42 protein-coding genes, 5 tRNA genes, 3 rRNA genes and 1 riboswitch (2 of these 51 running past the window's edge) are annotated in these 57,671 nt (G+C 71.6%); of the genes, 16 read left to right on the top strand and 34 right to left on the bottom strand.

The genetic code is table 11. From position 1 onward, the window contains the following. The 4 genes from hemC to DTB53_RS34960 all read right to left on the bottom strand — a co-directional run. A protein-coding gene (hemC, locus tag DTB53_RS34945) for a hydroxymethylbilane synthase (protein ID WP_003968338.1) crosses the window boundary here: on the bottom strand, window positions 1-268 show its 5' portion. Its footprint begins 719 nt before the window's first position; the window shows 268 of its 987 coding nt (coding positions 1-268); the start codon lies at window positions 266-268; its stop codon lies off the left edge, out of view. After that, complete coding sequence (locus DTB53_RS34950; RefSeq protein ID WP_003968337.1) at window positions 265-1,773, bottom strand: glutamyl-tRNA reductase; 1,509 nt, start codon at window positions 1,771-1,773, stop codon at window positions 265-267. Before DTB53_RS34950 ends, hemC begins: the two co-directional genes overlap by 4 nt. Next, window positions 1,770-2,531 carry a redox-sensing transcriptional repressor Rex gene (locus DTB53_RS34955; protein WP_003968336.1) on the bottom strand — a complete coding sequence of 254 codons (762 nt, stop codon included), beginning with the start codon at window positions 2,529-2,531 and terminating at the stop codon, window positions 1,770-1,772. Before DTB53_RS34955 ends, DTB53_RS34950 begins: the two co-directional genes overlap by 4 nt. A 257-nt stretch (window positions 2,532-2,788) precedes the next feature. Further along, on the bottom strand, window positions 2,789-3,079 hold the full coding sequence (locus tag DTB53_RS34960) for a glutaredoxin family protein (protein WP_012380392.1): 291 nt from the start codon (window positions 3,077-3,079) through the stop codon (window positions 2,789-2,791). Window positions 3,080-3,214: 135 nt separating this feature from the next. Here DTB53_RS34960 and DTB53_RS34965 point away from each other — a divergent pair, with 135 nt between their 5' ends. The 3 genes from DTB53_RS34965 (at window position 3,215) to DTB53_RS34975 (ending at window position 6,769) form a co-directional block, all read left to right on the top strand. Continuing rightward, the gene (locus tag DTB53_RS34965) at window positions 3,215-4,174 is read left to right on the top strand and encodes an HAD family hydrolase (protein WP_012380391.1); all 960 of its coding nucleotides are present in this window, start codon (window positions 3,215-3,217) and stop codon (window positions 4,172-4,174) included. A gap of 395 nt (window positions 4,175-4,569) precedes the next feature. Continuing rightward, window positions 4,570-5,346 (top strand): ECF subfamily RNA polymerase sigma factor, BldN family, encoded by a 777-nt coding sequence (locus DTB53_RS34970; protein WP_003968333.1) that lies wholly within the window; start codon window positions 4,570-4,572, stop codon window positions 5,344-5,346. A 211-nt stretch (window positions 5,347-5,557) separates the two neighbouring features. Continuing rightward, a complete protein-coding gene (locus DTB53_RS34975) occupies window positions 5,558-6,769 on the top strand; it encodes a DUF5667 domain-containing protein (protein WP_003968332.1) in 1,212 nt (403 codons plus the stop codon). Between the two features lie 105 nt (window positions 6,770-6,874). Here DTB53_RS34975 and DTB53_RS34980 read toward each other — a convergent pair whose 3' ends face one another. The 12 genes from DTB53_RS34980 to DTB53_RS35040 form a co-directional block, all read right to left on the bottom strand. Further along, window positions 6,875-7,954: a lysophospholipid acyltransferase family protein gene (locus tag DTB53_RS34980; protein ID WP_012380389.1), complete on the bottom strand. Its 1,080-nt coding sequence runs from the start codon at window positions 7,952-7,954 to the stop codon at window positions 6,875-6,877. Window positions 7,955-7,969: 15 nt separating this feature from the next. Then, a complete protein-coding gene (locus DTB53_RS34985) occupies window positions 7,970-9,058 on the bottom strand; it encodes an NAD-dependent epimerase/dehydratase family protein (RefSeq protein ID WP_030705999.1) in 1,089 nt (362 codons plus the stop codon). A 149-nt stretch (window positions 9,059-9,207) separates the two neighbouring features. After that, window positions 9,208-9,306 carry a 30S ribosomal protein bS22 gene (locus DTB53_RS34990; RefSeq protein WP_003948845.1) on the bottom strand — a complete coding sequence of 33 codons (99 nt, stop codon included), beginning with the start codon at window positions 9,304-9,306 and terminating at the stop codon, window positions 9,208-9,210. A 110-nt stretch (window positions 9,307-9,416) separates the two neighbouring features. Next, window positions 9,417-9,629, bottom strand: coding sequence for a helix-turn-helix domain-containing protein (locus DTB53_RS34995; RefSeq protein ID WP_003968329.1), 213 nt, complete (start codon window positions 9,627-9,629; stop codon window positions 9,417-9,419). A gap of 128 nt (window positions 9,630-9,757) precedes the next feature. Then, a complete protein-coding gene (locus DTB53_RS35000; protein WP_012380386.1) occupies window positions 9,758-10,573 on the bottom strand; it encodes a phosphatase in 816 nt (271 codons plus the stop codon). Window positions 10,574-10,672: 99 nt separating this feature from the next. Continuing rightward, entirely contained in the window at window positions 10,673-11,842 is a 1,170-nt protein-coding gene (locus tag DTB53_RS35005) for an acetoin utilization protein AcuC (protein ID WP_042496879.1), read from the bottom strand. After that, on the bottom strand, window positions 11,811-13,013 hold the full coding sequence (locus DTB53_RS35010) for an MFS transporter (RefSeq protein ID WP_012380384.1): 1,203 nt from the start codon (window positions 13,011-13,013) through the stop codon (window positions 11,811-11,813). The genes DTB53_RS35005 and DTB53_RS35010 overlap by 32 nt, the downstream gene beginning before the upstream one ends. A gap of 42 nt (window positions 13,014-13,055) precedes the next feature. Beyond that, window positions 13,056-13,700, bottom strand: coding sequence for an HAD family hydrolase (locus tag DTB53_RS35015; protein WP_012380383.1), 645 nt, complete (start codon window positions 13,698-13,700; stop codon window positions 13,056-13,058). A gap of 71 nt (window positions 13,701-13,771) precedes the next feature. Then, window positions 13,772-13,888: ribosomal RNA gene (rrf, locus tag DTB53_RS35020) — 5S ribosomal RNA — on the bottom strand. Between the two features lie 79 nt (window positions 13,889-13,967). Beyond that, window positions 13,968-17,092, bottom strand: a 23S ribosomal RNA gene (locus DTB53_RS35025). A 299-nt stretch (window positions 17,093-17,391) separates the two neighbouring features. After that, window positions 17,392-18,917 (bottom strand): 16S ribosomal RNA (locus DTB53_RS35030). The 16S, 23S and 5S rRNA genes sit together here, the layout of an rRNA operon. Before the next feature lie 734 nt (window positions 18,918-19,651). Next, a complete protein-coding gene (locus DTB53_RS35040) occupies window positions 19,652-20,209 on the bottom strand; it encodes a MarR family winged helix-turn-helix transcriptional regulator (protein WP_007456156.1) in 558 nt (185 codons plus the stop codon). A gap of 165 nt (window positions 20,210-20,374) precedes the next feature. Between DTB53_RS35040 and DTB53_RS35045 the strand changes: the two genes are divergently transcribed. Continuing rightward, window positions 20,375-21,709 (top strand): MFS transporter, encoded by a 1,335-nt coding sequence (locus tag DTB53_RS35045; RefSeq protein ID WP_012380232.1) that lies wholly within the window; start codon window positions 20,375-20,377, stop codon window positions 21,707-21,709. 50 nt (window positions 21,710-21,759) lie between these two features. Here DTB53_RS35045 and DTB53_RS35050 read toward each other — a convergent pair whose 3' ends face one another. Continuing rightward, window positions 21,760-23,544, bottom strand: a complete 1,785-nt coding sequence (locus tag DTB53_RS35050; protein ID WP_012380231.1) for an ATP-binding SpoIIE family protein phosphatase — start codon at window positions 23,542-23,544, stop codon at window positions 21,760-21,762. Between the two features lie 438 nt (window positions 23,545-23,982). Next, window positions 23,983-25,365 (bottom strand): NAD(P)/FAD-dependent oxidoreductase, encoded by a 1,383-nt coding sequence (locus DTB53_RS35055; RefSeq protein ID WP_012380230.1) that lies wholly within the window; start codon window positions 25,363-25,365, stop codon window positions 23,983-23,985. 514 nt (window positions 25,366-25,879) lie between these two features. Here DTB53_RS35055 and DTB53_RS35060 point away from each other — a divergent pair. Both DTB53_RS35060 and DTB53_RS35065 read left to right on the top strand, forming a co-directional pair. Continuing rightward, window positions 25,880-26,734, top strand: coding sequence for a TetR/AcrR family transcriptional regulator (locus tag DTB53_RS35060; RefSeq protein WP_237528410.1), 855 nt, complete (start codon window positions 25,880-25,882; stop codon window positions 26,732-26,734). A gap of 407 nt (window positions 26,735-27,141) precedes the next feature. Then, window positions 27,142-29,184, top strand: coding sequence for a sigma-70 family RNA polymerase sigma factor (locus DTB53_RS35065; RefSeq protein WP_012380228.1), 2,043 nt, complete (start codon window positions 27,142-27,144; stop codon window positions 29,182-29,184). A 183-nt stretch (window positions 29,185-29,367) separates the two neighbouring features. On the opposite strand, the gene DTB53_RS35070 is transcribed toward DTB53_RS35065, so the two are convergent. After that, window positions 29,368-31,479, bottom strand: coding sequence for an asparagine synthase-related protein (locus tag DTB53_RS35070; RefSeq protein ID WP_003968069.1), 2,112 nt, complete (start codon window positions 31,477-31,479; stop codon window positions 29,368-29,370). A gap of 854 nt (window positions 31,480-32,333) precedes the next feature. On the opposite strand from DTB53_RS35070, the gene DTB53_RS35075 reads away from it, so the two are divergent. The 4 genes from DTB53_RS35075 (at window position 32,334) to DTB53_RS35090 (ending at window position 38,095) form a co-directional block, all read left to right on the top strand. Continuing rightward, on the top strand, window positions 32,334-33,923 hold the full coding sequence (locus DTB53_RS35075) for an NsdA family TPR-like regulatory protein (protein ID WP_012380227.1): 1,590 nt from the start codon (window positions 32,334-32,336) through the stop codon (window positions 33,921-33,923). A gap of 315 nt (window positions 33,924-34,238) precedes the next feature. Then, window positions 34,239-35,495 carry an L-2-hydroxyglutarate dehydrogenase gene (gene lhgD, locus DTB53_RS35080; RefSeq protein WP_003968067.1) on the top strand — a complete coding sequence of 419 codons (1,257 nt, stop codon included), beginning with the start codon at window positions 34,239-34,241 and terminating at the stop codon, window positions 35,493-35,495. Then, entirely contained in the window at window positions 35,488-36,399 is a 912-nt protein-coding gene (gene trmB / locus DTB53_RS35085; RefSeq protein WP_012380225.1) for a tRNA (guanosine(46)-N7)-methyltransferase TrmB, read from the top strand. Before lhgD ends, trmB begins: the two co-directional genes overlap by 8 nt. Window positions 36,400-36,544: 145 nt before the next feature. Continuing rightward, window positions 36,545-38,095 carry a PrsW family intramembrane metalloprotease gene (locus DTB53_RS35090; protein ID WP_012380224.1) on the top strand — a complete coding sequence of 517 codons (1,551 nt, stop codon included), beginning with the start codon at window positions 36,545-36,547 and terminating at the stop codon, window positions 38,093-38,095. Window positions 38,096-38,192: 97 nt separating this feature from the next. On the opposite strand, the gene DTB53_RS35095 is transcribed toward DTB53_RS35090, so the two are convergent. The 5 genes from DTB53_RS35095 to DTB53_RS35115 all read right to left on the bottom strand — a co-directional run bounded on the left by DTB53_RS35095 (window position 38,193) and on the right by DTB53_RS35115 (window position 43,168). Beyond that, the gene (locus DTB53_RS35095) at window positions 38,193-39,137 is read right to left on the bottom strand and encodes an aldo/keto reductase (RefSeq protein WP_012380223.1); all 945 of its coding nucleotides are present in this window, start codon (window positions 39,135-39,137) and stop codon (window positions 38,193-38,195) included. Between the two features lie 163 nt (window positions 39,138-39,300). Then, window positions 39,301-40,332, bottom strand: coding sequence for a M23 family metallopeptidase (locus DTB53_RS35100; protein ID WP_012380222.1), 1,032 nt, complete (start codon window positions 40,330-40,332; stop codon window positions 39,301-39,303). Between the two features lie 11 nt (window positions 40,333-40,343). After that, window positions 40,344-40,496: riboswitch (cyclic di-AMP (ydaO/yuaA leader) on the bottom strand. A 299-nt stretch (window positions 40,497-40,795) separates the two neighbouring features. Continuing rightward, complete coding sequence (locus DTB53_RS35105; protein ID WP_012380221.1) at window positions 40,796-42,016, bottom strand: PP2C family protein-serine/threonine phosphatase; 1,221 nt, start codon at window positions 42,014-42,016, stop codon at window positions 40,796-40,798. A gap of 141 nt (window positions 42,017-42,157) precedes the next feature. Beyond that, a complete protein-coding gene (locus DTB53_RS35110) occupies window positions 42,158-42,904 on the bottom strand; it encodes a MerR family transcriptional regulator (protein ID WP_003968061.1) in 747 nt (248 codons plus the stop codon). A 190-nt stretch (window positions 42,905-43,094) separates the two neighbouring features. After that, window positions 43,095-43,168: transfer RNA gene (locus DTB53_RS35115), tRNA-Met, on the bottom strand. Between the two features lie 217 nt (window positions 43,169-43,385). Here DTB53_RS35115 and DTB53_RS35120 point away from each other — a divergent pair. Next, window positions 43,386-44,189 carry a CPBP family intramembrane glutamic endopeptidase gene (locus tag DTB53_RS35120; RefSeq protein ID WP_003968060.1) on the top strand — a complete coding sequence of 268 codons (804 nt, stop codon included), beginning with the start codon at window positions 43,386-43,388 and terminating at the stop codon, window positions 44,187-44,189. A gap of 166 nt (window positions 44,190-44,355) precedes the next feature. On the opposite strand, the gene DTB53_RS35125 is transcribed toward DTB53_RS35120, so the two are convergent. From DTB53_RS35125 to DTB53_RS35155, 7 genes are all read right to left on the bottom strand, one after another. Beyond that, window positions 44,356-44,429: transfer RNA gene (locus DTB53_RS35125), tRNA-Lys, on the bottom strand. Between the two features lie 130 nt (window positions 44,430-44,559). Then, window positions 44,560-47,709: an FG-GAP repeat domain-containing protein gene (locus DTB53_RS35130; protein WP_012380220.1), complete on the bottom strand. Its 3,150-nt coding sequence runs from the start codon at window positions 47,707-47,709 to the stop codon at window positions 44,560-44,562. Window positions 47,710-48,003: 294 nt separating this feature from the next. Continuing rightward, window positions 48,004-50,268, bottom strand: coding sequence for a DEAD/DEAH box helicase (locus DTB53_RS35135; RefSeq protein WP_012380219.1), 2,265 nt, complete (start codon window positions 50,266-50,268; stop codon window positions 48,004-48,006). Window positions 50,269-50,507: 239 nt separating this feature from the next. Continuing rightward, on the bottom strand, window positions 50,508-51,080 hold the full coding sequence (locus tag DTB53_RS35140) for a hypothetical protein (RefSeq protein WP_003968057.1): 573 nt from the start codon (window positions 51,078-51,080) through the stop codon (window positions 50,508-50,510). 165 nt (window positions 51,081-51,245) lie between these two features. Beyond that, entirely contained in the window at window positions 51,246-51,620 is a 375-nt protein-coding gene (locus DTB53_RS35145; protein WP_012380217.1) for a fluoride efflux transporter FluC, read from the bottom strand. Beyond that, window positions 51,617-52,093 carry a FluC/FEX family fluoride channel gene (locus DTB53_RS35150; RefSeq protein WP_003968055.1) on the bottom strand — a complete coding sequence of 159 codons (477 nt, stop codon included), beginning with the start codon at window positions 52,091-52,093 and terminating at the stop codon, window positions 51,617-51,619. Before DTB53_RS35150 ends, DTB53_RS35145 begins: the two co-directional genes overlap by 4 nt. Next, on the bottom strand, window positions 52,090-52,440 hold the full coding sequence (locus tag DTB53_RS35155; protein WP_012380216.1) for a metallopeptidase family protein: 351 nt from the start codon (window positions 52,438-52,440) through the stop codon (window positions 52,090-52,092). The genes DTB53_RS35150 and DTB53_RS35155 overlap by 4 nt, the downstream gene beginning before the upstream one ends. A 112-nt stretch (window positions 52,441-52,552) precedes the next feature. Here DTB53_RS35155 and DTB53_RS35160 point away from each other — a divergent pair, with 112 nt between their 5' ends. The 4 genes from DTB53_RS35160 to DTB53_RS35175 all read left to right on the top strand — a co-directional run bounded on the left by DTB53_RS35160 (window position 52,553) and on the right by DTB53_RS35175 (window position 54,560). Further along, window positions 52,553-54,196, top strand: coding sequence for a metallophosphoesterase family protein (locus DTB53_RS35160; protein ID WP_012380215.1), 1,644 nt, complete (start codon window positions 52,553-52,555; stop codon window positions 54,194-54,196). Between the two features lie 80 nt (window positions 54,197-54,276). Next, window positions 54,277-54,349, top strand: a tRNA-Glu gene (locus DTB53_RS35165). A gap of 38 nt (window positions 54,350-54,387) precedes the next feature. Further along, window positions 54,388-54,462: transfer RNA gene (locus DTB53_RS35170), tRNA-Asp, on the top strand. Between the two features lie 21 nt (window positions 54,463-54,483). Beyond that, window positions 54,484-54,560 (top strand) — tRNA-Phe (locus DTB53_RS35175). Between the two features lie 129 nt (window positions 54,561-54,689). On the opposite strand, the gene DTB53_RS35180 is transcribed toward DTB53_RS35175, so the two are convergent. From DTB53_RS35180 to DTB53_RS35190, 3 genes are all read right to left on the bottom strand, one after another. After that, the gene (locus DTB53_RS35180; protein ID WP_012380214.1) at window positions 54,690-55,634 is read right to left on the bottom strand and encodes a cytochrome c biogenesis CcdA family protein; all 945 of its coding nucleotides are present in this window, start codon (window positions 55,632-55,634) and stop codon (window positions 54,690-54,692) included. Beyond that, window positions 55,631-56,428 (bottom strand): DsbA family protein, encoded by a 798-nt coding sequence (locus DTB53_RS35185; RefSeq protein ID WP_012380213.1) that lies wholly within the window; start codon window positions 56,426-56,428, stop codon window positions 55,631-55,633. The genes DTB53_RS35180 and DTB53_RS35185 overlap by 4 nt, the downstream gene beginning before the upstream one ends. Before the next feature lie 66 nt (window positions 56,429-56,494). Next, entirely contained in the window at window positions 56,495-56,959 is a 465-nt protein-coding gene (locus DTB53_RS35190) for a hypothetical protein (protein WP_042496784.1), read from the bottom strand. 129 nt (window positions 56,960-57,088) lie between these two features. Between DTB53_RS35190 and hrpA the strand changes: the two genes are divergently transcribed. Beyond that, window positions 57,089-57,671, top strand: the 5' portion of a protein-coding gene (hrpA, locus tag DTB53_RS35195) for an ATP-dependent RNA helicase HrpA (RefSeq protein ID WP_012380212.1). It continues 3,350 nt past the right edge of the window; only the first 583 of its 3,933 coding nucleotides appear in the window; its start codon is at window positions 57,089-57,091; the stop codon falls past the right edge of the window.

A 57,671-nucleotide genomic window follows, 5' to 3' on the forward strand; every position in this document is an offset into this window, starting at 1 on the left:
TGAGCGAGTGGACGGCGAAGTCCACCTCGCCGCGCACCAGCGCCTCGCGCAGGGCCGCGACGAACACACCGGTGCCGCCGATCTGCGCCAGGTGCTCGCGGGAGGTGTCCCCGTACGTGGTGATCTCGACGAGCTCGACGGCGCGCCCGGTCACCTCGCGAACCGCCTCCGCGACGAGTCCCGACTGGGCCATGGCGAGCTTGGAGCGCCGGGTGCCCAGCCGGAGCGGCGCGGAGTTCCGCGCGCCCGGGGATGAGTTGTCGGTCATGACCGCCCTCTATTCGGGTCGTTCAGGTCTGCCCGGGAGACGGCGGCCACCGTCTGCGGGTCGAGGTCGAAGAGTTCTCGCAGCGCGTCCGCGTACCCGGCGCCGCCGGGCTCGCTGGCGAGCTGCTTGACCCGCACGGTGGGCGCGTGCAGGAGTTTGTCGACGACGCGGCGCACGGTCTGGGTGATCTCGGCGCGCTGCTTCTCGTCCAGGTCGGGAAGGCGGCCGTCCAGCCGGGCGATCTCGCCGGCGACCACGCCCGCGGCCATGGTGCGCAGGGCGACCACGGTCGGGGCGACGTGCGCGGCGCGCTGGGCGGCGCCGAAGGCGGCCACCTCGTCGGAGACGATGGTGCGGACCCGGTCCACATCGGCGGCCATCGGGGCGTCGGCGGACGCCTCGGCGAGCGACTCGATGTCGACGAGGCGCACACCGTCGATGCGGTGGGCGGCGCCGTCGATGTCCCGCGGCATGGCGAGGTCGAGCAGGGCGAGCCGGACCGGGCCGGTCGACTGCGCGGGCACGGTGACCCGGCGCGGCGCGGTCGCCGGACCCGCCTGCGCGGCGGAGGCCGCCGCACCGTTCTCCACCCAGGCGGCGTGCTGGTCCACGTCGGCCGGGGCCGGGGTGACGGTGACCGCCGGCCGCTCGGGGGCGGCGTCCAGGGTCACGCCCAGCGCGTCGGCGAGGGCGTCGGCGGTGAGCACGAGGCCGGTGGAACCGGTGCAGGAGACGACGATGTCGGCACGTGTCAGTTCGTCACCGACCGCGGACATCTCGACGGCCCGGGCGCGCACCGCCGTGTCGTCGCCCTGCTGGAGGATCTCCACCAGGCGGTCCGCGCGGGAGCGGGTCCGGTTGGCGACGACGATGTCGGCGACGCCGGTGCGGGCGAGGGTCGCGGCGGCCAGCGAGGACATGGATCCGGCGCCGATGACCAGGGCGCGCTTGCCGCCGGCCCAGAGCCCGGGGTCGGCCCCGGCGGCGAGCTGCTGGAGCCCGAAGGTGACGAGCGACTGCCCGGCCCGGTCGATCCCCGTCTCGCTGTGGGCGCGCTTGCCGACCCGCAGGGCCTGCTGGAAGAGGTCGTTCAGCAGGCGTCCGGCGGTGTGCAGCTCCTGGCCGCGCGCGAGCGCGTCCTTGATCTGACCGAGGATCTGCCCCTCGCCGACGACCATCGAGTCGAGACCGCAGGCCACCGAGAAGAGGTGGTGGACGGCCCGGTCCTCGTAGTGCACATAGAGATACGGAGTGAGCTCGTCGAGACCGACGCCGCTGTGCTGGGCGAGCAGGGTCGACAGCTCGGCGACGCCCGCGTGGAACTTGTCCACGTCGGCGTAGAGCTCGATGCGGTTGCAGGTGGCCAGCACGGCCGCCTCGGTCGCGGGTTCCGCGGCGAGGGTGTCCTGGAGGAGCTTGGCCTGGGTCTCGACAGCGAGGGACGCCCGCTCCAGTACGGAGACGGGGGCGCTGCGGTGACTCAGCCCGACGACGAGGAGGCTCATGCCGGCATCACGGCGGGCATGTCCCCGTCAGGTCCCTTCCGGCTCGCGGGCGTGGCGCGCATCGGGGGCGCGCCCTCGTCCTCGGCGGCGGAGTCCTCGCCGGCCTTGCGCTGCTCGTGGAAGGCGAGGATCTGGAGCTCGATGGAGAGGTCGACCTTGCGCACGTCGACGCCCTCGGGCACCGACAGCACGGTCGGCGCGAAGTTCAGGATGGAGGTCACACCGGCGGCGACGAGCCGGTCGCAGACCTGCTGGGCCGCGCCGGGCGGGGTGGTGATCACGCCGATGGACACACCGTTGTCGCTGATGATCCGGTCCAGGTCGTCCGTGTGCTGGACGGCGATCCCGGCCACCGGCGTACCGGCCATGGCGGGGTCGGCGTCGATCAGCGCCGCGACCCGGAAGCCGCGGGAGGCGAAGCCGCCGTAGTTGGCGAGGGCCGCGCCGAGGTTACCGATGCCGACGATCGCGACCGGCCAGTCCTGGGTGAGCCCGAGCTCGCGCGAGATCTGGTAGACGAGATACTCGACGTCGTACCCGACACCCCGGGTGCCGTAGGACCCCAGGTAGCTGAAGTCCTTGCGGAGCTTCGCCGAGTTCACCCCGGCCGCCGTGGCCAGCTCCTCGGAGGAGACCGTGGGGACCGATCGCTCGGAGAGCGCGGTCAGGGCGCGCAGATACAACGGAAGTCGGGCGACGGTGGCCTCGGGAATTCCTCGGCTACGGGTCGCCGGTCGGTGAGTTCGGCCAGTTGCCACGGTGCTCCTGCGGGATGAGCGGGGCTGCAGGCGGCCGTATGTCCCAGGACCGCCCCGTCGAATGCAGGCTATGTCTTTGTGAACGCGTGCACAAAGATAGTGTCCGTTTTGTCTGGTCAAAGTGACCGGGGTCACGCACATTCCCCGCGCGATCCCGGAACCGGGGGCCGCATCGGCCCGTTGCAGCCTCGAAGGGGGCAAAGCGGTACACACTCCTCATAACTAAGCCCCCGAGGCCACTCAAAACGCCCGCAATGTTAACCGGGTTTCGCGTCCGCACCCAGTGCCCTGCGCAGCCTCGCCGGGTCCACGCGCCAGAACGTGTGCTGTTCGCCATCGATCAGCACCACCGGAATCTGCTCCCAGTACTCCTTGTACAGCTCCTCGTCCTCGGTGATGTCCCGCTCCACCCACGACGCACCGGTCTCCGCGCAGACCGCGCTCACCACCGCCCGCGCGTCCTCGCACAGATGGCACCCGGACTTCCCCACCAGCGTGACCACCCGCTCGGCGGGCTTCTTCCTCTTACGTCGCAGCAGAGCACTCATGCCTTCATTCTGCGCCCGCGCACCGCCCTCCCGGACCGCCCGGAATCACCCGATTCACCATTCCGACCCGCAGCGTTCACGCCCCCGCATCGCGGCAGGTCGGGCAGGCCCGGACGGACTGGCTATGCTCACGGCATGGCCGCACTTGGATGGCTCACACCCCGTAGGCGTTCCGCTACCGCACGGAGCGTCCTGGCAGGCGAGGCCGCCGCCGAGGCCGCGCGCAAGACCTCGGTCGCCGAGGACGAATCCGCCCTCCTGGCCAAGGCCCCGGCAGACGCCGACGCGACGCCCCCCGAGGAGCCCGCGTTCCCCGTCGCCGGGGACGACCGCGCCGCCGCCTTCTTCGACCTCGACAACACCGTCATGCAGGGCGCCGCGATCTTCCACTTCGGCCGCGGCCTCTACAAGCGCAAGTTCTTCGAGCGCCGCGAACTCACCCGGTTCGCCTGGCAGCAGGCCTGGTTCCGGCTGGCCGGCGTCGAGGACCCCGAACACATGCAGGACGCCCGCGACAGCGCCCTGTCCATCGTCAAGGGCCACCGCGTCTCCGAGCTGATGTCCATCGGCGAGGAGATCTACGACGAGTACATGGCCGACCGCATCTGGCCCGGCACCCGGGCCCTGGCCCAGGCCCACCTGGACGCCGGGCAGAAGGTCTGGCTCGTCACCGCCGCCCCCGTGGAGACGGCCACCATCATCGCCCGCCGCCTCGGCCTGACCGGAGCGCTCGGCACCGTCGCCGAATCGGTCGACGGCGTCTACACCGGCCGCCTGGTCGGCGAACCCCTGCACGGCCCCGCCAAGGCCGAGGCCGTCCGCGCGCTGGCCGCCGCGGAGGGCCTGGACCTGGAGCGGTGCGCCGCCTACAGCGACTCGCACAACGACATCCCGATGCTCTCGCTGGTCGGCCACCCCTACGCGATCAACCCGGACACCAAGCTCCGCAAGCACGCCCGCGCCCGCGACTGGCGGCTGCGCGACTACCGCACCGGCCGCAAGGCGGCCAAGGTCGGCATCCCGGCCGCCGCCGGGGTCGGCGCGCTCGCCGGCGGCACCGCCGCCGCCGTGGCCCTGCACCGCCGCCGCCGCTGACCCGCACCCCTTCCGCACCCTCCGCGCCCCGTGCCCGCCCACCGCGACCGGTCACGGGGCGCAGCCACGCCCGGAGCCGCACGTCCGATCGCGATCCGGTCCACCGGCGCGGGCGACGCCCCCTCCGGCCAGCCGGATCACCGGCGCCCGGCCACAACACGTCGCCCCCGTAGACAGATCACGAAGTAATCCGATCAATAAACGGTCACCATGTGCTACTTGATACGTCACTTAGCGATAACAGAAGCGACGGAACCGATGATTTAGACAACTGGGTGTAGCGCTGCCTGCACGAAGCGTTATTCTCCTCAGACGCATCACGGAACCCGCCACTCGCTACCACGAGTGACGCTTTTCGAACTGCTCGTGATGGAAGCTCTGCCTCTGGGAGTCCCGTGTACCCACACGTCGGGGTTGACGCCTCGGGCCTGGCTACGCTGCGTGCATCGGTCATTGACCGCTTGCGCGGCTTCGTCCCCACCGCGTACGCCGTCCCCGCCTTTGCCACCCCTGCACCTGCCGGCCCCTGCTACGCCCTGGCCGAACGCAGTGCGGCGGTCGGAAGACGCGGCACCCGCGCCGCCTCGACCACGTCGACCGTCCGCCGTCCCACCGCCGACAGCGACAGCGCGCGCATGATGGATCTCGTCGAGCGCGCACAGGCCGGTGAGGCGGACGCCTTCGGCCGCCTGTACGACCAGTACAGCGACACCGTGTACCGGTACATCTACTACCGCGTGGGCGGCAAGGCGACCGCGGAGGACCTCACCAGCGAGACCTTCCTCCGCGCGCTGCGCCGCATCTCCACGTTCACCTGGCAGGGCCGCGATTTCGGCGCCTGGCTGGTCACGATCGCTCGCAACCTGGTCGCCGACCACTTCAAATCCAGTCGCTTCCGACTGGAAGTGACCACCGGCGAGATGCTCGACGCCAACGAGGTGGCGCGCAGCCCCGAGGACTCCGTCCTGGAGTCCCTGTCCAACGCCGCCCTGCTCCAGGCCGTGCGGCGACTCAACCCCCAGCAGCAGGAGTGCGTGACCCTGCGGTTCCTCCAGGGCCTCTCGGTCGCGGAGACCGCCCGGGTGATGGGCAAGAACGAGGGCGCGATCAAGACCCTCCAGTACCGAGCCGTACGGACGCTCGCCCGGCTCCTGCCGGACGACGCCCGCTGATCAGACCTCTGCGTGACCGTCCCGTCACGCACTGGTCCGATCATCTTTCGTGCGTAACCCAAGTGCCGAGCGCCTCGTTGTGCCGGTTGCAGGCCCCCTGTCGTCGCCCCCTGTCCGTAGCCACTCACTCCATCGAGTGGAAACGCTCAAGCCGGGCAACCTTCCGGACGGCCAGGGGAGTCGACCGTCATGACGAGAGGAGGTGCCGCCAGTGATCGCAAACGTTTCGGCACACCGGCGGGCGAACGCCTTCGCCCAGGCCCTGGAAGAAGAGACCTCCCAGGGTGCGGCGGCCGTACAGCCCGCGGAACCGGCCGACCAGGCCGACCGCGAACCGCTGTTGGCCCTGGCGAACGGCCTCGGTGAGCTACCGAAGCCGCAGTTGGACCCCGAGGTCAAAATGGTGCAGCGAGCCCAGCTCGTCGCGGCCATGGAGACCATGTTCGCCGAGGGCGGCGCGTCCACGGGCCCTACGGTGCCCGTGCAGCGGGGCAAGGGCGCACACCGGGCCTCACCACTGCGGAAACTGCGACCCCGCTCACGCTGGGCGAAGGGGCTCACTGCCGGCGGGCTCACCGTCGGCGTGGCCGCGGGAGCGTTCGGCGGCGTGGCCGCCGCCAGCTCCGACGCCCTCCCCGGTGATTCGCTCTACGGACTGAAACGCGGGATGGAGGACATCAGCCTCGGCATGGCCAAGGGGGACGCCGACCGCGGCGAGGTCTACCTCGACCAGGCCTCCACCCGGCTGAGCGAGGCCCGCAGACTCATGGAGCGCGGCCGGTCCGGCGCACTCGACCACGAATCCCTCGGCGCCGTCAGACGCGCGCTCAACGGCATGTCCCACGACGCCTCCGAGGGCCACCGGCTGCTCCACTCCGCCTACCAGCGCGACGGATCGATCGGCCCCATCCAGACCCTGGACACCTTCTCCCGGTCGCACCGCGACGCCTGGAGCCGCCTCCGCGACCGGCTGCCCGTCCAGCTCACCGACGTCCGCGACGAGGTCAGCTCCGTCTTCGAGGCCATGGAGGACGAAGTCGCACCGCTCCAGTCCCTCCTCCCCCGCCCCCCGGGCACGGACCAGGGCACCGGACGCTCCGACGCCACCACCCCGGACACCGGCAAGCCCCGGACCGACGCCCCCGCGCCCCCGGCCTCCCCCGAGAAGCCCGGAGACCGCACCGACGGCGGAACCGCCCCCGACCCCTCCGGCCCGTCGGACTCCGCCGACGCCACCCCGGAGGACGGCCTGCTCGGCGGCGGTACGGACGGCCTGCTGGACGACCTCCCGACGGACGGCCTCGCCCCGTCCGCCCCGGAAGACCGGCCCAGCGCACCCGCAGACCCGGACGTCACCCTGCCCCCGCTCCTCCCGGGGCTCCTCCCCGGCCTCGGCATCAACGGCGAGAACCTCAAACCGTAGAACGGCAGGAAGGCCCGGCGCACACGAAAAGAACGCACACGAAAAGAAGGGGGGCCGGCACGCGATCCGCGTACCGGCCCCCCTTCCGTGCCGACCGCCGACCCGTCAGAAGAACACCGACCGCCGCTGCACCAACAGCTTGTACAGCGTGTGCTGGATCTGCTCACGCACCTGGTCCGTCAGATTGAACATCAGCATCGGGTCCTCCGCCGCCTCCGGCGGATACCCGTCCGTCGGGATCGGCTCCCCGAACTGGATCGTCCACTTCGTCGGCAGCGGCAGCGCACCCAACGGCCCCAGCCACGGGAACGTCGGCGTGATCGGGAAGTACGGGAAGCCCAGCAGCCGGGCCAGCGTCTTCGCGTTCCCGATCATCGGGTAGATCTCCTCCGCGCCCACGATCGAGCACGGCACGATCGGCGCCCCCGCCCGCAGCGCCGTCGACACGAACCCGCCCCGCCCGAACCGCTGCAGCTTGTAGCGCTCGCCGAACGGCTTGCCGATGCCCTTGAACCCCTCCGGCATCACCCCGACGATCTCGCCCATCTCCAGCAGCCGCTGCGCGTCCTCCGCACAGGCAAGCGTGTGACCCGCCTTGCGCGCCAGCTCGTTGACGACCGGCAGCTGGAACACCAGATCGGCGGCGAGCAGCCGCAGATGCCGGTCCGCCGGATGGTTGTCGTGCACCGCGACCTGGAGCATCAGCCCGTCCAACGGCAGCGTCCCGGAGTGGTTGGCCACGATGAGCGCCCCGCCGTCCGACGGGATGTTCTCGATGCCCTTCACCTCGACCCGGAAGTACGTGTCCGCCAGCGGCCGCAGCACCGACATCAGGACCTGGTCGGTGAGCTCCCGGTCGTACCCGAACTCGTCGACGTCGTAATCACCGGTGACCCGCCGCCGCAGGAACGCGAGCCCGCCCGCGATCCGCCGCTCCCAGCCACCGGGGGCGCCGCCCGCGTCCACCGCGTCCCGACGAGGCTCCCGGCCCCCCTCCCCCGCCTCCGGGGACACCGCGGAGGGTTCGGGGACCTGCGCCCCCGGCAGCGCGCTCACCGGAGCCGCGGAGCCGTCGCCTCTACCGCCGCCGGGACCGCCCGCCCCGGTCCGGCGCCGCGCCGGACGCGACGCGCCACCGGACCGCGAACGGTCGTCGTCGAACGGAATGACCTTGGCGTCCGCCATCGTCGGTGCGCTCCTCTACCTGGCGCCGTGAGTCGTCTGTACCGCACCGGCCCCGCGCTCCCGCGGTCCGGCGCCTCCCGGCAGCGGCAACGCCGCCAGCCGGTCCACCGCCCTGCCCACCGTCTCCGGCGGCAGCAGCCCCGGACCCCGGCTCCGCGCGAACTCCGCGAACGTCTCCGCCGTGCTGAACTTCGGCCGGAAACCGAGGGTCTCGCGCATCTGCACCGTCGAGACCACCCTGCCATGGGTGAGCAGCCGGATCTGTTCCGGCGAGAAGTCGGTCATGCCGATCGTACGGAGCGCCGAGCCGACCCAGGTGACGGCGGGCAGCAGCACCGGCACGGTCGGCTTCCCCAGCCGCCGCGAGCACTGCGACAACAACAGCACCCCGTCGCCGGCGATGTTGAACGTGCCGCTGTTCAGCGTTCCCCGCCGGGGCTCGCCCGCCGCGATCCCCAGGACGTCGACCACGTCGTCCTCGTGCACGAACTGGAGCCGGGGGTCGTAGCCGAAGACCGTCGGCAGAACGGGCAGCGACAGATAGTCCGCGAGCGGCGAGTCCGGCCGGGGTCCCAGGATGTTGGCGAACCGCAGCACGCACACCGCCACGTCCGGCCGGCGGCGGGCGAAGCCCCGTACGTACCCCTCGACCTCCACCGCGTCCTTCGCGAAACCGCCGCTCGGCAGCGACTTGGGCGGTGTGGTCTCGGTGAACACCGCGGGATCGCGGGACGCCGACCCGTACACACTCGTACTGGACTTCACCACGAGCCGCCGCACCGCCGGGGACTTCTGGCAGGCGCCGAGCAGCTGCATGGTCCCGATGACGTTGGTCTCCTTGATCGCCGTCCGGCCGCCGGCGCCGAGCGCCTTGCCGGAGACGTCCAGGTGCACGACCGTGTCGACGGCGTGCTCGGCCAGGATCCGCGCCAGGGCGGACTGCCGGATGTCCGCGCGCACGAACTCCGCGCCGCCCAGCTCATGGGCGGGCTCGACCGCGTCGACCGCGATCACCCGGTCCACCCCGGGCTCGCACTGGACGCGCCGGACGAAGCGGCCCCCCAGCTGCCGGGCCGCTCCTGTGACGAGCACGACCTTTCCCAAGACCCGGCTCCCCTGCTTCCCGCGGTAACTTCCCTGGCCGTCACCGTAGCGGGTGGACGCCGCCCTGTGACGACCCCGGGCTCCGAAACGCACCGCGGCCCCTCCACCGGAACGGTGGAGGGGCCGCGGATCTCACGAACTGCGTTCGCTTACTTCTTGTTGCGACGCTGAACGCGCGTGCGCTTGAGCAGCTTGCGGTGCTTCTTCTTGGCCATCCGCTTGCGCCGCTTCTTGATAACAGAGCCCACGACTACCCTCGCTCACTTCATTTTCACTGGTGCGGGGCGTCTGGGCCCACACGACCTACGTCGGCCTAGCCTACCCGCCACCGTCCGAGGGACGTAATCCGCAGGCAACCTCAGGCTGATTCCACCCCCACAAAGGACTCGCGGAGATACGCGTGCACCGCTTGCTCCGGCACCCGGAAGGACCTGCCCACCCGGATCGCCGGCAGATGACCGCTGTGCACCAAGCGGTACACGGTCATCTTCGACACTCGCATGACCGAGGCGACTTCCGCCACGGTCAGAAACTTGACCTCGTTGAGAGGCCTCTCGCTGCCAGCAGCCATGACCCACCTGTACCTTCCGCACCGGACGCGCACCGGCTTCCCCTCCGGTGACTCTTCGTCGCTGTGCGCTCACTCCACAGATTAGGGGCGCGTGGTGCGAGTGGGGAAGAGGAGAGACAGCGAGAGGCCTACGGTGACAGACGGGCCCGATTGAGTACATAGCGCGTCAACGGCCGGTAAAACGGGGCCCGTACGCCGTCGTCCACCGGAACGACGACCGACACCCGCCCCTCGGCCTCTCCCACGAACAGCGCCGGATCGTCCGTGTCCGCCGGCCCGATCGCCTCGATCCCCAGCTGACCTGCACCGCAGACCCAGCCGTGATCCCCGATCACCAGCTCGGGCAGCACCCCCAGCCGCTCCGCCGCGTCCTGGAGCGCGAGCCGCACCGGAAGCGGCGAATGCGTGTGCGCCCCGGTCTCGCCCCCCGTGGGCCGCCCCCCCGGTTCGCGCACCAGGGCGACACCCCGTACGTAATCGAGGCTGTACGTGCGTACGCCGAACCGGGTCGTTATGTCGACACATCTCCCCTGCGCGGGGGTGAGAACAGGACAGCCCGCCGCCGACAGAGCGTCTGCCAGCCCGGCGTAGAAACCGAGCAGCCGATGCGGGTGACCGGTCCCCAGCAGCACCGGAGCCCGACGCTCCGCCACCAGCGCCAACCGCTCGGCGAACGCGTCCAGCGCGGCCACCGTCCGCTCCGGATCGATCGCGTCCGGACCGCTCACCTGCGCGGGATCCGCCGAGACCCCGCACCGCTCCGCCATCAGCCGCAGCAGCTCGCCCTCGCCCCAAACCCGCTCGGGCGCGAGCCCCAGCATCACCCGCGGATCCCGCGCGGCGAACAGCCGGTAGCTGCGCAGACTGGTCTCGCGCGACGTGGCAACGGGCCCGGCCAGCCGGGCCGCCAGCAGATGGGCGCGCAGCGCCCCGGTGCTCAACACCCCAGGGATGCTGCCGTACCGCCGATGCCCGCGGGCGAAAATCCCGTTACGCCCCACCGTTGGCGTAACGCACGGCACAATGCCCCCGCTCCCCCGGTCTCAGGTCAGCAGCCCCCGCAGCGGGAACGCCGCCTTCCGGGACGCCAGCACCGCCTGGTCCAGCCGGTCCGCCGGGTCGTACCCGTCCTCCCACGCCTGCCACGCGGGCGTACGCCCGTCCGTCATCCGGCCCGGTCCCAACTGCCGCGTCCGGGCGTAGACGAGATCCCGCCAGGACGGCGGCACCACCGACTCCGGATCGACGGGGGCGTGCGCGGCGATCCCGACGAGGTGCGTCCACGACCGGGGCACCACGTCCACCACCGCGTACCCGCCGCCGCCGAGCGCCACCCAGCGCCCGTCCGCGTACCGGTGGGCCAGCTCGTGGCAGGACTCCATGACCGACCGCTGCGCGTCCAGGGAGACGGCGAGGTGGGCCAGCGGGTCCTCGAAGTGCGTGTCGGCCCCGTGCTGGGTGACGAGCACCTGGGGCCGGAAGTCGGCCAGCAGCTCGGGCACCACCGCGTGGAACGCCCGCAGCCATCCCGCGTCCCCGGTCCCGGCCGGCAGCGCCACGTTGACCGCGGCCCCCTCCCCCGCCCCCGACCCGGTCTCCTCCGGCCACCCGGTCTGCGGAAAGAGCGTCCTCGGGTGCTCGTGCAGCGAGATGGTCAGTACCCGCGGGTCCTCCCAGAACGCGGCCTGCACCCCGTCCCCGTGGTGGACGTCCACATCGACGTACGCGACCCGCTCGGCGCCCAGCTCCAGCAGCCGGGCGATGGCGAGGGCGGGGTCGTTGTAGACGCAGAAGCCGGCGGCCGAACCGGGCATGGCGTGGTGCAGCCCCCCGGTGAAGTTCACCGCGTGCTCGGTCTCGCCCCGCCACACGGCCTCGGCCGCGCCCACCGACAGCCCGGCGATCAGCGCGGACGCCTCGTGCATCCCGGCGAACGCCGGGTCGTCCACGGTCCCCAGCCCGTAGCTCTGGTCGGCCGACCGGGGGTCCGCGGAGGCGGCGCGCACCGCCGCCACGTAGTCCTGCCGGTGCACGAGCCGCAGGGTGGAGTCCCCCACGGGCTTCGCGGACCGCAGGTCCACCGCCGTATCGAGCCCGAACGCCCGCACCAGCCCCATCGTCAGGGCGAGGCGGACCGGGTCCATGGGGTGGGTGTCCCCGAAGTCGTATCCCGTAACTGCGTCATCCCACATCAGCTGTGCGCGGCCGCTCATGCCCGCCACCGTATCGGGCGGGCTCCGGCCCGAACGCGCGGGCGTACACGAGCGTCGCCAGCACCAGGACCATCGGTACGAGCATGGCCCCGCGATAACTCCACGCATCCCCCAGAGCGCCCACGAGCGGCGAACCGACCAGAAACCCCACATAGTTGAAGATGTTCAACCGGGCCACGGCGGCGTCGCTGCTCCCCGGGAACATCCGGCCGGCGGCGGCGAAGGTCTGCGGCACGATCACACAGAGCCCGAATCCGAGCATGGTGAATCCGAGCATTCCCACCCAGGCCCCGGGCGCCGTCGCCACGACCGCGAACCCGCCGGCCGCCAGCAGGCTTCCGCTCCGCACCACGGCGACCGCCCCGAACCGCCGCACCCCGAGGTCCCCCACGGCCCGCCCCAGCAGGGTCGTCACCATGTAGACGTTGTACGGAACGGTCGCGAGCTGCTCCGAACCGCCCAGCACGTCCTGGAGGTACTTGGCACTCCAGTTGGAGACCGTCGAGTCCCCTATGTACGCGAAGCTCATGACGAGGCACAGCGGCAGCAGCAGCCGGAACGACACGGCTCCGCCGGCGCCGGCGGGGCCGGGCTCCTTCTCCTTCGGCCCCGCGCCCTCCGTGTACCACCGGCTCCCGGCCAGCGCGGCGGGCAGCAGGACCAGCACGACGGGCAGGTAGGACGCGAACAGCGACAGGTCCCAGCGCGCCCCGGCCCACGCCAGGGAAGCCCCCACGATCCCGCCGAGGCTGTAGGCGGCGTGGAAGCCGAGCATGATGCTGCGCCCGTACGCCCGTTGGAGGCTGACGCCCAGCATGTTCATCGAGGCGTCCAGGGCCCCGACGGCCAGTCCGAAGGCGCCGAGGGCGACGGCGACGTGCCACACCTCCCGCCCGGCGCCCACGCCGAGGAGCGCGAGCAGGACCAGGGGCTGGGACCACCGCAGGACGGCAGCGGGCCGCACCCGTGCGACCACCTTCTCGGTGGCCACGCTGCCGGCCCCCGCCAGGATCGGGACAGCGGCGAGGAAGACGGGCAGCAGCCCGTCGGATATCCCGTACTGGTCCTGAATGGCGGGGATGCGCGTCACCAGGAGGGCGAAGGCCACCCCTTGAACGCCGAAGCTCAACCCCAGGGAGGCCCTGCCGTGCCGCAAGCCCGCATCTGTCATGGCCGCGAGCGTAGAGCCAGGCGCTACCCAGGGGTAGATGGATCAGGCGAGCAGTTCGGGGAGCTGGGCCATGTCCGAGAAGTGCCCGGTGACTCCGACGAGCCGGTCGGCGGGCATCATCGACGTGAACCCGTACACGTCCATCCCGGCCGCCCGCGCCGCCTCGACCCCGAGCGGGCTGTCCTCGATGACGACGCACCTGTCCGGCGCGACCCCCATCCGCTCGGCGGCGTACAGGAACAGGTCCGGTGCCGGCTTGCCCCGCCCGACATCCTCCGAGCTGAAGATCCACTCCTCCTCGAACCACTGGTCGATGCCGGTCTTGCGGTGCCCGACCCGGATCCGCTCGTGGCTCCCGGAGGAGGCGACGCAGTAGTCCACCCCGTCCGCGACGAGCTTTCCGAGCAGTTCCTCGGCCCCGTCGACGGCCACGAGCTCCTGCTGGAAAGCGGCGAACGTACGGGTGTTGAGCGTGGAGTCGAAGTCCTCGGGCAGCTTCTGCCCGGTCCGTTCCTCGACGAGATCGTGGACCCGGTGCACGGCGGACCCCATGTAGTCCCGGAGCGATTCTTCGTACGAGGTGGGGTGTCCCAGCTCGGTGAGGTAGCCGGAGAGGACGGTGTTGGCGAGCGGCTCGCTGTCGACGAGCACACCGTCGTTGTCGAAGATGACCAGTTCGTAGCGCATGGTCCGACCCTAGACGTTCAGAACGCAGAAAAGCCCCGCACCATACGGTGCGGGGCTTTCCCGGAAAAATTGTTCGGCGGCGTCCTACTCTCCCACAGGGTCCCCCCTGCAGTACCATCGGCGCTGAAAGGCTTAGCTTCCGGGTTCGGAATGTAACCGGGCGTTTCCCTAACGCAATGACCACCGAAACACTATGAAATTAACCAACACCGGACAACAACACGGCCGTTCGTTATTTCAGAACTAACACAGTGGACGCGAGCAACTGAGGACAAGCCCTCGGCCTATTAGTACCAGTCAGCTCCACCCGTTACCGGGCTTCCACATCTGGCCTATCAACCCAGTCGTCTACTGGGAGCCTTAACCCTTCAAGAGGGTGGGAATACTCATCTCGAAGCAGGCTTCCCGCTTAGATGCTTTCAGCGGTTATCCTTTCCGAACGTAGCCAACCAGCCATGCCCTTGGCAGGACAACTGGCACACCAGAGGTTCGTCCGTCCCGGTCCTCTCGTACTAGGGACAGCCCTTCTCAATATTCCTACGCGCACAGCGGATAGGGACCGAACTGTCTCACGACGTTCTAAACCCAGCTCGCGTACCGCTTTAATGGGCGAACAGCCCAACCCTTGGGACCGACTCCAGCCCCAGGATGCGACGAGCCGACATCGAGGTGCCAAACCATCCCGTCGATATGGACTCTTGGGGAAGATCAGCCTGTTATCCCCGGGGTACCTTTTATCCGTTGAGCGACAGCGCTTCCACAAGCCACTGCCGGATCACTAGTCCCGACTTTCGTCCCTGCTCGACCCGTCGGTCTCACAGTCAAGCTCCCTTGTGCACTTACACTCAACACCTGATTGCCAACCAGGCTGAGGGAACCTTTGGGCGCCTCCGTTACTCTTTAGGAGGCAACCGCCCCAGTTAAACTACCCATCAGACACTGTCCCTGATCCGGATCACGGACCCAGGTTAGACATCCAGCACGACCAGAGTGGTATTTCAACGACGACTCCACAACCACTGGCGTGGCCGCTTCAAAGTCTCCCACCTATCCTACACAAGCCGAACCGAACACCAATATCAAACTATAGTAAAGGTCCCGGGGTCTTTCCGTCCTGCTGCGCGAAACGAGCATCTTTACTCGTAGTGCAATTTCACCGGGCCTATGGTTGAGACAGTCGAGAAGTCGTTACGCCATTCGTGCAGGTCGGAACTTACCCGACAAGGAATTTCGCTACCTTAGGATGGTTATAGTTACCACCGCCGTTTACTGGCGCTTAAGTTCTCAGCTTCGCCGACCCGAAAGTCAGCTAACCGGTCCCCTTAACGTTCCAGCACCGGGCAGGCGTCAGTCCGTATACATCGCCTTACGGCTTCGCACGGACCTGTGTTTTTAGTAAACAGTCGCTTCTCGCTGGTCTCTGCGGCCACCCCCAGCTCACCGAGTAAATCGGATCACCAGTGATGGCCCCCCTTCTCCCGAAGTTACGGGGGCATTTTGCCGAGTTCCTTAACCATAGTTCACCCGAACGCCTCGGTATTCTCTACCTGACCACCTGAGTCGGTTTAGGGTACGGGCCGCCATGAAACTCGCTAGAGGCTTTTCTCGACAGCATAGGATCATCCACTTCACCACAATCGGCTCGGCATCAGGTCTCAGACTTATATGCACGACGGATTTGCCTACCGTGCGTCCTACACCCTTACCCCGGGACAACCACCGCCCGGGCTGGACTACCTTCCTGCGTCACCCCATCGCTTACCTACTACAAGTCTGGTTCATCGGCTCCACCACTACCCTCAACTCCGAAGAGATCGGGCCGGCTTCACGGACTTAGCATCGCCTGATTCAGTACTGGGCGTTTCAAAGCGGGTACCGGAATATCAACCGGTTGTCCATCGACTACGCCTGTCGGCCTCGCCTTAGGTCCCGACTTACCCTGGGCAGATCAGCTTGACCCAGGAACCCTTAGTCAATCGGCGCACACGTTTCTCACGTGTGTATCGCTACTCATGCCTGCATTCTCACTCGTGAACCGTCCACAACTCGCTTCCGCGGCTGCTTCACCCGGCACACGACGCTCCCCTACCCATCCGTACTCCCGTTGGGGATATATGTACGAATGACACGACTTCGGCGGTACGCTTGAGCCCCGCTACATTGTCGGCGCGGAATCACTTGACCAGTGAGCTATTACGCACTCTTTCAAGGGTGGCTGCTTCTAAGCCAACCTCCTGGTTGTCTCTGCGACTCCACATCCTTTCCCACTTAGCGTACGCTTAGGGGCCTTAGTCGATGCTCTGGGCTGTTTCCCTCTCGACCATGGAGCTTATCCCCCACAGTCTCACTGCCGTGCTCTCACTTACCGGCATTCGGAGTTTGGCTAAGGTCAGTAACCCGGTAGGGCCCATCGCCTATCCAGTGCTCTACCTCCGGCAAGAAACACACGACGCTGCACCTAAATGCATTTCGGGGAGAACCAGCTATCACGGAGTTTGATTGGCCTTTCACCCCTAACCACAGGTCATCCCCCAGGTTTTCAACCCTGGTGGGTTCGGTCCTCCACGAAGTCTTACCTCCGCTTCAACCTGCCCATGGCTAGATCACTCCGCTTCGGGTCTAGAGCGTGCAACTCAACCGCCCTGTTCGGACTCGCTTTCGCTACGGCTTCCCCACACGGGTTAACCTCGCTACACACCGCTAACTCGCAGGCTCATTCTTCAAAAGGCACGCAGTCACGACTGACAGCACAAGTGCGCCAGCGACGCTCCCACGGCTTGTAGGCACACGGTTTCAGGTACTATTTCACTCCGCTCCCGCGGTACTTTTCACCATTCCCTCACGGTACTATCCGCTATCGGTCACCAGGGAATATTTAGGCTTAGCGGGTGGTCCCGCCAGATTCACACGGGATTTCTCGGGCCCCGTGCTACTTGGGTGTCTCTCAAACGAGCCGTCAATGTTTCAGCTACGGGGGTCTTACCCTCTACGCCGGACCTTTCGCATGTCCTTCGCCTACATCAACGGTTTCTGACTCGCCTCACAGCCGGCAGACTGTGAAAGAGAGATCCCACAACCCCGCATGCGCAACCCCTGCCGGGTATCACACGCATACGGTTTGGCCTCATCCAGTTTCGCTCGCCACTACTCCCGGAATCACGGTTGTTTTCTCTTCCTGAGGGTACTGAGATGTTTCACTTCCCCTCGTTCCCTCCACACTGCCTATGTGTTCAGCAGCGGGTGACAGCCCATGACGACTGCCGGGTTTCCCCATTCGGAAACCCCCGGATCAAAGCTTGGTTGACAGCTCCCCGGGGACTATCGTGGCCTCCCACGTCCTTCATCGGTTCCTGGTGCCAAGGCATCCACCGTGCGCCCTTAAAAACTTGGCCACAGATGCTCGCGTCCACTGTGCAGTTCTCAAACAACGACCAGCCACCCACCACCCCACCCGAAACCGGATGAGTTCACTGGGGCCGGATCAGAAGGCAGCCTCATCGGCCGTACCCTCAGACACCCAACAACGTGCCCGACACGACCGATCCCTCACCACGTTCCACGCCGAAGCAGTACTAGCGGATCAACCTGTCGTGCCGAATAGTCAACGTTCCACCCATGAGCAACCAGCACCGAACATTCGCCGGTGTACTGGCCTCTGACCAAACCGAAGCCTGGTAAGAATGCTCCTTAGAAAGGAGGTGATCCAGCCGCACCTTCCGGTACGGCTACCTTGTTACGACTTCGTCCCAATCGCCAGTCCCACCTTCGACAGCTCCCTCCCACAAGGGGTTGGGCCACCGGCTTCGGGTGTTACCGACTTTCGTGACGTGACGGGCGGTGTGTACAAGGCCCGGGAACGTATTCACCGCAGCAATGCTGATCTGCGATTACTAGCAACTCCGACTTCATGGGGTCGAGTTGCAGACCCCAATCCGAACTGAGACCGGCTTTTTGAGATTCGCTCCGCCTCGCGGCATCGCAGCTCATTGTACCGGCCATTGTAGCACGTGTGCAGCCCAAGACATAAGGGGCATGATGACTTGACGTCGTCCCCACCTTCCTCCGAGTTGACCCCGGCAGTCTCCTGTGAGTCCCCATCACCCCGAAGGGCATGCTGGCAACACAGAACAAGGGTTGCGCTCGTTGCGGGACTTAACCCAACATCTCACGACACGAGCTGACGACAGCCATGCACCACCTGTATACCGACCACAAGGGGGGCACCATCTCTGATGCTTTCCGGTATATGTCAAGCCTTGGTAAGGTTCTTCGCGTTGCGTCGAATTAAGCCACATGCTCCGCTGCTTGTGCGGGCCCCCGTCAATTCCTTTGAGTTTTAGCCTTGCGGCCGTACTCCCCAGGCGGGGAACTTAATGCGTTAGCTGCGGCACCGACGACGTGGAATGTCGCCAACACCTAGTTCCCAACGTTTACGGCGTGGACTACCAGGGTATCTAATCCTGTTCGCTCCCCACGCTTTCGCTCCTCAGCGTCAGTAATGGCCCAGAGATCCGCCTTCGCCACCGGTGTTCCTCCTGATATCTGCGCATTTCACCGCTACACCAGGAATTCCGATCTCCCCTACCACACTCTAGCTAGCCCGTATCGAATGCAGACCCGGGGTTAAGCCCCGGGCTTTCACATCCGACGTGACAAGCCGCCTACGAGCTCTTTACGCCCAATAATTCCGGACAACGCTTGCGCCCTACGTATTACCGCGGCTGCTGGCACGTAGTTAGCCGGCGCTTCTTCTGCAGGTACCGTCACTCTCGCTTCTTCCCTGCTGAAAGAGGTTTACAACCCGAAGGCCGTCATCCCTCACGCGGCGTCGCTGCATCAGGCTTTCGCCCATTGTGCAATATTCCCCACTGCTGCCTCCCGTAGGAGTCTGGGCCGTGTCTCAGTCCCAGTGTGGCCGGTCGCCCTCTCAGGCCGGCTACCCGTCGTCGCCTTGGTAGGCCATTACCCCACCAACAAGCTGATAGGCCGCGGGCTCATCCTTCACCGCCGGAGCTTTTAACCCCGTCCCATGCGGGACAGAGTGTTATCCGGTATTAGACCCCGTTTCCAGGGCTTGTCCCAGAGTGAAGGGCAGATTGCCCACGTGTTACTCACCCGTTCGCCACTAATCCACCCCGAAAGGCTTCATCGTTCGACTTGCATGTGTTAAGCACGCCGCCAGCGTTCGTCCTGAGCCAGGATCAAACTCTCCGTGAATGTTTACCCGTAATCGGGTGCACACATCACGAGAGCGGAACAACCGGTCGGAATAAGACCCGTTGTTCACAGCGTCCTCGCTGTGTATTGCCTGCCGCCACCCACAACGGGGCGGAACGACAGGACTTTCAAAGGAACCACCAACCTGCCGAAGCAGGCCGGGGTATCAACATATCTGGCGTTGACTTTTGGCACGCTGTTGAGTTCTCAAGGAACGGACGCTTCCTTCGGTCCCGTTTCACCGGGCCCCTCCGGGCGCTTCCCTTCGGTACTGCTCTATCTTGCTGTCTTGCGTTTCCGACTCTATCAGACTCTTTCGTGTCCGATTCCCGGTCGAAGCGGGCCGTGCAGTTTCGCTTTCCAGGTTCTTCGCTTTCGCGTTTTCCCTTTCCGGCGAGTCCGACTCTATCAGATCCTTTCGGGCCTGATTCCCAGTCAGCGGGGCTTGTCCTCCCGGCCGTTGGGCCGTTCCGACGCTCAAACTCTAGCGGACTCTCCCGGCGGCTCATAATCGGGCCTTCGCAATGAATTCCGGCATGCAGAAATCATCCCGAGTGGGAGATCGTGCTGAAGTTTGGTTGCCGCGTTCGCGGCGGGATCGGCTGTCGCGGAACCGTCCGGCTCCGTGACAACTCGGAGAACTTTACGGATCCACCAGGGGTGTGTCAACCCTCCCCCGGTGGCCTCCGCAGGGCCTCTGCGCCGACCGTCGTCCCCGATGGCGGTCGCCGCCGTCAGTCCAGGTCGGTGAGCCGGCCGCCGGCATCCGGCTGAGCGTGCTCCACGCGACGCAGCAGGCGGACCAGCAGCTCGCCGAGGACACCGCGCTCGTCGCCGGAGAGGTCCTGGAGGAGGTCCTCCTCGAAGTCGCTCGCCATACGCATCGCCTCGAGCCACTTCGTACGGCCCTCGTCGGTCAGCTCGACGATGACGCGGACCCGGTTGTTCTCGTCGCGGTCGCGGGTGACCAGACCCTCGCCGGCCATCCGGTCGATGCGATGCGTCATGGCCGCCGGAGTGAGGCCGAGGCGCTTCGCCAGTTCGCCGGGGCCCAGACGGTAGGGAGCGCCCGCCAGGACCAGCGTCTTGAGGACCTCCCACTCCGCGTTGCTGATGCCGAGCGCCGCGACCTGTCTCCCGTAGGCGACGTTCATCCGGCGGTTCAGTCGGCCCAGTGCGGAGACGACCTGTTCGACCTGGGGGTCGAGGTCGCGGAACTCGCGCTGGTAGGCGGCGATCTGTTCGTCGAGGCTCGGCTCGCTGGGGCCGGGCTCCTCGGTGCTCTCAGACATGGCGGGCAGTATGGCACGCCCCCACCCCCTGAAGTCCTTCACTCTGTAGTTTTCACCTTCTAAGTTTAGTGCTAAAGTCTTCGAGTCTGATTTCTTCGTGCCAGGTCTCGACGCTCCGCGATCGAGGCCTTCGAGTTGTTGAGGTAGGTGAGTGTGACCAGGGAGATGGGCGCAGCGCTGCGGCGGATCCAGCTGGGCAGCGCGCTGAGCGCGTTCGGCCTCGGGTTCACCGTCCCGTATCTGTACGTCTACGTGGCGCAGGTACGGGATCTGGGCGCCGGGACGGCGGGAGTCGTCCTGGCAGCCTTCGCGATGGCGGCGCTGGCCGTTCTGCCGTTCACCGGACGGGCCATCGACCGGCGGGGCCCGTTGCCCGTGCTGGTGGTGGCCTCCGTTCTGGCCTCCGTGGGCGCGGCAGCCCTGGGCTTCGCGAGCAGTGTTCCGACGGCCGTGCTGTCCGCCGTCGTCCTGGGCGCGGGCACCGCCGTCATGCAGCCGGCCCTCGCCACGATGCTCGTGTGGTGCTCCAGCACCGCGACCCGTACGCGGGCCTTCGCCACGCAGTTCTTCCTGCAGAACCTGGGGCTCGGCCTCGGCGGGCTCGTCGGCGGGCAGCTGGTGGACGTGAGCCGTCCGGCGAGCTTCACGATGCTGTTCCTGATCGAGGCCGTGATGTTCGTGGTGCTCGGCGTCGTGGTGACGACCGTGCGGATGCCCCGTCCGGCTTCGCTCGGCGGGACCCGCCCGTCGGACGGGTCCGCGGCGAAGGGCGGGCTGCGCGCGCTGCTCTCGCACCGGGCCATGGTGCAGCTGTGCGTGCTGGGCTTCGTGCTGTTCTTCGCCTGCTACGGGCAGTTCGAGTCCGGGCTCGCCGCGTACGGCACGGAGGCCGCCGGGATCGAGCCGGCCACCCTCGGCTTCGCGCTGGCCGCCAACACCGCGGTCATCGTCGTGGCGCAGTTCGTCGTGCTGCGGCTGGTGGAGCGGCGGCGGCGCAGCCGCGTCATCGCCCTGGTCGGCCTGATCTGGGCGTTCGCCTGGATCGTCGCCGGATACGCGGGGCTGGGCCACGGCAGCCAGACCATGGCGACGGCCGCGTTCATCTCGACGTACGCGCTGTTCGGGCTGGGCGAGGCGATGCTGTCGCCGACCGTCGCCCCGCTGGTCGCCGATCTGGCGCCGGAGTCGATGGTCGGGCAGTACAACTCGGCGTTCGCCCTGTGCAAGCAGCTCGCGCTGGCGGTCGGTCCGGCCGTCGGCGGGCCGATGGGGGCGTCGCTGCACGGCCCGTACATCGTGACGTTCGTGCTGTTCTCGCTGGGCATCACCTGGCTCGCCCTGCGGCTGGGGCGCCGGCTCACCCCCGTACAGGACCAGCCGTCGCTGGCGGCCGTCCCCTCGCGGGTGGTGGCGGTGTCACTGCCCGAGGGGGCGGACGGCCCGGTTCCCGCCGGGAACACCGCCTCCGCCGCCTCCGCCCCGGCCTCCGCCGGTCACTGACCGGACCCGTCACTGACCGGACCCGTCGTCTCCTCGCCCTGTCGCGGCTTTCACCGCGGCAGGGCGAACTCGCACCAGACCGCCTTGCCGCCGCCCGGTGTGCGCCTGCTGCCCCAGGAGGTGGCGATCGAGGCGATGATCGAGATGCCGCGCCCCGCCTCGTCCGCCGGTTCGGCCTGGCGGCGGCGCGGCAGGTGGTCGTCGCCGTCGGTGACCTCGATGATCAGCCGGCGGTCCGTGCGGCGCAGTCCCAGGCGCATCGGCGGGGTGCCGTGCTGGAGGGAGTTCGCGACCAGTTCGCTGGTGGCGAGGACCCCGAGGTCGCGGAGCTCGACGGGGAAGCGCCAGGAGGTCAGGACACCGGTGGCGAAGGCGCGGGCGCGCGGGGCGGCCTCGATGCCGCCGAGGAGATCGAGCGCGGCGTTGTGGAACAGCTCGGCGTGCGGTCCCGTGCGGGCGGGGTGCTGGACCACCAGGACCGCCACGTCGTCGTCGTGCTCGGCGGTCACGCCGAGGGAGCGGATCAGCCGGTCGCAGACCACCTGCGGTGATCCCTTGGCGCCGGAGAGGGCGCGGGCCAGGGAGGCGACGCCCTCGTCGATGTCCTCGCTGCGCCGTTCGACCAGGCCGTCGGTGTAGAGGACCGCGGTGGAGCCGGGCGGCAGGGCGATGGTGCCCGAGGTGTGGATCCAGCCGCCGGTGCCGAGCGGGGGTCCGGTGGGGTCGGCGGCGCGGTGGACGGTGCCTTCCTCGTCGCGGACGAGGATCGGGAGGTGTCCGGCGGAGGCGTAGACGAGCTGCCCCTCGTTCGGGTCGTGGACGGCGTAGACGCAGGTCGCGATCTGACTGGCGTCGATCTCGGCGGCGAGGACGTCCAGCAGCTGGATCACCTCGTGCGGCGGGAGGTCGAGCCGGGCGTAGGCGCGGACGGCGGTGCGGAGCTGGCCCATCACGGCGGCGGCCCGGACCCCTCGGCCCATCACGTCGCCGATGACCAGGGCGGTGCGGCCCGCGCCGAGGGTGATGACGTCGTACCAGTCGCCGCCCACCGCGGCGTCGGTTCCGCCGGGCTGGTAGGTGGCGGCGATGCGGAGGTCGTCGGGCTGTTCCAGCTCCTGCGGGAGCAGGGAACGCTGGAGGGTGACGGCGGTCTCGCGGTGGCGGCGTTCGCTGGTGCGCAGGCGTTCGGCGGCTTCGGCGTGGTCGGTGACGTCGGCGGCGTAGACGAGGACGCCGCCCTCGCCCCTGGCGTCCTTCCTGTCGCCTCCCTTGGCCGCCTTGTCGGCCCTGTCCGCCTTGGCCGCCCCGGCGGGCCCATCGCCCCTGCCGTCCCCGTCTCCTTCGTCCTGCGTGCTGCCCCAGGCGGCGACGGGGGTGCAGGTCACGGTGTACGAACCGCCCTCGGGGGTCCTGCGGGACTTGACCGTGCGGGCGGTGCCGCTGCGCAGGACCTGGTCGAGCAGCGGGACCACGCTGAGCTGGGTGAGCTCGGGCATGGCCTCGGCCGCGGGAACCCCGCACGGGCGGGGGCCGAACGCGGCCTCGTACGCGTCGTTGACGTACGCGATGCGGTGGTCCGGGCCGTGCAGCAGGGCGACGGGGGCGGGCAGCCGCCCGAGGATCTCGCGGGCGGAGAGGTCGTCGAGGGCGGGCCCGGGGAGGGCCTCCGTCGAGGCGGGGCCGGAAGGCGCCGGGGAGGCGTCGTCCGGCAGGGCGGGGGAACCGTCCGGCCGGGCGTACTCGGCTCGGGCCGCCGGCACGGAACTACGGTCGTCCCGTGCGGCGGCGCGGCGCTGCGTTCCGGGAAGGCGGGCGCTCCAACGCGTGAAGTTCACGGTATTTCTGGCCTCGTGTGTCGGTCTGGTCCGCTCGGGCGGGCTGCTTCTTCTGCCGTGTTCGGGGGCACCGGGGGCCGTACCCCCGGGAAGGCGCAGCCGGGCCTCGCCTATCTGTCGGTGCGTCGCTGCTGGTCACTGTTGGTCACTGCCGACCGGGTCACTCTGTGCAGGTGTGGGCCCACCTATGGTCACACGTCCAGTGTGACCGACCGTACTGACAGTCGCCGCCCGGTCGCCGTTCCGGCCCTCGGTCGTTGCGGTGCGGGCCGCAGCCGGACGGACGGTCGGCCGTGCGGCCGGATCCGTCGTCGGCTGCCCCGGCGGGGCCGTGCGCGGGCCGGCCTGCCGTCCGCCCCTGCCGCGGTCCTGACCGCCGGTCCCGCCGGTGGTGGTCCTGACCGCTGTTCTGCCGGTGGTGGTCCTGGCGGTTCCCCGTCAGCGGTCCGTCCGGTGGTCGTCCGTCGGGCGGTCGTCCGGCGGTTCTCCGGGCCCCTTCGGGCGGCCGGGGCCCGGGAGCCCCGGGGCGCCGGAGCCACCGCCCGCCGCGAGCTCGAACTCGGCGCGGGGGTGTTCCAGCGAACCGAGGGAGACGATCTCGCGTTTGAAGAGTCCGGACAGGGTCCATTCGGCAAGGACGCGCGCCTTCCGGTTGAACGTCGGGACCCGGCTGAGGTGGTACGCGCGGTGCATCAGCCAGGCGGGGTAGCCCTTGAGCTTGCGGCCGTAGACGTGGGCGACGCCCTTGTGCAGGCCGAGGGAGGCGACCGATCCGGCGTACGCGTGCCGGTACTCCGTGAGCGGCCTGCCGTCGATCGAGGCGAGGACGTTGTCGGCGAGGACCTTCGCCTGGCGCACCGCGTGCTGGGCGTTGGGGGCGGTCTCGCGCCCCGGTTCGGGTGCGGTCAGGTCGGGTACGGCCGCGGCGTCGCCGGCCGCCCAGGCGTGCGGCATGTCCTGGACGCCGAGGGTGGCGGTGCAGCGGAGCCGGCCGCGGTCGGTGAGGGGCAGGTCGGTGGCGGCCAGCAGCGGCGCCGGTTTGACCCCCGCGGTCCACACGAGGGTGCGGGTGGGGAAGCGGGACCCGTCGCTGAGGACGGCGACGCGGTCCTCGCAGGTGTCGAGGCGGGTTTCGAGGCGTACGTCGATGTTCCGGCCGCGCAGTTCCCCGACGGCGTACGTGCCCATGGCCTCGCCGACCTCGGGGAGGATGCGCCCGGAGGCCTCGACCAGGATCCATTTCAGGTCGGCCGGCTTGATGTTGTGGTAGTACCGCGCCGTGTAGCGGGCCATGTCCTCCAGTTCGGCCAGCGCCTCCACGCCCGCGTAGCCGCCGCCGACGAAGACGAAGGTCAGAGCGGCGTCGCGGATCGCGGGGTCGCGGGTCGCGGAGGCGATGTCCATCTGTTCGATGACGTGGTTGCGCAGCCCGATGGCCTCCTCGACGGTCTTGAAACCGATGCCGAATTCGGCCAGGCCGGGGACGGGCAGGGTTCGCGAGACGGACCCGGGGGCGATGACGACCTCGTCGTAGGCGATCTCCAGCGCCCCGGTGCCGTCCTCGGCGGTGGCGAGGGTGGTGACGGTCGCCGTCCGTTTGGCGTGGTCGACGCGCTGGGCCTCGCCGATGACGATGGTGCAGGCGTGCAGGACGCGGCGCAGCGGCACGACCACGTGGCGCGGGGAGATCGAGCCGGCCGCCGCTTCGGGGAGGAAGGGCTGGTACGTCATGTACGGCTCGGGCGTGACGACCACGATCTCGGCGTCGCCGCTCCTCAGTCTCTCCTTCAACTTCCGTTGGAGACGCAGCGCTGTGTACATCCCGACGTAGCCTCCGCCGACGACGAGAATGCGCACACCTGGCCGGGTGCCGGGGGTCGTCCCCCGGGAATCTGGAGCCATCACCACCCCATGACGCAACGGAGTCAGTGGTTTGTCCACAGGCCCGGCAAATTGTGTGACCGGAGGTTCTCCGGCGTCACTCGGGGCGGGCGGACGGTGAGGAGTGACAGCCGCGCAGGTCAGGCAGTGCGCGCGGGGCAAGTGGCGGGACGATGTCCCGGTGCGGATCGGATCGTGGTCCGACCGGGGGGCGCCCCATGCGGAACTACCCCCTTCTGAATTGACGCGGGCTCAACTATGTTCGTAACCCGTCGGGGTGTCGGGTGCGGATTTCGTTGTGCTCCGCTCCCCGGCTGAAACGGCGGGAAGTCTCCGGGGGGAGACGTCATAACCGGGGGAAGTTATGCATATTCAGGATAAGCATGGCCAGGCTGCGCTCTCGCGCGCGTCCGAGGACCAAGGACGCCTCGGCTCCGTGGGTGCGCTCGGCGTCATGAGCTCGGCGGACGCCGTGCGTTCCGCGGCGGCGGTGAGCGCCGCGGCGATGGGTTCGGCCGTTGCCGGACACGCCCCGAGCGGGGCGACGACGTCGGGAACGGCGACGACAGGAGCGGCGGGGGCCGTCGGCGCGCCGCGCTCGGCCCCGTTGCGCGTCGACGCGCAGCGGAATCTGGAGCATGTGCTGCGGGCGGCTCGCGAGGTGTTCGGGGAGCTGGGTTACGGCGCTCCGATGGAGGACGTGGCGCGTCGCGCGCGCGTCGGCGTGGGCACCGTCTACCGGCGGTTCCCGAGCAAGGACGTGCTGGTGCGCCGGATAGCCGAGGAGGAGACCTCCCGGCTGACGGAACAGGCGCGTACGGCGCTGGGGCAGGAGGAGAAGCCCTGGTCGGCGCTCTCCCGCTTTCTGCGTACGTCCGTGGCGTCGGGCGCGGGCAGGCTGCTGCCGCCGCACGTGCTGCGGGTCGGGGTCGACGGGGAGGAGCCGGGTGTGCCGGCGGCCTCCGGGGCAATGCCGGTCCCGGGAGTGGTGGACGAGACCCGCGTTCCGCAGCAGCGGCAGGGGGTGGGCCCGGACGACTCGCGCGTCGCCGGCCGGCGCTCCGGGGGGTCCGACGGGTTCGACGGGCTCGGTGAGGACACGGGCGCGACCGAGCTGTTGGAGGTCGTGGGACGGCTGGTCGACCGGGCGCGGGAATCCGGCGAGCTGCGTCGGGACGTGACGGTGGCCGATGTGCTGCTGGTCATCGCCACGGCGGCACCTTCGCTGCCGGACGCGGCTCAGCAGGCCGCCGCCTCGGCCCGGTTGCTGGACATCCTGCTGGAGGGGCTGCGGTCGCGCCCGGCGTGAGCCCCGGGGCCGCGGGGCCCACGGGTCCCGCGCCCGCTTCCCGGCCATCGCTCGTCCGTCCCGAGCGCGGGTCGTCCCGAACATCGGTCCTACCGCGGTGACGGTGTCCGTCCGCCCCGCCCCAGGGCGGGGCGGACCTGTGCGGCACGGGCGGCGAGCGCGTGGTCGGTGGGATGCGGTCGGTGGGGATGCGGTCGGCCGGGACGCGGTCGGTGGGGTCGGCCGTCGACAGCGTTCCGGGGAACGCGTCAGTGGAGGGTGATTCCCCAAAAGCAGGGCCTCTAGTACTCGGATTCGAGAAAACGCCCCGGATGAGTGGTTGCCGGGGCTGAGGGGCCAACGCGATTGAGCCATGTGGCAGTCTTGGCCGGTATTCGGGTCCGAGGGTGTATACGGGGGCTTCCGCGATGAGCGGTAACGAGCAGCAGCAGGAAGAGCCGCTCGGCGAGATCGCAGCGGCCGACAAGGACACGAAAGCCGGCAGGGGCACGGAAGGCGACGGGGGGACCGGAGCGGACGGGCTGTCCGGCGGTCAGGTGCCGACCCAGGCCGTGCGCGGCTCGTCGGCCGAGGCGGACGAGGTGGCCCGGCCGGCCGAGGGCGGCACCGTACTGCCCGGCCCGTGGCCCGCCGTCACCGAGGAGGACCCCTCCGGCGCGGCCGGCGCCCACGCCGTTCCGCAGCAGCGCGCGGGCCGCGGCGGAGCCCCCGAGGCTGGTCTGTCCGACGCCCGGCTGATCGAGGACATGCGGGCGGGCGACGACCGGGCCTACGAGGAGCTGTTCCGCCGACATGCGGGCGCCGTCCAGCGCTACGCCCGCAGTTGCTGCCGGGACGCGCACACCGCCGACGACCTGACGGCCGAGGTGTTCGCCCGCACGCTCCAGGCCGTACGGGGCGGGAAGGGGCCGACGGAAGCGGTCCGCGCCTACCTGATGACCGCCGTGCGCCACGTCGCCGCCGCCTGGACGAGGAGTGCCAAGCGGGAGCAACTGGTCGACGACTTCGCGGTGTTCGCCGCCCAGGCCTCCCGTTCCGCGGAGGTCTCCGACGACGGCACCCTCGAACTGGGCGCCGACGTCCTGGCGATGCACGAGGCCGAGCAGACGATGGCGATGCAGGCGTTCCGGTCCCTCCCGGAGCGCTGGCAGGCGGTCCTGTGGCACACCACGGTGGAGGAGGAGTCACCGAGCGAGATCGCCCCGCTGTTCGGCCTCACCGCCAACGCCACCGCCGTCCTGGCGAGCCGTGCCCGCGAAGGGCTCAAGCAGGCCTACCTCCAGGCCCACGTCAGCCGGGCGCTCACCACCGGCGGGGACTGCGCGCAGTACGCCGACCGGCTCGGCGCCCACGCCCGGGGCGGGCTGCGGACCCGGGCCGAGCGCGGGCTGCGCAAGCACCTCGACGCGTGCGCCAAGTGCCGGATGGCAGCGGGCGAGTTGGACCATGTGAACGCGGGCATTCCGGCGCTGCTGCCCGTCGCGGTCATCGGATGGTTCGCCGCGGGGTACTCCCTCAAGGCCGCGGGCGTCGTGGCCGGCGGCGCGGCCGGGGCCGCCGGGGCGGGAGCCGCGGCGGCGGCCACCGGGTCCGGTTCCGCCGGTGGGGCCGCCGGCGGCGCCGCGGCCTCCGAGGGGCTCGGCGCGCCCGCCAAGGCGGGGATCGCCGCCGCCGTGGTGGTGGCCGCCGCGGCCGGTCTGGTGTGGGCGCTCGTCGGCGACGACCAGCCGAAGCCGGAGCCCGGGCCGGTCGCGAAGCCCCCGGCCGTGGCGCCCGCCGTGCCCACGCCGCCTCCCCCGCCGTCCCCGAAGCCGGCTCCGGAGCCGCCGCCGAAGCCCGCGCCGCCCGCGCCCCCGGCGCCGTCCCCCTCCGAGCCCGCCCCGAAGCCGACGCCGAGCCCCACGCCCTCCCCCGAGCCGCCGCCGAAGCCCGCACCGCCCCCGGCGCCGAGCCCGCCGCCGTCACCGAAGCCGACGCCGAAGCCGCCGAAGCCCACACCGCCCCCGCCCGCCCCGGAGGTGTACCAGGTCAGCGAGTTGGCGTACTCGGTGTTCGGCGACCAGAGCGAGCCCGAGGTCGTGATGGGGCAGAGCAGTTGGATCTGGCAGCGTTCCCAAGTGTCCATCGCCTCGACCCGTTACGCGCACGGGGTGACCGTGCACGCCCGCTCCTCGGTCACCATCCAGCTCAACCGGCCGTGCGCGCGCTACGAGGCCCTGGTCGGCGTGGACGACCTGACCATGGGGCTCGGCGCGGTGCGTTTCTCCGTGTTCGACGGGGCCGGGGCCCGGCTGTGGCGCTCCCCGGTGATGAAGGGCGGCGATCCCGCCGTCCCGGTGAGCGTGGGCATCGCGGGCCAGTCCTCGATCCGGCTCGTGGTGGAGCCGGAGGGGCCGATGGGCGGGGTGGCGCTGGCCGACTGGGCGGAGTCCCGGATCAGCTGCGGCTGAGCCGCGGGCACGCCCCGGTCGGGCTTCCCCGCGCCCCTCTCCGGCGTCGGCATCCGGTTCCGCTCTTCGGCTCCGCTCTCCGGCGCCACTCGTCGGCTCCGCTCGCCGGCGTCACTCCCCGGCTCCGCTCACCGGCTCCGCTCACCGGCGTCGATTTTCGGCCAGAATCGGAGCCTGTTCCGGTCAGGGCTGGAGCGTGCGCCGGGCGGGGATCACTCCGCCCGCGACCGCGCGCTGGCGCGGAGCGGCCGTCCCCGTCCAGCAGGTGCCGCGTCGGGTGACCAGGCGACGCAGCCACAGTTCGGTGGAGGCCAGGTCGGCCAGGCCGTCCAGGGGCAGCGGCTCGCCCTCGGACGCGGCGCGCAGGGCCTTGCGGACCACCCGGGCCTCCACCAGGCCGGCGTCGGCCAGCAGCGGGGCGTCGAAGAGGGCCATCAGCTCGGGCAGCGCGATGCGCAGGCCGGTGCGGGCGACGGCGGTGGAGGTGGCCTGGGAGGGGGTGCCCCAACCGGGCGGCAGGTCGTGGATGCCCGCCCCGCCGAGCACCCGGCGCAGGATCGCGGCCCGCGCGCCGGGCTGGACGCGCAGCGACTCGGGCAGGGCGCGGGCGGCCCTGACCACCTGGTTGTCGAGGAACGGAGCGTGCAGCCGCTGGCTGCGGATCTCCGCCGCCTGTTCCAGGATCCGGTGGTCGGCGGCCCCCCGGGCGAGGGCGGCGCGGGCCCGGGCCTCCCCGGGCCGCTGCACGGAGGCGGGCCGGATCGCCGCGTCCTGGAGACGAACCGATACTTCGGCCAGGGCCTCCCCGGTCAGCCAGCGCGCCGCGGGTCCCGGGCGCGACCAGGCGAGGGCCGCGAGCGAGGCGTCGGCGGGGGTGGCGAGGTCGGGGGCGTGACGGTTGGCGTCGGGGAGGAGCCCGGCGGCGGACTCCAGGCCGGTGCGGTACGACGTACGGGCCAGGCGGCGGGCGGCGCGGTAGAGCGTCAGCGGGACGAACAGGGAGTGCGCCGTGGGTCCTTCGGCCTTGGTGAGGGCGGCGACGGGGCGCAGCAGGTGCCGTCTCTGCCGGTCCATGAGGAGGTCGGCGAGGCGGGCCGGGTGCGCGTCCAGGACCTGCCGGGCCCCGGTCCCGACGAGGTGGTCGGCGCTGCCCGCGGAGAGCCGGCGGCGGTGGCGGTCGGCCAGGACGAGCGACGGGGCGGGTTCGTCGGTCAGGGTGACGGTCTCCAACCCGGCGTACGGCAGGGCCTCTTCGCCCGCCGCGACGACCACGTGGTGCAGGCGCGGGTTGGCGGCGATGGCGCGGGCCCGCTCCAGTTCGTCCTCGTCGCCGCGGGTGGTGAGGTCGTTGAAGGTGACGGCGAGGAGGCGTTCGCCCGCGCCGGTGCCGTGGCCGAGGAGGGTGCCGGGGAGTCCGGGCAGTCCGGAGGCGAGCAGGGCGAGGGTGGCGGAGGCGCTGCCTCCGGAGAGGTCGGCGCCGATCCCCGCCACGGGGCCGCCCCGGGCCGCGCGCCGGTCGGCGGGGCCCATGCCGGGGACGGGCCCCGGGTCCGGCGGCCGGCCTTCCGGCGCATGGCGCGGGGCGGTGAGCCGGGCGCGTACGGCTTCGACGAGCGCGTCCCGTACGCCCTCGACGGCGTGCACCGGGTCGGCCTGGGGTGCGGCGACGGCGAGCGAGGCGACGGCCTCGTACCCGGTGATCTCCCGCGAGCCCTCGCGGAGGATGAGGGCGTGGCCGGGCGGAACCCGCTTCACGCCCACGTAGGGCGTGCCGTCGCCGAGGGCCTCGGGGGTCTCCGGGCAGGCGAGCAGGGCGGCGAGGTGCCCGATGTCGAGCTGGGCCTCGATCAGGTCGGCGAGCGGCAGGGCGGCGGTCGCGAAGGCGGTGCCGTTGGCCCAGGGGGTGTGGAAGACGGGCCGGGCGCCGGCCAGGTCGCCCGCGACGGTGATGCGGCGGCCGATCTGCACGACGGCGGTGTAGCTGCCGGGCCAGGCGGTGAGATGGCGCATCGCACCGCCGCGTGCGGCGAGCAGGCCGACGCGCAGCTGTTCGTCGGTGGCTCCGCAGCAGCCGAGGACCGCGAGGCGGGCGGTGGGCGCCCCTTCAGGGGTCGCGACGCCGATGACGCGGATCTCGTCGGGCCGCCAGTCGCCGACCGCCCACAGCGGATCCGGGTCTCCCCAGAGGAGTTGGGAGCCCACGGGGTGAACCGTGCGCCCCTCTCCGCCGTTTCCGACGGCACCCACGGTGCCGAAGCTCGCGGCGATACTGCTCCATCCCACCAACCAACGCATCGCCGCCTCCACAGGCTGTGGACAGAACGGCGCACTTGACGAGCGAAACGCCGCTGCGGGACATGCTGCCACGACAATGCCGCAGGAGAGGGTGTACGGGCAGCGCACGGCGGAACAGCATGCGCCCCTGGCAAAGGCCCGGCGTGGTCCTCACGGCGGCGAACGCAACGGAAGTGCCGGTTCCGGGAGTTGCGGGGGAGGGGCCCTCCGGTCTCCGCGCCGCCCCGGCCCGCCCCCGTGGAAGGGGAGGGGCCGGCGCCGCCCGGAAACAGCGCCGATATCCGGCCATAGTCGGACCGTTGGCCAGACCCTCACCGGACCGTCGCTATTCGGCCATTCTCTCGAAGCGCCACCCTGCGCGCATACCGTGCCGCGCCCCCCTGGCGGATCTTCCACGCACAGTCCGGGAGGTGGGCCTCACCTCCCGGACCGGTCCACCGCCCGCGGGGAATGGAGCGGCGGTTTCCCCCAGCCCACTGAGTCCAGTGCAGCGGGCCGACCCACGCAGGTCCCAGACAAGCGTTCCGGCAATCGCCGGGCCAGAGCGCACGGCCGGGCGCACGGCCACACGCCGGGAGCACGCCGCACCCCGGCCCGCGCGCCGCCGCCCGGGCGGCCCGGACCCCCCGCACGGACAACAATCCCGCCATCCGGACGTCTGCCCCTTAACGGTAGGGATAGGGAGAACTACGCTGTGTTTACTGGTGTTCTCGACAGGGGGGCATATTCCTCGGGGCTCGGCCATATGCGTGTGCAGGCGGAGTACAGAGGTTCGAACCTGGGGAGGCATCGGTACGAATGCCGCGCGCCGCCCCCGGTGACGCGGCGGCTGTCTGTGTGTCGAGGGGTGGCGCATGTCCAGGGAGCAACGCGGGCCGAACGAGAAGCTCGGCACGGTTCTCGCCCTCGCGGGAATCAGTAACGCCGGGCTCGCCCGGCGGGTCAACGACCTCGGAGCACAGCGCGGTCTGACACTTCGCTACGACAAGACCTCGGTGGCCCGGTGGGTCGCCAAGGGGATGGTGCCGCAGGGCGCGGCGCCGCATCTCATCGCGGCGGCGATCGGGGCCAAGCTCGGCCGGCCGGTCCCGCTGCACGAGATCGGCCTCGCCGACGCGGACCCGGCGCCGGAGGTCGGTCTCGCCTTCCCCCGGGACGTGGGCGAGGCGGTCCGCTCGGCGACCGAGCTGTACCGGCTGGATCTGGCCGGGCGGCGGGGCGGCGGCGGAATCTGGCAGTCCCTGGCGGGATCGTTCTCCGTGAGCGCCTATGCCACGCCCGCCTCGCGCTGGCTGATAACCCCCGCCGATCCGTCGGTGGCCCGGGACCCGACGGCGGCGCAGGCAGCCATCCTCGGGGCACGCGGCGGCGGATCGGGGAGCCCGGGCGGGGCCGGCGCCCGTGGGCCGGGGGCCGCGCCGGACGCCCGGGGCGCACACCTCCTCCACCCCGGCGGCGCCACCCCCGGCGCGGCGGGCTCCGTCCCGCTCCAGCCCGGCCCGGAGGCCGTGGCGGACGCCTCACCCCTGCGGGTCGGGCACAGCGATGTGTCGAAGCTGCGCGAGGCGGCGCAGGACGCCCGGCGCTGGGACTCCAAGTACGGCGGCGGCGACTGGCGCTCCTCCATGGTCCCCGAGTGCTTACGCGTCGACGCCGCGCCGCTGCTCCTCGGCTCGTACACCGACGAGGTCGGGCGGGCCCTGTTCGGCGCGTCCGCCGAGCTGACCCGGCTGGCCGGGTGGATGGCCTTCGACACCGGCCAGCAGGAGGCAGCCCAGCGCTACTACATCCAGGCCCTGCGCCTGGCCCGGGCCGCCGCGGACGTCCCGCTCGGCGGCTATGTCCTCGCCTCCATGTCCCTCCAGGCAACCTACCGGGGCTTCGCCGACGAGGGGGTCGACCTCGCCCAGGCCGCCGTCGAGCGCAACCGGGGCCTCGCCACCGCCCGCACCATGAGCTTCTTCCGGCTGGTGGAGGCCCGCGCCCATGCGAAGGCGGGCGACGCACCGGCCGCGGGGGCCGCGCTCAAGGGCGCGGAGAGCTGGCTGGAGCGGTCCCGGGCGGGCGACTCCGACCCGCCCTGGCTCGGCTTCTACGGCTACGACCGGTTCGCCGCCGACGCCGCCGAGTGCTACCGGGACCTGAAGGCCCCCCGCCAGGTGCGGCGCTTCACCGAGCAGGCGCTGTCCCGGCCGACCGAGGAGTTCGTCCGCAGCCACGGACTGCGGCTCGTCGTCTCCGCCGTCGCCGAGCTGGAGTCGGGCAATCTGGACGCGGCCTGCGCGGCGGGCACCCGGGCGGTGGAGGTCGCCGGCCGGATCTCCTCGGCCCGCACCACGGAGTACGTGCGCGATCTGCTGCACCGCCTGGAGCCGTACGGGGACGAGCCCCGCGTGGCGGAGCTGCGGGAGCGGGCCCGCCCGCTGCTGGTCACCCCGGGCTGAGCGGGCCCGGTCGGCCGGGCCGGGCAGCCATGTCAGGGCCGGGCCGGGCGCCGCGGGCCCGAGCAGGGACGGGGCAGGGCCGAGCAGCCTTGTCGGGGCCGGACCGGGCCCGGCAGGGCCGAGCAGCCTCGTCGGGACCGCGCAGCCTCGTCAGGTCCGAACCGGGCCGATACCGGCGGATCCGGGCGCCCGGTCCCGCCCGGCGGGGCCCGCCCCGGGGGACCGCCGGGGCGAAGTGTGCGCGAAGCCCCGCCCCGCCGGGGTTTGAGCCGGTTGTCAGTGGGTCAGTGCACTATCGGGGTGGGAGGTGGCGTGATGATGACGCACGCGGCGTACGACTGCGATGTGCTGGTGATCGGCGGCGGGATCGTCGGTCTGTCGACCGCGTACGCGCTGCAGCGGTCCGCGCCGGGCACCAGGGTGACGGTCCTGGAGAAGGAGGACGGCCCCGCCCGCCACCAGACCGGCCGCAACAGCGGCGTGATCCACAGCGGCATCTACTACCGCCCCGGTTCCCTCAAGGCCCGGTACGCCCTGCGCGGCTCCGCCGAGCTGGCGGACTTCTGCGCCGAGCACGCCATCGCCCACGCCACCACCGGCAAGCTGATCGTCGCCACCGAGCGCTCCGAGCTGCCACGGCTGCACGGCCTGGTGCAGCGCGGCCGCGAGCACGGACTGCCCGTGCGGGAGCTGGGCCCCGCCCAGATCGCGGAGTACGAACCGGAGGTCCGGGGCCTCGCGGCGATCCGGGTCGGCACGACGGGCGTCTGCGACTTCACGGCCGTCGCGGGCCGCTTCGCCGCCGAGGTCACCGCCGCCGGCGGCATCGTGCGGTACGGCGCGGAGGTCACCTCGGTGGACCGGCGCCCCTGGGGCGTCGCCGTGCGCACGGCGGACGACACGGTCGTCCGGGCCAGGGTGCTGGTCAACTGCGCGGGCCTCCACAGCGACCGGGTGGCCCGCCTCGCCGGGGACGACCCGGGGGTGCGGATCGTGCCGTTCCGCGGCGAGTATTTCGCGCTGACCCGCCCCGAGCTGGTGCGCGGCCTGGTCTATCCGGTGCCCGACCCGGCGTTCCCCTTCCTCGGCGTCCACCTCACCCGGGGCTTCGACGGCTCCGTCCACGTCGGACCGAACGCGGTCCCCGCCCTGGCCCGCGAGGGATACACCTGGCCCCGGGTCCGCCCCGCCGAACTGCTGTCCACGCTGAGCTGGCCGGGCACCTGGCAGATCGCCCGCCGCCACTGGCGGTACGGGGCGGGCGAGGTGCACCGCTCGCTGTCCCGGTCCGCGTTCACCCGGGCCGTCCAGCGGCTGCTGCCGGACGTCACGGAGGACGACCTGCGCCCGTCGCCCGCCGGGGTCCGGGCCCAGGCGGTGCTGAAGGACGGCACGCTGGTCGACGACTTCCTGATCCGCGAGGCCCCGCACACCGTGCATGTGCTCAACGCCCCGTCGCCCGCCGCGACGGCGTGCCTGCCCATCGGCCGGGAGGTGGCACGGCTCGCGCTGCGCCGGGCTCAGGGGACGGGGTGGAAGCCGCCCGCCGTAGAATCCGGTCATTGTGTCTGAGCAGCCCTTGAACCCCACCTCCGCCGACGCCCCCGCCGACGCCGCGAGCGACCCGGCGCCCGCCGGCTCCACGGCGGCCGACGCGCCCGCCGCCGCCCCGACCGGCCCCGCGACCGACGTCACGGCCGACGAGGCCGCCGCGCTGCGGGCCGCCTCGTTCGAGCGCGCGCGCCGGCTGCGCATGGAGCCCCGCTTCCCCGGCGGCCCCGCCGCCGACCCCGCCGGCTCGCACCACGAGCGCCGGATCCGCAGCTTCCAGCCGCGCCGCAGCCGGGTCACCACCGGCCAGCAGGAGGCCCTGGAGCGGCTGTGGCCGAAGTGGGGCCTGGACATCGACGGCAAGCGCGTCCTGGACCTGGCCGAGCTGTTCGACGGGCTGCCCGTGGTCCTGGAGATCGGCTTCGGCATGGGCGAGGCCACCGCGCAGATGGCGGCCGACGATCCGGGCACCGGCATCCTCGCGGTCGACGTCCACACCCCCGGCCAGGGCAATCTGCTGGGCCTCGCGGACAAGGCCGGCTCGACCAACGTACGGGTGGCCAACGGCGACGCGGTCATCCTGCTGCGCGAGATGCTGGCCCCCGAGTCGCTCGACGGACTGCGGGTCTACTTCCCCGACCCCTGGCCCAAGGCCCGGCACCACAAGCGGCGGCTGATCCAGCCCGAGTTCCTGGACCTGGTGGCCCCGGTGCTGAAGCCGGGCGCGATCGTCCACTGCGCCACGGACTGGGAGCCGTACGCCGAGCAGATGCTGGAGGTGCTCACCGCGCACCCCCGCTTCGCGAACACCGCGGCCGACGGCGGATACGCCCCGCGCCCCGCGTTCCGGCCGCTCACCCGCTTCGAGGGACAGGGCCTGGACAAGGGCCACGTCGTCCACGACCTGCTGTTCGCCCGCGTCTGACACACCGTGGGCAACGGCCCCACGGCCATGTCCTGACCCCGATGCACCGCGTCCTGGCCCGATGCGCCGTGTCCCGGACCGATGCGCCACGTCCTGGCCTGATGCGCCGTCGCCGGGTGTCGGTGCTCCTCGTTAGGGTCGAGAGGTGTCCGACCCCTCCGTGCAGCATCAGCAGGCGCGCCCCGCCGTCCCGGTCCTCCATGAGCAGCGGGTCGACGAGGTCCTGGGCGCCGCGCCGGAGCGCGGCCGGGGGCGCTACCGACCGCACCGCGTCGGCATGGTGTGGCGCAGCAAGGTGTTCCGCGCCGGGGCCGTGATCGTGGTGCTCGCGCTGTGCTGGCTGGTGATCCTCGCCCTCGTCCGCGAGCAGACCGGCCCCGAGGGGTTCCTCGTCGGCCTCGGCCTGGCGGTGCTCCCGGTGCCGCTGCTGATGGCCGCCTTCCGCTGGCTGGACCGGGTCGAGCCGGGCCCCTGGCGGAATCTGATCTTCTCCTTCGCCTGGGGCGCCTGCGCCGCCGCGCTCGTCGCGATCATCGCCAACTCCTTCGCGACGCGCTGGATAGCCACCGCCACGGCCGACCCGGCGAGCGCCGACACCCTGGGGGCGACCGTGATCGCCCCCGTCGTCGAGGAGAGCGCGAAGGCGGCGGCGGTCCTGTTGATCTTCCTGTTCCGCAGACGGGAGTTCAGCGGGGTGGTGGACGGCGTCGTCGTCGCCGGCTTCACCGCGACGGGCTTCGCCTTCACCGAGAACATCCTCTATCTGGGCAACGCGTTCGGCGAGGACCAGCAGCTCGGCAGCACCGGGTTCGCCTCGGTGACGGCGGGGACGTTCTTCGTGCGGATCGTCATGTCCCCGTTCGCGCACCCCTTGTTCACGGTGCTCACCGGACTCGGTTTCGGCTTCGCGGCCGTCAGCGCCCGCCGCCACCGGGTCCGCAGGATCGCCCTGCCGCTGCTGGGGCTGCTGCTGGCGATGGGGCTGCACGCCCTGTGGAACGGCTCGTCGGCCTTCGGCCCGTACGGCTTCTACGCGGTGTACGGGATCGTCATGGTCCCGGCCTTCGGCCTGGTGACCTGGCTGGCGATCTGGTCGCGCCAGCGGGAGCTGCGGACGCTGGCGGCCGAGCTGCCCGCCTACGCGGCGGCCGGCTGGCTCACCCCCGCCGAACCGACGGCGCTCTCCTCGATGCGGGCCCGGGGCATGGCCCGGGACCTGGCCCGCCACTGGCAGCCGGACCGGGCCCGGGGCCGGGCGGCGGCCCGCGCGGTCGCGGAGTACGAGTCGTTCGCGACCTCCCTCGCGGGGCTGCGCCGCCGGGCCCGCCACGGCGCGGTGGGTCCCGACTTCGGGGCGCGGGAGCGGGAGTTGCTGCACCACCTCTGGCAACGCCGGGAGTTCGCGGCCCCGGCCCTCACCCACGCGGCCCACCTGACGGGCCGCCCGGGCGCCCACCACGGACATCATGGGCGCCACGGACGCCACGGACAGCACGGGCACCCCCGACCGGCGCCGCACGGAAGCGCGTACGGCTACGGCTACGGGCACACGCCGGGATACGGCGGGCCGCCCGGGCACACGCCGGGATACGGCGGGCCGCCCGGACACGCACCGGGTCACGGCCCCGCCGCCCACCCACCGCACCCGCCGTACGGCAGCAGCGCACCACCCAGCCACCGCCGACCTCCGACCTAGCCACAGCCACCACCACGGCGGCGACGCGGGCGTAGACGCAGGCGGAGGAGTCCGGATCGGCGTCGGCGTCGGCGAGTGGCCTCGGTGTGCGCCTCGGTCAGGCCGACGCCTCGGTGAGCAGGGCGAGTTCGGCCTCGGTCAGCCGCAGGTCGGCGACCGCGACGAGGGCCGGGAGCTGTTCGACCGTACGGGCGGAGGCGATCGGGGCGGCGACGGTCGGCTGGGCGGCGAGCCAGGCGAGGGCGACCGTGGCGATCTCGGCGCCCCGCTCCCCGGCGACCCGGTCGAGGGCGGCCAGCACCTCGCGGCCGCGCGCCGACTCCAGATGGCCGCCCGCCGTCGCGGAACGGGCGCTCTCCACAGTCGCACCGGGGCGGTACTTGCCGGTGAGGAAGCCGGAGGCGAGCGCGTAGTACGGGACGGCGGCGAGACCGGCGCGGGCCGCCGTGTCCCGGAGGCCGCCCTCGTAGGTGTCGCGGGAGACCAGGTTGTAGTGCGGCTGGAGCGCGACGTACCGGGCGAGGCCCTCGCGCTCGGAGAAGTCGAGGGAGGCCCGCAGGCGCTCGGGGCTGATGTTGGAGGCGGCGATGTGCCGCACCTTGCCGTCCTTCACCAGCTGGTCGAGGGCGGTGATGATCTCCTCGACCGGGACGGTCTCGTCGTCGAAGTGCGTGTAGTAGAGGTCGATGTGGTCGGTGCCGAGACGGCGCAGCGACGCCTCGGCCGCTCCCTTGATGGTGCCGGCGGACAGGCCCCGGTGCTCGGGGTGGGCGCCGACCTTGGTGGCGACGACGATGTCGGACCGGTTGGAGCGCGAGGCGAGCCACTTGCCGATGACGGTCTCCGACTCGCCGCCCTCGTTGCCCTCCACCCAGGCGGAGTACGCGTCGGCGGTGTCGATGAAGTTGCCGCCGGCCGCGGCGTACGCGTCCAGGACGGCGAAGGACTGGTCCTCGTCCGCCGTCCAGCCGAAGACGTTGCCGCCGAGTGCGAGGGGGAAGACCTGGAGGTCGGAGCTGCCGAGAGTGCGCGGAGAAGTCATGTGGAGGTTCAACGAGCCGGGGCGGGGCCGGTATTCCGCCGCGCGCCGGGACCGGGCCCGTACGGCCGCGGACAGACCGGCAGCCCTGACGTCGGGGGGTGTGCGTCAGGGCTGCCGGGGTAACGGGGCGGCGACGGAGGACGTCAGCCGCGGGGCCGGGAGGTCAGACGTTCAGGCCCTTGCTGTTCAGCCAGGCCAGCGGGTCCATCGCGCTGCCGCCGGCGGTGCGGACCTCCAGGTGGAGGTGGGTGCCGGTCACGTTTCCGGTGGCGCCCATGCGGCCGATGGTCTGGCCGGTGGTGACCTTCTGGCCGACGGAGACGTCGATCGAGGACTGGTGCGCGTACCAGATCTCCGTGCCGTCATCCAGCTGGAGGACGGTGCGGTAGCCGTAGGAACCGGACCAGCCGGCCGACGTGATGGTGCCGCTGTGCACGGCCTTGAGGGGCGCACCGGTGGAGCCGGCGAAGTCGAGGCCGGTGTGCTGGCCGGAGGACCACATCGCGCCGGACTGACCGTAGGTCGAGCTGATCGTGTACGAGGAGGTGGGGAGGGAGAAGCTGGCGGCGAGCTTGGCGAGCCGCTCGGCCTCCGCCTTCTTCTTCGCCGCTTCCTCCGCGGCCTTCTTCTTCGCGGCGGCCTCGGCCTCGGCCTCGTCCTGCTGCTTCTTGGCCTCGGCCGCCGCGGTCTCGGCCGCTGCCTTCTCGGCGGCGGCCTTGGCCTCGGCGTCGGCGCTGGCCTGCTGCTGCTCGGCCTGCTGGAGGATCCGGGCGCGCAGCGCCTCGCCGGCGTCGGCGCCCTGCTCGGCCTCGGCGGTGGTGAGGCCGGCGGTGGTGAGCGGCGCGGCGGCGGCGACCGGGGCGGCCTCGGCCTCGTCGGACATCAAAGACCCGACGCCGGGAAGGGACTTGGCGTCGGGGAGATTGTCCACGATGGAATCGGGAAGAGAGATGGAGACCGGCGCCTTGTCCTGGGCGGTGGCCATACCGCCGGCGCCGACGGCCGCTATGACACCGACTCCGAGGACGGTGGAGCTGCGGGCCAGACCGCGCTGCTTGGCCACGCGGTGCTTGCCGCGCACGGGGCGGATGGACTCCGCGGTGGGGTTCCACTCCCCCGTGGACCGCTCCGCGCCACCGTAGGTGTCGGCACTGAAGGGTGACACGGCCTCAGGGGCAGGCTTGTTGGACGCCACGTGGGCGCACTCCTTTCCTTCCTTCTCGCCTACCGGGTTAGCTGACGGGTTCGGAGCAGGAAGGTCTCCTACGGGCCCCTCCGTCTCTCACGAGACGCAGGCGTCCGATTCACCCCATGTAGGTGGTTCCCCGGTTCCCTTGCGGAATTCGGCGCTCGCGCGCGGTGCCGTCTCCGACGACGGCTGGGCGACCGCGCTGCGTTATCGAACGTTAATAGACAGACGGGCCCGATTCCAAGCTGTTCCTGTTGATCATTAACGAACAGGGCGGGGACGTACGGGTCACAAGCGGGCCGAATCGGGCGACTTGACCACGTCGCGACCACACCCCTTTTTCTGACGGTGTGTCAAATGTTATGCGGAGCGATGCGCTTCGACTACGCACCGTGTCATTGCCCCGTCATCGCCCGGGATCATCGCCCGGGGTCACCCCCAAGGGTTCAACTCCCGTCGTCGCCCGGCGTCATCGCCCGGCGTCGCCGCCCCGGCCCACGATCTTCACCGTCGTGCGGCGCACGGGCTGTCCCTCGGCCGGCCGGCCGACCGCGATGAGCGCCAGGTCGTCCGTGGTCCGCCCGCCGGTGTGCAGCCGTACGTCGTCCGTCAGCGCCGACAGCAACTCCTCCGGCCCCGGGAAGATCCGGCCGCGCAGCCGGGCCGCCGGATCGTAGAAGACCCCGCTCGGGTCCCGGGCCTCGGACAGGCCGTCCGTGAAGGCGAGGAGCGTCGCCCCGGCGGGCATCGCCCACTCGTCGGCCCGGTCCGGCCACACCCCCAGATCCATCCCCAGCGGCATGGCGGGCACCGAGGGCGCCAGCACCTCCAGGGCGCCGTCGGCGTGCAGCAGGATCGGCTCGGGGTGACCGCGGTTGACGAGCCGCAACGAGGCCGAACCGGGCGGGATCTCGGCCAGCACGGCGGTGATGAACCCCTCCATGGCGTCCAGCCCGTACCGCCGCGTCCCCTCCCGGGCCAGCGCCCGCTCCAGCCGCTGCGCGACACCCTCCAGCGAACGCTCCTGCTCGGCCGCCTCCCGGAACGCCCCGATGATCACCGCCACCGCCTCGACGGCGTCCAGCCCCTTGCCGCGCACGTCGCCGACGACCACGCGCACGCCGTACGGCGTGTCCGCGACGGCGTACAGGTCACCGCCCACGAACTCGTCCGCCTGCGCCGCCTCGTACCGCGCGGCCACCTGGAGCCCGCCGATCCGCTCGGCCGGGGTCGGCAGCACGGCCCGCATGGCGGTCTCCGCAACAGCGCGGGCCGAGGCCAGCTGCTCGTTGCCCCGCCGCACGACGCCGTTGATCACGAGGGCCAGCACCGAGCCCGTGAGGACGGTGATCATCTCGATGACCGGGACCACCTGGGTGGACGTCCCGTCGGAGAGCCGCATCGCGATGACGGAGAGGACCGCGGCGATTCCCGTACGGACGGTCCGGGACTTCGAGAAGAACGGCGCGGCGACCAGCGGGGCCGCGACGAACAGGGGCACCGCGGTGAAGTTGGGCGGAGCCAGCGAGTCGAACACCAGCCCGCCGATGATCAGGAGGGCGGGCAGCATCCGCACGAACCGCCCGGTGCGCCGCCCGTCGGACGTCAGCTGGCCCTCCCGGGACCCGAACACCACCCGGCCCACGGCGTCGAATCCCCCCGCCGTGCCGCTGCGTCGCTCGTCGGCCATCCCCACCTGTGCACTCCTGCCCGGTCCACCCACGGCTGCGGACGGTACCCCGCCCCGCCCAGGCTTCCCGGAGCCGCGCCGAGCGGCTGCTCCGCATCGGCCGAATAGGGGGAAGGCGGACGGCGGCCCGGCCTTCCGTGGTCAGTCGGAGAGCCGGTGCTGCGCGTATACCGTCAGTGCGTCCCGTACGAAGGCGGCGGTGCCGTCCCCGTAGCGATCGTAGTTCTTTCCGAAGCGCGGGTCGGCGACATACATCTCGCCGAGCCCGATCACGTACGACCGGCTGGGCTCCTTGGCCGAGGACAGCCAGGCGCAGTGCCGCCGCGCGAGCTCCTGCGCCTTCGGCCCGTCGGCGGCGAGCCCGGCCTCCGCGGCCCGCCCCCAGTCGCGCGCGATGGCCTCGTGCTCGTCCTGGAACGCCTTCTTCTCCCCGTCCCCGAGCGAACGCCACCAGCGGTCGCCCTCCTCGTACGCGTCCCGGCCCCAGCGCTCGGTGACCTCCCGCTCGTGGGCGGTGTGGTCGAAGCCGTCGAACACCTCATCGGCCATGAGTTCCATCCCCTCCTGGGTCTTGTGGAGCGTGGTCCGCACCGAGGCGATCTGCCGTCCGATGCGCGCCTGCTCCTGTTCGAGCAGCCGCAGGTGCGCCCGCAGCGCCACCGCCGTGTCCCGCTGCCCGGCGAGCACCTCCTTGATGGCGGGCAGCGAGAGACCGAGCTCCCGCAGCAGCAGGATGCGCTGGAGCCGGACGAGGGCGTCCTGGTCGTAGTAGCGGTAGCCGTTGCGCCCGATCCGGCTCGGCACGAGGAGGCCGAGGTCTCCGTAGTGCCGGAGCGTGCGGCTCGTGGTGCCGGCCCGTCTGGCGATTTCCTGAATGGACCACTCCATGCCGGAAACGCTAGATCTTTACGCTGCGTCAAGGTCAAGCCGGAACATCGCGGCCCGGGGAACGACCCGGGAAGCGGTCCGCGAAACACCTCGGGAAGCGGTCCGGAAGCGGTCCGCGGAACGACCTGGGAAGCGGTCCCGGAAACGACTCGGGCCCGGCACGCTGTGCGTGCCGGGCCCGGGCCTTCAGTAGCGGGGACAGGATTTGAACCTGCGACCTCTGGGTTATGAGCCCAGCGAGCTACCGAGCTGCTCCACCCCGCGTCGGTGAACACAACTCTACGGCATTCCCGGCACGCCTCTGACCAATATCGGCGGAGCCCCTCCCGGGCCGGGGTCCGGGGGCTGCTCCGCACGTGCACACCCCGTGGCTTTTGCCCCGTTCCGCATGAGATCTTTACGAAAGTCCGCGCCCGACCGGAGTGGCTGCGGCAGGCGGAGCGTCGACGGTGCTCGTGCCATCGGAGAAGAAGAGGGTGCTGTGGTGCAGGAAGGAACGGGCGCGATACGGGACGGCGGGCCGGGGCGAAGGCTGACGTGGCCGTGGTTCCTGGTGATCGTCGCCGTGTACGCGGGCATCATCCAGGGCCTGGGGCTGCTGACCGGCGTGGACACCGGCCACTCCGACAGCGCGTTCCCCACCTCCGCGTCCCTCGTGCGCAACGCGCTGATCCCGATCGGGGCGTCGATCGTCTTCGCCGCAACCGTCGTGACCTGGCTCGGCTGGTGGGGCGAGGTCCTGCGCTGCCGCGTGCCCGTTCGCCGCTGGGTTCGCTGGGTCCCGGCCTCCATGCTGGCCGTCTCCCTGCTCGGCCTGAACTACGGCCACCTCGGCGACCAGAGCGTCTCCCTGGTGGCCTGCCTGCTCCTGCTGGGACTGTTCGTCGGCGTCGGCGAGGAGCTCATGTTCCGGGGCATCGGCGTGCAGGTCTTCCGCCGCGCCGGGCTCAGCGAGGGAAAGGTCGCCCTCTTCTCCTCGCTCGTCTTCGGCCTCGTACACCTGAGCAACGCCATCGGGGCGGGAGCGCAGGCCGTCCTCCAGGCCCTCATCGTCTCCACGTCGGGCTACTTCTTCTACCTGTGCCTCCGCGTGGGCGGCGTCATCCTGCTGCCGATGCTCGTCCACGGGCTGTGGGACACCAGCCTGTTCTCCAACCTCGTCGGCGACGAGCCCCAGGCGTCCCCGGGCATGGCCCTCATCATCGTCCTCCAGGCCGTCCTGATCATCGTGCTGCTCGTCAGGCGCCGCTCCATCGAACCCGAGACGGCGGCGGTCCCCGCCTGAGCACCTACTCGGCGGCCGGGGCGTCGCCACCGGACCGGCGGACGCGCCCGAGGCCCTCGGGCCGGGAAGCCGACGAACACCCGTGGACGGCGAAACGCCCCGGACCGCTGCGGCGGTCCGGGGCGTTTCGCGTCGGGCGGACGGGACTTCCCCGCCCTGTGACCGGTAGGCCGTGTGGGACTCGAACCCACAACCAACGGATTAAAAGTCCGCTGCTCTGACCAATTGAGCTAACGGCCCCTGGGAGATCACTCCACGAGCATAGCCGTCCCCGGCCCGGCGGCCGAGGCGGTATCCGATTCGCGTCCCGGCACGGCGTCGCCGGACGCCGGGCCCGCGGCGGGTGGATCCGCCGGGGCCCGGCCGACGGCTAGAACAGCGAGAGGTAGCCCTTCCAGCCGGCGCTGAGCTTCTCGCGGGGGGCGAACAGCCCGTCGCCCCTGCCCTCGTACCGCCACAGCACCCCGGACTTGTCCCGGGCGAACAGGTCGTTCCTGCCGTCGCCCGTGATGTCGCCGACCGCCGCGATCGCGTTGTACTGGCCCCAGCCGGAGCCGATCCGCTGCTTGGCGGCCAGCTTGCCGGCGCCGGTGCCGGCGTACCGCCACAGCACCCCGGAGGAGTCGCGCGTCAGGACGTCCCCGATGCCGTCGCCCGTCAGGTCCCCGGCGCCGACGACCGTGAGGCCCTTCCAGCCCGTGCCGATCAGGACGCCGGCCTTGAGCCTGCCCGCCCGGTCCGACGCGTACAGGTAGAGGGAGCCGGTGGACTTCTGACGGGCCAGCACGTCGGCCACACCGTCCCCGTTGAGATCGCCGGGCGAGTAGAGGTCGTACGCCTTCCAGCCCGTCCCGATCTTCACCGGGTCGTGGAGGAACCCGTACTGACCGTCGTCGTCGCAGGTGCCGTCGAGCCGGTACAGGGCGCCGTCGCTGTTCACGACCAGGTAGTCGTTGCAGCGGTCGCCGAGCAGGTCGCCGGTGGGCACGATGCCGGTGGCGGGAGCGTCCAGGACGCCGAAGTAGCCGGTGTACGGGCCGACCGTTCCGGGAAGCTTGCCCCGCCGCATCCCCAGGCTCTTGTCCTCCACCACCACGAAGAGGTCGCCGAGGGCGTCCCGTCCGCCGAAGTCCCGCCAGGCGGGGGCCGCGTGGGCGAGCCTCACCTGGCCGGTCCGGCTCAGGGCCGCTCCATGGCCGTCGGCGGGCTGCGCCGTCAGCGCCCAGTCGTAGGCCCCGTTGACCACGAGCCGGCCGCCGCTGTCCCGGCCGTTCCAGTCGATCGTCAGGATGTCGCGGGCCTCGCCGCCGGTGAGCGTACGGACCGTCCTGCCGGTCCGCCGGTCGACGAGCCGCGCCTTCCAGGAGGCCACGGGCCGGGAGAGCCGGGCGCTGTAGGACCAGTGGCCGCTCTCGCCCGCGGGCGAGCTCACCGAGTGCTCGTCATGGACCCACAGCGACTGCGCCGGCACCCCGGTCGGCACCACGTGCACCCGCTGTCCGGCGTCCACGTACGCGAGGTGCCCGCCGCGCTTGTCGACCGTCCACGCCACGCGCCGCTGGGCGTTCGCGGTCGCCGGCAGGTCGCCGACGACCCGCTCCGGGGCCGTGCCCGTGCCGATACCGGTCACCAGGTCGGTCAGGACCAGCGTGCCCGCGGCCTTGTCGTGACGCACCAGGTAGCCGTCGCCGAGCAGCGCCTCGTCGGCGGGGACGGTCAGCGACTTCTTCGTCGTCCGGTCGTACACCCCGGCCGGGCCCGCCGCACCGCACGACCAGTAGAGCCAGCGGCCCAGCGCCTGGAGTTCGCTCGGTGCGCAGCCGGTGCCCAGGTCGACGGTCTGCCCCGTGCGGCCGGTCTTCAGGACCGTCTCGGTCACGGTGCCCGGCTTCTCCCCCGCGCTCCACAGCGTCTGCTCCCACAGGGCGGACGCGACCGGCTTGCGGGTGAGGATCTTCTCCGGTCCGTACGCCCGGTAGACGGTCTGTACGCCCGCCGCCCTGTTCGTGTAGACGGCGTACTCGCCGTCGGCGTCCGTGAGGGTTCCGCCGGACGCGCCGGTGATGAAGCTGTTGCCCTCGGAGGAGCGCACCTCGTCGCCGGAGGTCCCTGCCCGCCGGGCGAGGAAGGTGACACCCCCGTCGAGGGCGCCGAACAGCGCGTGGCAGTCGGGGTCCTCCGGCCCGCACGCGGTGTCGAACGTGATCCGGGCCGGGACCTGCGGTCCGTAGGTCGGCGTCCCCGACAGGGTCAGGGTGCGCACCGTGCCCCTGCGGACGTTCGAGAGCCGGCTGTCCGCGACGGTGAGCCGCCCGCCGGACAGACCGATGCCCTGGACCTTCTCCGGCAGCGGGGCGAGGTCGATCACCCGCTCCGGCACGGGAACGCCGCCCGGGCCCTCGGTGATCCGGTGAGCGCCCCACTCCCGGTCGCCCGCCTGGCCGGACACCCCGCCGACGACGATCGCGGAGCCGTCCTCGGCCGCGGCGATGTCCTGCCGGGAGGCCTTCAGCAGCACGCGGGGCGCTCCGCCGTCGAGCGGTGTGGCCATGAGGGGGCTGGTGTTGCCCCGGTTGTGGATCAGCCAGTCGCCGACGACGCGCAGGGAGGAGAAGTAGCGGTCGGCGGGCGGCACCGAGGTGATCGTCCTCGGGGCGCCGCCGATGTCGGACCGGGGCAGCACCCCGATGGTCGTCCCGGTGCCCACCGTGTAGAAGAGGAGGTGCCGGGGGGAGAGGACGAACGCGTTCCCGGAGGCCTTGACGCCCGCGCCGAGCCGCTGGTCGACCCGTGCGCCCGCCACGTCGACGAGTGCCAGGGTGGCGGCGCCGCCGGTGACGTAGCGCAGGGCCACCGAGGTGCTGTCCCCGGCCACGGCCGAGTCGGCGTGGAGCAGGCGGGTGTCTGCCGGAAGTCCCTGGACCGTGCGGTCGCGTACGGTTCCGTCCTCGCGCACGTCCAGCAGGTGCGCCTCGTCCGCCGCGCGGGGCGTGTCCTCCGTGGCGTCCGGCGCGATCCTGACCGCGACGACCGTACGGCCGAAGACTCCGGAGAACAGCAGTCCGTCCGGGAGCGTGAGGGTGCGGGTGGTGCCGGCCGCCATGTCCCGCAGCTCGAAGGTGTTCCCCCGCTGGTAGACGATCGTGTCCGTGCCGGTGCCGTGCACCTTGTCGATCGGTGCGGTTCCGGACGGGCCGGCGGGGAAGGTCCGGCCGTCGGCGAGACGGGTCCAGACGTAGCCGCTCGGTGGGCCGGACACCCGGTGGAAGATGCCGGTCGTACCGGTCCCGTCGGCGCCGCGCTGCCGGCCGGCGGCCGCGAAGTTGAACGGCTGCACGGTCTGTTCCATCGCGGCCGGGATGATCACCGGGTCCGCCGCCGAGGCGGCGGGCGCCGCGAGGGCCGCCGGGACGTTCGCGGGAGCCGGGGTCACGGCCGCGGCCGCCGGCCCCAGCCCCGCGGTCACCGACAGGACGAGTGCTGCGGCGACGACGCCGTTCGTGAGGGCACGCTGAGCCACTCGGGTTCCTCCCCGTGGAAAACAGTGGGCGCGGGGGGACGCGATCTCTCGGCGACGGCCGGCGGAGTCCGGAGCGGAAGGTCCCGGGCTCGACTCCCCGGCGGTGCCCCCCACACGAGTGTGCGGATCTTAACAGGATCTCCACACCACGGGAACGCACGTCGAACGCGGTGGACCCGGGTCCGGCCCCGGAACAGCAACAGGGCCCGTACGTCACCGAGTCGGTTCGGTGGCGTACGGGCCCTGCCGGTCTGTCAGGCGGACCTGCTCGGCCGGTTCACGGCCGGGCGGGGGTCAGCCGTTGCGCTTCCAGCGCGGCTTGTCGTCGCGGCGGCCGAACGAGCCGGTGTTGGTACCGGTGTTGGCGCCGCGGTGGTCGTCACGACGGCCGGTCGGACGGTCGCTGCCGCCCGAGCGGAAGCCACCCGAGGGGCGGTCGTCGCGACGGTCGCGGTTGAACGGGCGGTCGCTGCCGCCGGAGCGGAAGCCACCGGAGGGGCGGTCGTCACGACGGTCGCGGTTGAACGACGGACGGTCGTTGTCACGACGCTCGAAGGAACGGCCGCCACGGTCGTCACGGCGGTCGCCACCGGAGCGGAAACCACCCGACGGGCGGTCGTCACGACGGTCGCGGTTGAACGAGGGGCGGTCGTCGCGGCGCTCGAAGGAACGGCCGCCACGGTCGTCACGACGGTCGCCACCGGAGCGGAAACCACCCGACGGGCGCTCGTCACGACGGTCACGGAACGACGGACGGTCGTTGTCACGACGCTCGAAGGAACGGCCACCACGGTCGTCACGACGGTCGCCACCGGAGCGGAAACCACCCGACGGGCGCTCGTCACGACGGTCGTTGCCGCGGTAGCCGCCACGGTCGCCACCGCGGTTGTCGCGGCGCTCGTAGTTGCCCCGCTCGTCGCGGCGCTGCTCGTCGCGGGCGGCCGGCTGCTCGGGGACGGAGATGGCGGCCACCAGGGCGGCCTCCGCCTCGGCGGTGACCTCGGCCACCGCGGCCTCGGGGTCGTCGCCCCGCTCGCGGGCGGCGCGGGCGACCAAGCGGTCGGCCTCCTCGCGCAGCTCGACGGCGCGGCGCTGGACGCGCTCCAGCTGCTTCGTCAGGTCGGCGGCCTCGCGCTCGGCCTGCTTGGCGGCGTTGTTCGCGGAGTCGGCCTGGACCTCGGTGAGCGAACGGGCGCCGGTGATCTCGGCGACCTCCGGCTCGAAGACGCCCGCGCCCTGGACGATGTGGCGCGAGGCGTCGACGCCCGCGTCCTCCATCAGGCGGAAGATCTGACGGCGCTGGTGCGGGAGCGCCAGCGAGACGACGACACCGGACTTGCCGGCACGGGCGGTGCGGCCCGAGCGGTGCAGGTAGTCCTTGTGGTCACCGGCCGGGTCCACGTTGAGGACCAGGTCGATGCCGTCGACGTGGATACCGCGGGCGGCGACGTCGGTCGCGACGAGCGCGTTGACGTACCCCTTCTTGAAGTCCTCCAGGACCCGCGTACGGGCGCCCTGGGTCATGCCGCCGTGCAGCGCGTCGGCCTTCACGCCCGACTCGATGAGCTGCTCGGCGATGCGGTCCGCGCCCAGCTGGGTGCGGACGAAGATGATGGTGCGGCCCTTGCGGGCGGCGATGGCGGCGGTGACCGGCGCCTTGTCCTTCGGCTTCACGACGAGGACGTGGTGCGACATGGTCGTGACGTTGCCCTGGGCGCTGTCGACCTCGTGCGTCACCGGGTTGGAGAGGTAGCGCTTGACCAGCGTGCCGATCTCGTTCTCCATGGTGGCGGAGAAGAGCATCCGCTGACCGCCGGCCGGGACCTGGTCGAGCAGCTCGGTGACCTCGGGCAGGAAGCCCAGGTCCGACATCTGGTCGGCCTCGTCGAGGACGGCGACCTGGACGTCCTCCAGGGAGCAGGCGCCGCGGTTGATGATGTCGCGCAGCCGGCCCGGGGTGGCGACGAGGACGTCGACGCCGCGCTCCAGGGCGTAGATCTGGTTGCCCATCGACGTACCGCCGCAGACGACCTTCATCTTGAGGCCGAGCACGTCGCCGTACGGCTGGAGGGCGTCCGCGACCTGCATCGCGAGCTCACGGGTCGGGGTGAGGATGACGGCGCGGGGCTTCTTCTTCTCGGTGCGGCCACCGGCCAGGGCGGCCAGGGTGGGCAGACCGAAGGAGAGGGTCTTGCCGGAGCCCGTACGGCCGCGGCCGAGGATGTCCTTGCCGGCCAGGGCGTCCGGGATGGTCGCCGCCTGGATCGGGAAGGGGGTGGTGACGCCGTTCTGCGCGAGCTTGCGGACGATGCCCTCGGGCAGGCCCAGGTCGCCGAAGGTGACGGTCGGCTCGGCGGGGGTCTCGTCGGCCTCGTCGGCCTCGTCCGCGATCTCCTCGGCGGCGGGGGCGTCGGCCTGTGCGTCGGCGACGAAGTCCGCGACGGACTTCTCGGCGCCGGCGGTCTTCTCGGCGGCCGGGGCGGTCGCACCGGCGGGGGCCTCGGTCACGGCGGCCTCGACGAGCTCGGCGAGCTCGGCGCTGTCGACGTTCTCGGGCATGACGGTGCGGTCAGAACTGGAAATTGACATGCGAAATGCGAAACCTTCCGGAGTCTCGGCACGCGCCCATAACTCCGTGATTCGCAATTTCGACCGCCTCAATGCGGTCCAGCCACGGCAAGGGAGAGTACGCGCCACACGGCGCTCTTCTGTGTCGGCGCCGGGCAATGGGATCAAACGATCTACCACCATACGCACTCTCACCCACATCGCGCAAACCGGCCCCCCGGGAACCCCGGCTAGACCGGCCCCACCTGCGGCGATGCCCGCGGGGTCCGCAACGGCCCGGCAGCCTCCGGTCCGCTCATCGCATGAGCGCGCAGCTGCGCGGCGGGCGACGCGGAGGGAGCCGGCTCCGGCGGCTCGGTGGGCTCCGGCTCGGGCTCCGGGTCCGGGGCCGGCGTCGGCGGCGCCGGCGGCTCCGGGGTGGCCGGCGGCGGCTCTCCCGGTCCCGGCGTCGAGGGCGTCGGCGAGGGCGGGGGACCGCCCCGGGTGGGCCGCGGCGCGGCCGGTTCGGGGCGCGGGTCCTCGGGGGCGGCCGACGGCGCGGTGCCGGAGGCGGCCGGGCTCGGGCTGCCACCGGGGGCGGCCCGGTCCGAGTGGGGGTGGGCGCCCCCGGCCCGCCCGCCGGTCCGCCCGGAGCCGGGAACCGTGTCCCCGGCCGGATCGGCGGCGGAGCCCTTCGGACCGGCGGACCGCGAGGGGCCCGGCGCTCCGGCGTCGTCCTCGCCGACGCTCATACAGCCGGTGGACGCGGCGATCGTCAGCGCGGTGACGGCTGCCCAGCGGACTGGGGCGGACAACTGGCGCACGAGGGGCACCTCCGGGGCGAGGGGGCGGCGGGCGGGGGCGCGGGGCGGGAGCGGAGAGCCCGGCGCCGGGGCGGAGCGGGAAGCGGGAGCGGGCGGTACGGCGTCGCACTGTGCCCAACTCCCCCGACCCCGCCGGAGACACGCCCGAAACCCCGCCCGCCCGCGCTACCCCCCGAACCCGCCCGTCAGCTCCGCCCCCAGGAACACCGCGCCCAGACCCGTCAGCAGCGATGCCAGGACGTTGGCCCCGGCGAGGAGCGTCCGGCCCGTCTCGGCCAGGCGGAGGGTCTCGTACGAGAACGTCGAGTACGTCGTCAGCGCCCCGCACAGGCCCGTCGCCAGCAGGGCGTGCGCCGGGGAGGACACCGCGACGCCGGTCAGCAGACCGAGCAGCAGACTGCCCGCCGCGTTCGCGGTGAAGGTGCCCCACGGGAAGACGTACGGGACGCCCGTCCCCTGGTGCGCCTGCACCGCGCGGTCCGTCAGATAGCGCAGCGGCGCGCCCACCGCCCCGCCGATCGCCACCAGCAGCCAGTTCACGCGACGCGCCCCTCGCCACCGGAACCCCCGGGACCCCGGTCCAGCCAGGCCCTCGTCCCCGCCGCCGCCGCCCACACCGCCCCGAGCGCGGCCACCGCCGTCGCCGCCGCGTACGCCATGGCGGTCAGGGCCTCCCGGCGTACGAGGAGGTCCGAGACGCCGGCCGCGTACGTCGAGAAGGTCGTGAAGCCGCCGAGCACGCCCACACCGAGGAAGGGCCGCACCAGGGGGTGGGTCACCCGGCCCCGCTCGACGGTCAGGACCATCAGGACGCCGATGAGCGCGCAGCCGGCCGCGTTGACGACGAACACCGTCCACGGGAAGCCGCCCCCGGGCGTCGGCCACAGCACCAGGGCCCCGTAGCGGGCGAGCGCGCCGAGCGCGCCGCCGGCCGCGACCGCCGCCAGCACCCGGCCCTGCGGGGCGGCGGGCGGACCGGGCTCCGGCAGCTCCTGCGGCTCCTGCTCGCTCACCCGTAGCCCAGGGCGTGCAGCCGCTCGTCGTCGATGCCGAAGTGGTGGGCGATCTCGTGGACCACCGTGATCTCGGTCTCCGCGACGACGTCCTCCTGGGTCTCGCACATCCGCAGGGTCGGGCCCCGGTAGATGGTGATCCGGTCCGGCAGCACCCCGGCGTACCACTCGCCCCGGTCGGTGAGGGGGGTGCCCTCGTAGAGCCCGAGCAGATCGGGGTCGCCGGGCTCCGGCTCGTCCTCGACGAACACCGCCACGTTGTCCATCAGCCGTGTCAGCTCCGGCGGGATCCGGTCCAGAGCCTGGCTCACCAGCTCCTCGAACTGTTCGCGCGTCATCTCCAGCACCCGGCCATTGTCCCGTACGGGGGCGGAGTGCGGGCAGATGGCGGCCGCCCCGGACTCATGACCGGGCAGGACGCCCGGCATGGCGGAGGCCGTACCGGGGCATACGGGCCCAATGGTCCGCGTCCCCTTCCGTGCCGCAGCCGACCGCGTCCGGCACCGCATCAGCCAGCTCACCGGCCCGAAGTCCCGGGGCCGCGACACCGCCGGCGCCCGGCCCGCCACCCCCGCGCGCACCGGCGCGGCGACCCCCGGCGACCTGACGGGCCCCGTCCGCCGCCCGTACCTGCGCGCCCTCGGCATGTTCGCCGTCGTCGTGCTGGGGGCCTGGCTGGGACTGCTCGCCGTGGGCTCCATCCGTACTCCGGTCGGCCCCATGGACACCAACATGACGCTCCGCCCCTCCCTGACCGGCGGCAGCAAGATCAACGTGTCCCCGCTCGGCGCCCTGGAGCTGGACTCGCACAGCGCGCCGCTCCGGCTCGACGTGGACGTGGACCGGCTCGACCCCGAACGCTCCCAGGCCCTGGTCGACCGGCCGGAACGGTTCTCCAACCTCCAGGACGAGGTCACCCGGGACGTCGCCGCCGGCACCCGGGAGCTGGCCGTGCGCTCCTGCGTCGCCGTCGTCTCCGGCGCGACCGCGCTCGGCCTCGTCGTCTACCGCCGCCCCCGCCGGGCCCTGGCCGCCGGCGGGCTCGCCCTGACCCTGCTGGCCGCGTCCGCCGTCAGCGCGTACGCCACCTGGAACCCGAAGTCCGTCCTGGAGCCCAAGTTCTCCGGGCTGCTCTCCAGCGCCCCGTCCCTGGTCGGCGACGCCCGCTCCATCGTCACCGAGTTCGACATCTACCAGCAGGAACTGGCCCGCCTGGTCACCAACGTCACCAAGCTGTACGACGCGACCTCCACGCTCCCCGTCTACCAGCCCGACCCGGGCACGATCCGGGTCCTGCACGTCTCCGACATCCACCTCAACCCGGCGGCCTGGCACATCATCGCCTCGCTCGTGGAGCAGTACGAGATCGACGTCATCGTCGACTCCGGCGACACGATGGACCACGGCTCCGCCCCCGAGAACGGCTTCCTCGACCCGATCCGCGACCTCGGCGCGCCCTACGTCTGGGTGCGCGGCAACCACGACTCCCCCATCACCCAGGCCTATCTGAAGAAGTTCGAGAACGTGAGCGTCCTCGACGACGGCGGCGCGGTGAACGTCGGCGGGCTGCGGATCGCCGGCACCGGCGACGCCTCCTTCACCCCGGACCGGACCGGCCCCGGCGGTAACAAGGAGGCCGCCCGGCTGGAGGGCATGCGGCTGGCCTCCGCGCTGCGCGACCAGGAGCGCGCGGGCACCCCGGTCGACATCGCCGTCGCCCACGACCCGAACACCGCCCGGGAGACCGACGGCACCGTCCCGCTGGTGCTGTCGGGCCACCTCCACCGCCGGATCAACGAGCAGCTGAAGCTCGGCACCCGGCTGAAGGTCGAGGGCTCCACGGGCGGCGGCGGGCTGCGCGCCGTGCAGAACGAGAAGCCGGAGAAGGTGCACGCCTCGGTGCTCTACATGGACCGCTCCACCCGCCGGCTCCAGGCCTGGGACGAGATCACGCTGGGCGGTCTCGGACTGACGACGGCCGAGGTCAGCCGCCATCTCCCGGAGGAGAACCTGAAGAAGGACGGCCCGGTCTCCCCCACCCCGTCCCCGTCCTCCCCGACCTCCGGCGCCCGCTCGCCGGAGCGCCCCACCCCCTCGCCGTAAACCGTTTTGGCGATAGCTCCACCCATCCCATATGCTTCTCACGTCCCCGACGCGCTGCAAAGCGAACAGGCGGGCCAATAGCCCTCATCGTCTAGTGGCCCAGGACGCCGCCCTTTCAAGGCGGTAGCACGGGTTCGAATCCCGTTGGGGGCACGTTTCACCCTGTGCGAGACTTGTTTCGCACATTGCTTGGTCCTGTGGAGCAGTTTGGAGTGCTCGCCACCCTGTCAAGGTGGAGGCCGCGGGTTCAAATCCCGTCAGGACCGCTGCAGCCCCAGCGGCTGCGTGGCTGGGTAGCTCAGTTGGTACGAGCGATCGCCTGAAAAGCGATAGGTCGCCGGTTCGATCCCGGCCCCAGCCACCACGGAAGCGCCCCGGACGAAGTCTTCGTCCGGGGCGCTTCTCGTTGCACGCGCCTCCGCGAAGCCCGCCCGCGCGCCGGGCCCGGTGACGCGTTGTCACCGGGCCCGGTGCCGTCGGTCGCGGGATCGGCTCACGCCTTCCCGGCCGCTCCGGCCTTCCCTGTCTCTCCGGTCTCTGCGGTCTCTGTGGTCTCTGCGGTCTCCCCTGTCTTTCCGGTCTGCCCGGCCTCCTCGGTCGGCTCCGCCGGTACGTCCGGGTCGCGCCGGCGCAGCGCCCGGGCGCCCAGGACCAGCAGCACCACCAGCACCACCGCACCCAGCAGCACCCCGTCCGGCACCCGCTCGCCCAGGCTCCGCGCCCACTGCTCGACCTCGAACGACGCGTCGACCCCCAGCAGACCGGGCAGCGCGGTCGTCCCGTCGTAGACGAGGAACAGCACGCCGAGCCCGATGAAGAACAGCCCCGACAGCAACGACGTGGTGTGCAGCTCGAACCGGCCGAGCCGGACGGCACGGCCACGCAGCCAGACCCGGCGGCCGAGGTCGAAGCGTTCCCAGAGCAGCGCGAGGACAAAGAGCGGGACGGCCATCCCGAGCGCGTAGACCGCCAGCAGCAGCCCGCCGTAGACCGGGCTGCCGCTGACCGCCGCGACGGTCAGGACGCTGCCGAGGATCGGGCCCGCGCAGAACCCCGCCAGGCCGTAGACCGCGCCCAGGGCGTAAACGGAGAACGCCGTGGTGGGGCGGATCCGGCCGCTGAGGGCCGCGATCCGCCGGGACGCGAAGCCGAGACCGACGATCTGCGCGACGCCGAGCACGATGATCAGCCAGCCCGCTCCCGTGACGAGGGCGTCCCGGTGGCCGTAGAACAGCCGTCCCGCGTAACTGCCGGCCGCGCCGAGCGGGACGAGGGTGGTGGCGAGCCCGGCGTAGAAGATGCCCGTGCGGGCCAGCAGCCGGGAGGCGGAGTCGATGGAGTACGCGAAGAACGCCGGGAGCAGCAGCGCGCTGCACGGGCTGACCAGCGCGAGCAGCCCGCCGAGGAAGGCCGCGAAGTAGCCGATGTCCGCCGTCACTTGGCGGGCTCCCCGGCCTCGTCGCCCGCGCTGCCGGTGGCCTTCGCCTGCTCGGCGGCGGCCTCGATGGCCTGCCTGAACGTCTCGTCCGGCTGCGCTCCCGCGATCGGGCGGCCGTTGATCAGGAACGACGGGGTGGACGTCGCGCCGATCCCGTACGCCTGCTCCTGGTCCTTCTTGACCGCCGCACGGGCCGCGTCGCCGTCGAGGTCCTTCATGAACCGGTCCAGGTCCTTCACCCCGGCCTCCTCGGCGAGCGCCTTGACCCGGTCCTTGCCAAATCCCTTCTCCTTCGCCCCCTCGGCGTAGGCGGCCCCGTGGAACTCCCAGAAGCGGTTCTGCTGCCCGGCGGCCCAGGCGCCGCGCGCGGCGTTCTCGGACTCCTCTCCGAAGATCGGGAAGTTGCGCCACTCGATGCGCAGCGTGCCGTCCTTCACGTACTGCTCGATCAGCTCCGGCTCGGTGTCCCGGGCGAACTTGCCGCAGTAGCCGCACTTGAAGTCGGCGTACTCGATGAGCACGACCGGGGCGTCGGCGCGGCCGACGGCCAGCTTGTCGTCCGCGTCCCGGCGGGCGAGCTTCGCCAGCTCCGGGTAGACGCCCTCGTTCGGGTCGGCGGAGACCTCGGCGGCCGGGGCGGAGGAGGTGTCCGGGGCGGTGTCGTCGGGAGCGGTCGCCCGGTAGGAGGCGAAGCCGAGGAGGCCGGCGGCCACGACGGTGACGGCGCCGTAGACCAGGGGCTTGCGGGAGGAGGACTTCGTACGCGGGGAGGTGGGCTTCTTGGGCGTGGGCATGCGGCACTCCGGGCTGGTGGTGCGGGCGGGAGAGGGGGCGGGCGCGGATCGGGCGGGCGCGCCGGCCTAGACCCGCAGCACGGAGAGTTCCACGGGGGTCGGGGTGTACGGGGCCGGAGTGCGGGCCGGAGCCCCCGGTGCCGGCTCGGCCGGCAGCGCGCCCGCGGCTGCGGGCAGCCCCCACGGGGCGAGGCCGGGCGCCTGGTCGTGCGCGGAGCGGGCGCGGGAGGGGACGGCGGGCTCGCCGTCGTGGTCGCGGAGCATTCCGCAGCCGGGGACCGGGGCTCCCGTGCCGGGGGCCTCGGCCACCGGGCCGGGCGCGGTGTCGCGCGCTCCGGTGGTCCCCGGCGCGGAAGCGGAAGGCACAGCGGCCACGGGCGCCGGGGTGGAGGGAGCCGGGACGAGGGACGCCCGAACGGGGGGCGCCGCAGTCCCGGGCGCTGCCGCCGGGAGCGCCGCCGCCGGTCCGCACAGCAGTCCCACGACGACCGCGAGCAGCGCCGTCAGGCTCCACCACTGCGTACGGGACACGGGACCGGGCCTTTCCCCCTGGGAGCGGGGCTGAGCATGCGACTGCCCGAAATGGTACGTGCCGCGTGACGCAGCCCGCGCGAAATGAGGTCGCCACTCCGTGCGCCCGGGTGAGATCCTGGGGGCCGTATGTCTACTTCCTTCGCCGATCTCCAGTCCCAGCTCGGACAGCTCTCGCTCCGTGACGCGAACCGGCTCGGCCGGCGCCTCGAAGGAGCGCGCCGCATCCGCAAGCCCGAGGCCCGCCAGTCCGTGCTGGACGAGATCGCGGCCGAGGCGGGCAGGGCGGCCGAACGGCTCGCGGCGCGCGCGGCCCGGCTGCCGGCCCTGTCCTACCCGGACGAGCTGCCCGTCAGCCAGAAGAAGGACGAGATCCTGGAGGCGATACGCGACCACCAGGTCGTGATCGTCGCCGGGGAGACCGGCTCCGGCAAGACCACGCAGATCCCCAAGATCTGTATGGAGCTGGGGCGCGGCGTCCGGGGCATGATCGGGCACACCCAGCCCCGCCGCATCGCCGCCCGCACGGTCGCGGAGCGCGTCGCGGACGAGCTGAAGACTCCGCTGGGCGAGACGGTCGGCTGGAAGGTCCGCTTCACCGATCAGGTGAACCCGGAGTCGACGTATCTGAAGCTGATGACGGACGGCATCCTGCTCGCCGAGATCCAGACGGACCGCGAGCTGCTGGCGTACGACACGATCATCATCGACG

This window comes from Streptomyces griseus, from assembly GCF_900460065.1.
GTDB classification, from domain to species: domain Bacteria; phylum Actinomycetota; class Actinomycetes; order Streptomycetales; family Streptomycetaceae; genus Streptomyces; species Streptomyces griseus.

Excerpts from the sequence above, each read along its gene's own strand:
- DTB53_RS34950 (WP_003968337.1), bottom strand. The coding sequence starts at position 1,773 with ATGAGCCTCCTCGTCGTCGGGCTGAGTCACCGCAGCGCCCCCGTCTCC.
- DTB53_RS34960 (WP_012380392.1), bottom strand. The coding sequence starts at position 3,079 with ATGAGTGCTCTGCTGCGACGTAAGAGGAAGAAGCCCGCCGAGCGGGTG.
- DTB53_RS34965 (WP_012380391.1), top strand. The coding sequence starts at position 3,215 with ATGGCCGCACTTGGATGGCTCACACCCCGTAGGCGTTCCGCTACCGCA.
- DTB53_RS34980 (WP_012380389.1), bottom strand. The coding sequence starts at position 7,954 with ATGGCGGACGCCAAGGTCATTCCGTTCGACGACGACCGTTCGCGGTCC.
- DTB53_RS34995 (WP_003968329.1), bottom strand. The coding sequence starts at position 9,629 with ATGGCTGCTGGCAGCGAGAGGCCTCTCAACGAGGTCAAGTTTCTGACC.
- DTB53_RS35005 (WP_042496879.1), bottom strand. The coding sequence starts at position 11,842 with ATGAGCGGCCGCGCACAGCTGATGTGGGATGACGCAGTTACGGGATAC.
- DTB53_RS35010 (WP_012380384.1), bottom strand. The coding sequence starts at position 13,013 with ATGACAGATGCGGGCTTGCGGCACGGCAGGGCCTCCCTGGGGTTGAGC.
- DTB53_RS35015 (WP_012380383.1), bottom strand. The coding sequence starts at position 13,700 with ATGCGCTACGAACTGGTCATCTTCGACAACGACGGTGTGCTCGTCGAC.
- DTB53_RS35040 (WP_007456156.1), bottom strand. The coding sequence starts at position 20,209 with ATGTCTGAGAGCACCGAGGAGCCCGGCCCCAGCGAGCCGAGCCTCGAC.
- DTB53_RS35045 (WP_012380232.1), top strand. The coding sequence starts at position 20,375 with ATGGGCGCAGCGCTGCGGCGGATCCAGCTGGGCAGCGCGCTGAGCGCG.
- DTB53_RS35055 (WP_012380230.1), bottom strand. The coding sequence starts at position 25,365 with ATGTACACAGCGCTGCGTCTCCAACGGAAGTTGAAGGAGAGACTGAGG.
- DTB53_RS35060 (WP_237528410.1), top strand. The coding sequence starts at position 25,880 with ATGAGCTCGGCGGACGCCGTGCGTTCCGCGGCGGCGGTGAGCGCCGCG.
- DTB53_RS35065 (WP_012380228.1), top strand. The coding sequence starts at position 27,142 with ATGAGCGGTAACGAGCAGCAGCAGGAAGAGCCGCTCGGCGAGATCGCA.
- DTB53_RS35070 (WP_003968069.1), bottom strand. The coding sequence starts at position 31,479 with ATGCGTTGGTTGGTGGGATGGAGCAGTATCGCCGCGAGCTTCGGCACC.
- DTB53_RS35075 (WP_012380227.1), top strand. The coding sequence starts at position 32,334 with ATGTCCAGGGAGCAACGCGGGCCGAACGAGAAGCTCGGCACGGTTCTC.
- lhgD (WP_003968067.1), top strand. The coding sequence starts at position 34,239 with ATGATGACGCACGCGGCGTACGACTGCGATGTGCTGGTGATCGGCGGC.
- DTB53_RS35095 (WP_012380223.1), bottom strand. The coding sequence starts at position 39,137 with ATGACTTCTCCGCGCACTCTCGGCAGCTCCGACCTCCAGGTCTTCCCC.
- DTB53_RS35105 (WP_012380221.1), bottom strand. The coding sequence starts at position 42,016 with ATGGCCGACGAGCGACGCAGCGGCACGGCGGGGGGATTCGACGCCGTG.
- DTB53_RS35110 (WP_003968061.1), bottom strand. The coding sequence starts at position 42,904 with ATGGAGTGGTCCATTCAGGAAATCGCCAGACGGGCCGGCACCACGAGC.
- DTB53_RS35135 (WP_012380219.1), bottom strand. The coding sequence starts at position 50,268 with ATGCCCGAGAACGTCGACAGCGCCGAGCTCGCCGAGCTCGTCGAGGCC.
- DTB53_RS35160 (WP_012380215.1), top strand. The coding sequence starts at position 52,553 with ATGGTCCGCGTCCCCTTCCGTGCCGCAGCCGACCGCGTCCGGCACCGC.
- DTB53_RS35185 (WP_012380213.1), bottom strand. The coding sequence starts at position 56,428 with ATGCCCACGCCCAAGAAGCCCACCTCCCCGCGTACGAAGTCCTCCTCC.